The organism is Polaribacter sp. (assembly GCF_049276715.1).
Taxonomy (GTDB): domain Bacteria; phylum Bacteroidota; class Bacteroidia; order Flavobacteriales; family Flavobacteriaceae; genus Polaribacter.
On sequence record NZ_JBASWY010000030.1, the window covers coordinates 1 to 57,671 of the forward strand.

General features: G+C 29.5%; 53 protein-coding genes and 1 pseudogene (1 of these 54 running past the window's edge). 22 read left to right on the forward strand and 32 right to left on the reverse strand.

The genetic code is table 11. The features are described 5' to 3' along the window. Positions 1–2,076 (forward strand): type I restriction endonuclease subunit R (locus tag WAO74_RS08765; protein ID WP_422161301.1); only part of this gene is annotated, 2,076 nt, incomplete at its 5' end. A 216-nt stretch (positions 2,077–2,292) separates the two neighbouring features. Here the strand turns inward: WAO74_RS08765 and WAO74_RS08770 are convergent. The 11 genes from WAO74_RS08770 to WAO74_RS08820 all read right to left on the reverse strand — a co-directional run bounded on the left by WAO74_RS08770 (position 2,293) and on the right by WAO74_RS08820 (position 14,119). After that, positions 2,293–3,987, reverse strand: coding sequence for a serine hydrolase domain-containing protein (locus WAO74_RS08770; RefSeq protein WP_422161303.1), 1,695 nt, complete (start codon positions 3,985–3,987; stop codon positions 2,293–2,295). Between the two features lie 82 nt (positions 3,988–4,069). After that, positions 4,070–4,759, reverse strand: a complete 690-nt coding sequence (locus WAO74_RS08775) for a DUF4097 family beta strand repeat-containing protein (RefSeq protein WP_422161304.1) — start codon at positions 4,757–4,759, stop codon at positions 4,070–4,072. A 73-nt stretch (positions 4,760–4,832) separates the two neighbouring features. Further along, complete coding sequence (locus WAO74_RS08780; protein ID WP_422161306.1) at positions 4,833–5,621, reverse strand: anti-sigma factor family protein; 789 nt, start codon at positions 5,619–5,621, stop codon at positions 4,833–4,835. Then, positions 5,611–6,159, reverse strand: coding sequence for an RNA polymerase sigma factor (locus tag WAO74_RS08785; protein WP_422161308.1), 549 nt, complete (start codon positions 6,157–6,159; stop codon positions 5,611–5,613). The genes WAO74_RS08780 and WAO74_RS08785 overlap by 11 nt, the downstream gene beginning before the upstream one ends. Positions 6,160–6,784: 625 nt before the next feature. Continuing rightward, positions 6,785–7,783 carry an alpha/beta hydrolase family protein gene (locus tag WAO74_RS08790; RefSeq protein WP_422161310.1) on the reverse strand — a complete coding sequence of 333 codons (999 nt, stop codon included), beginning with the start codon at positions 7,781–7,783 and terminating at the stop codon, positions 6,785–6,787. 405 nt (positions 7,784–8,188) lie between these two features. Beyond that, on the reverse strand, positions 8,189–9,802 hold the full coding sequence (locus WAO74_RS08795) for an amidohydrolase (RefSeq protein WP_422161312.1): 1,614 nt from the start codon (positions 9,800–9,802) through the stop codon (positions 8,189–8,191). 242 nt (positions 9,803–10,044) lie between these two features. Next, the gene (locus WAO74_RS08800) at positions 10,045–11,025 is read right to left on the reverse strand and encodes a hypothetical protein (RefSeq protein WP_422161314.1); all 981 of its coding nucleotides are present in this window, start codon (positions 11,023–11,025) and stop codon (positions 10,045–10,047) included. Positions 11,026–11,182: 157 nt separating this feature from the next. Continuing rightward, positions 11,183–11,884: a DUF6090 family protein gene (locus WAO74_RS08805; protein ID WP_422161316.1), complete on the reverse strand. Its 702-nt coding sequence runs from the start codon at positions 11,882–11,884 to the stop codon at positions 11,183–11,185. 128 nt (positions 11,885–12,012) lie between these two features. Beyond that, entirely contained in the window at positions 12,013–12,702 is a 690-nt protein-coding gene (locus WAO74_RS08810) for a DUF6090 family protein (RefSeq protein ID WP_422161318.1), read from the reverse strand. A gap of 35 nt (positions 12,703–12,737) precedes the next feature. After that, on the reverse strand, positions 12,738–13,409 hold the full coding sequence (locus WAO74_RS08815) for a DUF6090 family protein (RefSeq protein ID WP_422161319.1): 672 nt from the start codon (positions 13,407–13,409) through the stop codon (positions 12,738–12,740). A gap of 35 nt (positions 13,410–13,444) precedes the next feature. Then, positions 13,445–14,119: a DUF6090 family protein gene (locus WAO74_RS08820; RefSeq protein WP_422161321.1), complete on the reverse strand. Its 675-nt coding sequence runs from the start codon at positions 14,117–14,119 to the stop codon at positions 13,445–13,447. 597 nt (positions 14,120–14,716) lie between these two features. Here WAO74_RS08820 and WAO74_RS08825 point away from each other — a divergent pair. After that, entirely contained in the window at positions 14,717–17,590 is a 2,874-nt protein-coding gene (locus WAO74_RS08825; protein ID WP_422161322.1) for an NACHT domain-containing protein, read from the forward strand. 332 nt (positions 17,591–17,922) lie between these two features. Here the strand turns inward: WAO74_RS08825 and WAO74_RS08830 are convergent, their stop codons facing one another. After that, the gene (locus WAO74_RS08830; RefSeq protein WP_422161324.1) at positions 17,923–18,735 is read right to left on the reverse strand and encodes an RDD family protein; all 813 of its coding nucleotides are present in this window, start codon (positions 18,733–18,735) and stop codon (positions 17,923–17,925) included. A gap of 22 nt (positions 18,736–18,757) precedes the next feature. Between WAO74_RS08830 and WAO74_RS08835 the strand changes: the two genes are divergently transcribed. From WAO74_RS08835 to WAO74_RS08860, 6 genes are all read left to right on the forward strand, one after another. Continuing rightward, positions 18,758–19,723, forward strand: a complete 966-nt coding sequence (locus WAO74_RS08835; protein ID WP_422161326.1) for a stage II sporulation protein M — start codon at positions 18,758–18,760, stop codon at positions 19,721–19,723. Next, positions 19,724–20,428 (forward strand): hypothetical protein, encoded by a 705-nt coding sequence (locus WAO74_RS08840; RefSeq protein WP_422161328.1) that lies wholly within the window; start codon positions 19,724–19,726, stop codon positions 20,426–20,428. Further along, positions 20,428–21,696 carry a DUF4350 domain-containing protein gene (locus tag WAO74_RS08845; RefSeq protein WP_422161329.1) on the forward strand — a complete coding sequence of 423 codons (1,269 nt, stop codon included), beginning with the start codon at positions 20,428–20,430 and terminating at the stop codon, positions 21,694–21,696. Before WAO74_RS08840 ends, WAO74_RS08845 begins: the two co-directional genes overlap by 1 nt. Before the next feature lie 3 nt (positions 21,697–21,699). Next, positions 21,700–22,716 carry an AAA family ATPase gene (locus tag WAO74_RS08850; protein ID WP_422161331.1) on the forward strand — a complete coding sequence of 339 codons (1,017 nt, stop codon included), beginning with the start codon at positions 21,700–21,702 and terminating at the stop codon, positions 22,714–22,716. An 87-nt stretch (positions 22,717–22,803) separates the two neighbouring features. Next, a complete protein-coding gene (locus tag WAO74_RS08855) occupies positions 22,804–24,138 on the forward strand; it encodes a DUF58 domain-containing protein (RefSeq protein ID WP_422161332.1) in 1,335 nt (444 codons plus the stop codon). Positions 24,139–24,184: 46 nt separating this feature from the next. Continuing rightward, positions 24,185–24,619 carry a DUF805 domain-containing protein gene (locus tag WAO74_RS08860; protein ID WP_422161334.1) on the forward strand — a complete coding sequence of 145 codons (435 nt, stop codon included), beginning with the start codon at positions 24,185–24,187 and terminating at the stop codon, positions 24,617–24,619. A 1-nt stretch (position 24,620) separates the two neighbouring features. Here WAO74_RS08860 and WAO74_RS08865 read toward each other — a convergent pair whose 3' ends face one another. Further along, positions 24,621–25,157, reverse strand: coding sequence for a DUF4251 domain-containing protein (locus WAO74_RS08865; protein ID WP_422161336.1), 537 nt, complete (start codon positions 25,155–25,157; stop codon positions 24,621–24,623). A gap of 100 nt (positions 25,158–25,257) precedes the next feature. Between WAO74_RS08865 and WAO74_RS08870 the strand changes: the two genes are divergently transcribed. After that, positions 25,258–25,962 (forward strand): pseudouridine synthase, encoded by a 705-nt coding sequence (locus WAO74_RS08870; RefSeq protein ID WP_422161338.1) that lies wholly within the window; start codon positions 25,258–25,260, stop codon positions 25,960–25,962. A gap of 113 nt (positions 25,963–26,075) precedes the next feature. Here the strand turns inward: WAO74_RS08870 and WAO74_RS08875 are convergent, their stop codons facing one another. From WAO74_RS08875 to WAO74_RS08895, 5 genes are all read right to left on the reverse strand, one after another. Continuing rightward, the gene (locus WAO74_RS08875; RefSeq protein ID WP_422161340.1) at positions 26,076–26,261 is read right to left on the reverse strand and encodes a CPXCG motif-containing cysteine-rich protein; all 186 of its coding nucleotides are present in this window, start codon (positions 26,259–26,261) and stop codon (positions 26,076–26,078) included. A gap of 2 nt (positions 26,262–26,263) precedes the next feature. After that, positions 26,264–27,268 carry an NADP-dependent oxidoreductase gene (locus WAO74_RS08880; protein WP_422161342.1) on the reverse strand — a complete coding sequence of 335 codons (1,005 nt, stop codon included), beginning with the start codon at positions 27,266–27,268 and terminating at the stop codon, positions 26,264–26,266. Positions 27,269–27,299: 31 nt separating this feature from the next. Further along, positions 27,300–29,291, reverse strand: a complete 1,992-nt coding sequence (locus WAO74_RS08885) for an alpha-ketoacid dehydrogenase subunit alpha/beta (RefSeq protein WP_422161344.1) — start codon at positions 29,289–29,291, stop codon at positions 27,300–27,302. A gap of 113 nt (positions 29,292–29,404) precedes the next feature. Next, entirely contained in the window at positions 29,405–29,884 is a 480-nt protein-coding gene (locus WAO74_RS08890) for an Lrp/AsnC family transcriptional regulator (RefSeq protein ID WP_397446547.1), read from the reverse strand. Between the two features lie 76 nt (positions 29,885–29,960). Continuing rightward, positions 29,961–31,019: a M14 family metallopeptidase gene (locus WAO74_RS08895; RefSeq protein WP_422161347.1), complete on the reverse strand. Its 1,059-nt coding sequence runs from the start codon at positions 31,017–31,019 to the stop codon at positions 29,961–29,963. A 345-nt stretch (positions 31,020–31,364) separates the two neighbouring features. Between WAO74_RS08895 and WAO74_RS08900 the strand changes: the two genes are divergently transcribed. Then, entirely contained in the window at positions 31,365–31,721 is a 357-nt protein-coding gene (locus WAO74_RS08900; protein WP_422161349.1) for a helix-turn-helix domain-containing protein, read from the forward strand. Between the two features lie 183 nt (positions 31,722–31,904). Here WAO74_RS08900 and WAO74_RS08905 read toward each other — a convergent pair whose 3' ends face one another. Beyond that, positions 31,905–33,764, reverse strand: a complete 1,860-nt coding sequence (locus tag WAO74_RS08905; RefSeq protein WP_422161351.1) for a B12-binding domain-containing radical SAM protein — start codon at positions 33,762–33,764, stop codon at positions 31,905–31,907. Between the two features lie 313 nt (positions 33,765–34,077). Here WAO74_RS08905 and WAO74_RS08910 point away from each other — a divergent pair, with 313 nt between their 5' ends. After that, entirely contained in the window at positions 34,078–35,529 is a 1,452-nt protein-coding gene (locus WAO74_RS08910; RefSeq protein ID WP_422161353.1) for an ATP-binding protein, read from the forward strand. A 296-nt stretch (positions 35,530–35,825) separates the two neighbouring features. Here the strand turns inward: WAO74_RS08910 and WAO74_RS08915 are convergent, their stop codons facing one another. The 5 genes from WAO74_RS08915 to WAO74_RS08935 all read right to left on the reverse strand — a co-directional run bounded on the left by WAO74_RS08915 (position 35,826) and on the right by WAO74_RS08935 (position 40,552). Beyond that, positions 35,826–38,267, reverse strand: a complete 2,442-nt coding sequence (locus WAO74_RS08915; protein WP_422161356.1) for a M1 family aminopeptidase — start codon at positions 38,265–38,267, stop codon at positions 35,826–35,828. Positions 38,268–38,465: 198 nt separating this feature from the next. Next, positions 38,466–39,005, reverse strand: a complete 540-nt coding sequence (locus WAO74_RS08920) for a DUF4252 domain-containing protein (protein ID WP_422161358.1) — start codon at positions 39,003–39,005, stop codon at positions 38,466–38,468. 58 nt (positions 39,006–39,063) lie between these two features. Next, entirely contained in the window at positions 39,064–39,582 is a 519-nt protein-coding gene (locus WAO74_RS08925) for a DUF4252 domain-containing protein (RefSeq protein WP_422161359.1), read from the reverse strand. Positions 39,583–39,621: 39 nt separating this feature from the next. Further along, entirely contained in the window at positions 39,622–40,056 is a 435-nt protein-coding gene (locus WAO74_RS08930; RefSeq protein WP_422161360.1) for a hypothetical protein, read from the reverse strand. Then, on the reverse strand, positions 40,043–40,552 hold the full coding sequence (locus WAO74_RS08935; protein ID WP_422161362.1) for an RNA polymerase sigma factor: 510 nt from the start codon (positions 40,550–40,552) through the stop codon (positions 40,043–40,045). Before WAO74_RS08935 ends, WAO74_RS08930 begins: the two co-directional genes overlap by 14 nt. A 146-nt stretch (positions 40,553–40,698) precedes the next feature. Between WAO74_RS08935 and WAO74_RS08940 the strand changes: the two genes are divergently transcribed. Further along, on the forward strand, positions 40,699–42,162 hold the full coding sequence (locus tag WAO74_RS08940) for a S41 family peptidase (protein ID WP_422161364.1): 1,464 nt from the start codon (positions 40,699–40,701) through the stop codon (positions 42,160–42,162). 60 nt (positions 42,163–42,222) lie between these two features. Here WAO74_RS08940 and WAO74_RS08945 read toward each other — a convergent pair whose 3' ends face one another. Beyond that, positions 42,223–42,981: a DUF72 domain-containing protein gene (locus WAO74_RS08945; protein WP_422161405.1), complete on the reverse strand. Its 759-nt coding sequence runs from the start codon at positions 42,979–42,981 to the stop codon at positions 42,223–42,225. A gap of 104 nt (positions 42,982–43,085) precedes the next feature. Then, on the reverse strand, positions 43,086–44,069 hold the full coding sequence (locus WAO74_RS08950) for a patatin-like phospholipase family protein (protein ID WP_422161366.1): 984 nt from the start codon (positions 44,067–44,069) through the stop codon (positions 43,086–43,088). 42 nt (positions 44,070–44,111) lie between these two features. Between WAO74_RS08950 and WAO74_RS08955 the strand changes: the two genes are divergently transcribed. Next, a complete protein-coding gene (locus tag WAO74_RS08955; RefSeq protein WP_422161368.1) occupies positions 44,112–45,155 on the forward strand; it encodes a WD40/YVTN/BNR-like repeat-containing protein in 1,044 nt (347 codons plus the stop codon). An 18-nt stretch (positions 45,156–45,173) separates the two neighbouring features. After that, positions 45,174–45,737: a hypothetical protein gene (locus WAO74_RS08960; RefSeq protein WP_422161370.1), complete on the forward strand. Its 564-nt coding sequence runs from the start codon at positions 45,174–45,176 to the stop codon at positions 45,735–45,737. Positions 45,738–45,810: 73 nt separating this feature from the next. Here the strand turns inward: WAO74_RS08960 and WAO74_RS08965 are convergent, their stop codons facing one another. Continuing rightward, positions 45,811–46,350, reverse strand: coding sequence for a 1-acyl-sn-glycerol-3-phosphate acyltransferase (locus WAO74_RS08965; protein ID WP_422161372.1), 540 nt, complete (start codon positions 46,348–46,350; stop codon positions 45,811–45,813). A 164-nt stretch (positions 46,351–46,514) separates the two neighbouring features. Between WAO74_RS08965 and rmuC the strand changes: the two genes are divergently transcribed. Both rmuC and WAO74_RS08975 read left to right on the forward strand, forming a co-directional pair. Next, on the forward strand, positions 46,515–47,783 hold the full coding sequence (rmuC, locus tag WAO74_RS08970) for a DNA recombination protein RmuC (RefSeq protein ID WP_422161374.1): 1,269 nt from the start codon (positions 46,515–46,517) through the stop codon (positions 47,781–47,783). 92 nt (positions 47,784–47,875) lie between these two features. After that, positions 47,876–48,166: a hypothetical protein gene (locus WAO74_RS08975; RefSeq protein WP_422161376.1), complete on the forward strand. Its 291-nt coding sequence runs from the start codon at positions 47,876–47,878 to the stop codon at positions 48,164–48,166. Between the two features lie 169 nt (positions 48,167–48,335). On the opposite strand, the gene WAO74_RS08980 is transcribed toward WAO74_RS08975, so the two are convergent. Continuing rightward, positions 48,336–49,580 (reverse strand): cation:proton antiporter, encoded by a 1,245-nt coding sequence (locus tag WAO74_RS08980; RefSeq protein ID WP_422161377.1) that lies wholly within the window; start codon positions 49,578–49,580, stop codon positions 48,336–48,338. Between the two features lie 81 nt (positions 49,581–49,661). Continuing rightward, positions 49,662–50,936 (reverse strand): serine hydroxymethyltransferase, encoded by a 1,275-nt coding sequence (gene glyA / locus WAO74_RS08985; RefSeq protein ID WP_422161378.1) that lies wholly within the window; start codon positions 50,934–50,936, stop codon positions 49,662–49,664. A 197-nt stretch (positions 50,937–51,133) separates the two neighbouring features. Here glyA and fahA point away from each other — a divergent pair, with 197 nt between their 5' ends. From fahA to WAO74_RS09015, 6 genes and pseudogenes are all read left to right on the forward strand, one after another. Further along, on the forward strand, positions 51,134–52,411 hold the full coding sequence (fahA, locus tag WAO74_RS08990) for a fumarylacetoacetase (protein ID WP_422161380.1): 1,278 nt from the start codon (positions 51,134–51,136) through the stop codon (positions 52,409–52,411). 120 nt (positions 52,412–52,531) lie between these two features. Then, entirely contained in the window at positions 52,532–52,831 is a 300-nt protein-coding gene (locus WAO74_RS08995; RefSeq protein ID WP_422161381.1) for a type II toxin-antitoxin system RelE/ParE family toxin, read from the forward strand. A 3-nt stretch (positions 52,832–52,834) separates the two neighbouring features. Further along, positions 52,835–53,119 (forward strand): addiction module antidote protein, encoded by a 285-nt coding sequence (locus WAO74_RS09000; RefSeq protein WP_422161383.1) that lies wholly within the window; start codon positions 52,835–52,837, stop codon positions 53,117–53,119. Between the two features lie 119 nt (positions 53,120–53,238). Next, a pseudogene (locus WAO74_RS09005) lies at positions 53,239–53,379 on the forward strand (fumarylacetoacetase); the annotation flags it as partial. Positions 53,380–53,616: 237 nt separating this feature from the next. Beyond that, positions 53,617–54,753 (forward strand): AAA family ATPase, encoded by a 1,137-nt coding sequence (locus tag WAO74_RS09010; protein ID WP_422161384.1) that lies wholly within the window; start codon positions 53,617–53,619, stop codon positions 54,751–54,753. Further along, positions 54,754–55,425: a hypothetical protein gene (locus WAO74_RS09015; RefSeq protein ID WP_422161386.1), complete on the forward strand. Its 672-nt coding sequence runs from the start codon at positions 54,754–54,756 to the stop codon at positions 55,423–55,425. Between the two features lie 205 nt (positions 55,426–55,630). Here the strand turns inward: WAO74_RS09015 and WAO74_RS09020 are convergent, their stop codons facing one another. From WAO74_RS09020 to WAO74_RS09030, 3 genes are all read right to left on the reverse strand, one after another. Then, a complete protein-coding gene (locus WAO74_RS09020; protein ID WP_422161388.1) occupies positions 55,631–55,912 on the reverse strand; it encodes a hypothetical protein in 282 nt (93 codons plus the stop codon). Between the two features lie 93 nt (positions 55,913–56,005). After that, positions 56,006–56,974, reverse strand: a complete 969-nt coding sequence (locus WAO74_RS09025) for a deoxyhypusine synthase family protein (RefSeq protein ID WP_422161389.1) — start codon at positions 56,972–56,974, stop codon at positions 56,006–56,008. A gap of 2 nt (positions 56,975–56,976) precedes the next feature. Further along, positions 56,977–57,671: the 3' portion of a GNAT family N-acetyltransferase gene (locus tag WAO74_RS09030; RefSeq protein WP_422161391.1), read on the reverse strand. It continues 163 nt past the right edge of the window; the window shows 695 of its 858 coding nt (coding positions 164–858); the start codon falls outside the window, past its right edge — the gene reads right to left on this strand; it ends in the stop codon at positions 56,977–56,979.

Consider the following 57,671-nt stretch of genomic DNA (forward strand, 5'->3'; position numbering starts at 1 on the left):
GGTTCTGGTAAAACCTTAACTTCTTTTAAAGCAAGTCAAATAATTATGGATTTGCCTTCTGTAGATAAAGTTTTGTTTGTGGTAGATAGAAAAGATTTAGACTATCAAACCATGAAAGAATTTAACAGTTTTAAAAAAGATAGTGTAGATGTTACCAACAATACCAATAGTTTGGTAAATCAGTTAGCAGACGATTCTAAATTGGTGTTAACAACCATTCAGAAACTAAATAATGCGATTTCTAAAAATCAATATGATAAAAAATTATCTAGTTTAAAAAGTAGGAGAGTAGTCCTAATTTTTGACGAATGCCATAGAAGTCAGTTTGGAGATACACACCAAAAAATAACCAATTATTTTACAAACTCTCAACTTTTTGGTTTTACAGGAACGCCCATATTTGCAGACAATGCTTCTAAAAACGATTTAGGGAAAAGAACAACCAAAGATTTATTTGGAGAATGTTTGCACAAATATGTAATTACAGATGCCATTGCAGATGACAATGTTTTAAAATTCGGAATTGAATATATTGGAAGATACAAACAAAAGGGGAGAACCTTATTAGATATTGAAGTTGAAGATATTAACAAAGCAGAGGTTTTTACAGATGAAAAACGATTAGCAAAAATTGCAGATTATATTATTGCGTATCATGGTCAGAAAACGTTTAATAAAGAATATTCAGCCTTATTTGCAGTGTCAGATATTAAAACGCTTATAAAATATTATGATATTTTTGCAGCCAAAAAATTAAAAGGAAAACACAATTTAAGAATCGCAACCATATTTTCTTATGGAGCAAATGAAGCAGATACAGATGCACAAGATTATTTACCAGATGATGAATATCCGAATGCAGCAGAATCAGAACTCACGTATAATGCTAGCCATTCTAGAGAAAAATTAGATGCATTTATTGCTGATTATAATAAAATGTTCAACACTAGTTTTTCTACTAGAGATTCTGTACAATTTGAAAACTACTTTAAAGACATTAGTAAACGTTTAAAAGACAGAGAAAAACCGAGTTTTAATGATGCTAAAGATCGTTTAGATATTGTGATTGTTGTAAATATGATGTTGACAGGCTTTGATGCAAAAAAAGTAAATACGTTGTATGTAGATAAAAATTTAAAACATCATGGTTTAATTCAAGCTTTTTCTAGAACCAATAGAATATTAGGTGAAAAAAAATCTCAAGGAAATATTTTATGTTTTCGGAACTTAAAAAAAGCTACAGATGAAGCCATTACATTATTTTCAAATAAAAATGCAAATGAAACCATTTTAATTCCACCTTATGAAGATATTGCAACCAAATTTGATGAAGCTTTAGTTGCATTATATAAAGTTACTCCAACCTATAAAAATGTAGATGATTTAATAGGAGAGGAGCAAGAACTCCAATTTGTACAGGCTTTTAGAAGATTGTTAAGAGCAAAAAATGTGTTAGAATCTTATGTAGATTTTAATTGGGAAGATTTAGGTATTGATGAACAAACTTTTAACAATTATCAAGGTAAATATTGGGATTTACACGATAAAGTTAAAATGAATAATCAAGTTCAAAAAACATCGATTTTAGATGATATCGATTTTGAATTAGAATTGATTCATAGAGATAACATCAACGTAGTTTATATTTTACAATTATTAGCACAATTAAAAACTTCTAATAAAACAGAAGCACAAAAACAGAAAAAAGCCATTATTGATTTATTAGGTGGAGAAATTAAATTAAGAAGTAAACGAGAACTCATAGAAAAGTTTATTGAAGAAAATTTACCAAATATTAAAGATGTAGATTCAATTCCAGATGAATTTGAGAAATATTGGCAAGAACAAAAAGTTTTAGCATTGGCAAAAATCTGTGAAGAAGAAAATTTGGATAGAAAACAATTCAATTCTTTAATTGAAAGTTATACCTACAATGGACAAGAACCTATTAGACAAGATGTTTTTAAATGTTTAGACAATAGACCCAGTATATTAAAGGCTCGTGAAATTGGAGATAGAATTATATTAAAGATGAAAAAGTTTATTGATGTGTTTATTACTGGAATGACTGGGTAATATTTAAAATTAAATAAAAAATCAATTTATAAATCTGTAGCAAAGAAAGTTATTGAAAAAGGGGGTTTTTAACGTTGTTGTATAAGATTTTTTGCGTGTTTTAAGCACCTAATTTAGCAAATAAAAACCGAATAGAAAGTTCGCGAGGACCTTCGTAAATAGACTAGAACTAGCAATAAATTATATCCGGTTTTGTGGTTAGTACATTCTAAATACTTATTTGCTTTTTTCAAACCATAATTTTCTAATACGTTCATTTGAAAAAGTCAATCCAATTATTTGATTAGATATATTTCTGACAAATTGTAACGTCTTGTAATTTTTATTATCAGAAGTGAAAATATCTTTTTGAATCGGTAAGAACTCTATATCTTCAAGTCTCGAATGCTCTGCTATAAGCTTCCCATCTTTTATTTTAAATCTATAATATGTCTCAAGCTCTTCAGAATAAAAACCACCATTGTAAGGTTCTAAATTGACATTAGTATATCTGAGCATCACTAATGGTGGTTTTTCATTTACGTGAAATTCTAATTGAGGTTCATGATTTTTATTTTTATTAAATACTACTGTAACATCTTCTGTATCTCCCAACATCTTAAATTTATTCCGATCTATAGGAACAAGCTTCGATTCACTTTGTTTTGATCTGAAGTACATTAAAGTATCATTCTTTATATAAATTTTTCGCTTATATCCTTCATTTGGCTCCCAATAGTCGCCTTCAAATTCTTGAAGCTCTAAGTTAGATAGACTTATAAATTTTTCTGGATTTGGTTCAAATATGTTTTTCTTCTCTATTTCTTTAAAATAATCTTTTAAATATAAATTAACAATTCCGAATGCTTGATTTACAGGGTCGATTGAGGACGTATTTGCCAACACTATAACAGATAATTTATGCTCTGGCACACGCACAAAATAAGCTTTGTAACCTGCATCAGAACCTGAATGAACAAAGACTTTAATTCCTTGATATTTACCAGTAATTTGGCCTAAGGCAAAACCAGCTACATTACCATTATTAAGTTTTGGTTGGGTGTTTAATTTTTCAATAATAGCCATACTCCCTACTATTGGATTTTCAAAATTTAAAGCCCATTTCGCAAAATCTTTGGCAGTAATGAATAGACTTGTTGGTCCGACTGTTGCATAGCTCAAAACACTTTTTTTAAATTCGTTATCTGATTCATGATAAGAATACGCTCTGTTTTTTACAATTTTTTCATGATCTTCATAAAACTGTGTGTTATCCATACCTAGAGGATTAAAAATTCTATTTTTTGTAAACTCTGCAAACGACTGCCCTGAAACACGAGCAACAACCTCTGCTAAAAGTGTAAACCCTGTATTGGTATATAAATCTTCGTCACCTGGTTTAAAGTTGAGTTCTTTCTGTCTCTCAATTAGTTTTAGAATATGATTTGTAGTGATAACATCATCAAGACGAAAGCCAGCCATTTTTAAAAGACCCCATTGGTCTCTTAATCCGCTGGTATGACTTGCTAATTGCTCTAGAGTGATAGTATTTCCAAAATCTGGAACTTCAGGCACATATTTTCTAATATCATCTTTAAGTGATAACTTCCCGTCTGCTTCTAAAAGTAAAATAGCAAATGCAGTAAACTGTTTAGATAATGATGCTGCATGAAATATGGTATTTGGTGTAATAGGAATATCATATTCCATATTAGCACTTCCGTAACCTTTTAAATATATAACCTTTCCCTCTTTTATTATAGAAACCGCTAGACCCGGTTTTTGAGAGTTTTTCCATTGTTCAAAGACAGCATCAATATCTGTTTCTGTAACTGTTTTTGTTATCTTTTTCTGATCTTGAGAAAATGCGTTCAGTATTGCTAAAAAATAGCATATAACCAATGCCACAAGTTTAAGTTGTTTAGTTTTCATGTTATTTTATTTAAGTTAAGGATGATTTTTTCCTGCAGAGGCTATGACTCTGCATAATAATTATTAAAAAAATAAGTGCTGCTTATTTGAGTTGTCTTAAATAAATATTTCCTTTAAGATTTTGTATGTTAATTTCAACGCCTCCGTTATTAATTTTACCCTTTAAGGCTCTAATATTCGTTGCCTTAGGCTTTTCTTTACCCAATTCTATGTCAAAATCAGAATAAAACTCACCTCTAGGTGTTTTAGCGCTAATGTTGGCAGATGCGTCTGAAGGCATTCTTATATCAATATCGCCATTATCAGCAACTATAGACGTTGGGGACGACTGATTCAGTATAGAAAAAAAAACAGTGATATTGCCGTTACCATTTTCTGCAACAATTGGTCCTGTTAAGTTTGAAAGTATCGTTGCACCTTGATGATTTACAGCTTCAATTTCAGAGCTAAATCCGTCAATATAAATTTCATTATTCGCTAAACTTTCTACGGACATATTCATGCTTTTTGGCAAATGAATGACCAAATTAGATTCTCCTCTTACGCGAAGTCCTGTAACCATTAAAAATTTACCTTCTTTTATAACTTCGACACCATAACTGGTGTTATTATCACCTCTGCCTGTTATTTTCTTGAGTCCTATTGATTTTTCAGAATCTATATCTCTATAGTTCTCAGACGCTTTTATAAGAAAAGTAGTATCATTATGTGCCTTAACCACAATAGTGGTCTCTGAACTTATAATCACTTTAGTAATGCCATCTAAGGGCATCGAAAAGTCTTGTGCAAATATCGTTGCTGTTATTAAAAATAGAGCAAACGATGTGAATATTTTTTTTTTCATCCTAAATGATTTGTTTTAATTCTAGATTAATTTGTTCTTTAATATAACTTGGTGTTTCTTTGTTTTTAAGTAGTTTTTCCATGGCAGGAATTACACGCTTCTCTTCAATATCTACTAAAATTTGAATGAGTTCTATTTGCATATTAGCATTCTTTTCCTCTTCGAGGGTTTTAATTAATGCTTGTTTAACGGTATTGTTTTTTGCAAATTTTGCTAATGCATTTGCGGCTGCTAATCTCACATTAGTATGTCTATCATTGTTCATTTTATCTATGAGCAATCGCAGAATTTTGTCATCTGGCTGCACAAAAGCTTTGGCATAACTGACCGCTTGTAGACGTTTACTGGCAGATTCGTTTTCCATAAGAGATAACGTAGCTACTGTCTGTATTTCTTTTTTTTCTTGTTGTAAGGTGGCTATTTCTTTTACTTTATACATGTTGTCTTTATAACTACCATAGAGATAGCTAGAAATCATTAGTAGAATCGTAGCAGCTACTTTTAATATTGACTTAAATACTCTATTATTCGCTTTTAATGGTATCAGTTTGGAAGTTTTTAAAGCCAATTTTTCTTTAGCTAACATTTTATTAAAATTGAGTTCTAACTCTTTATCAGGAAGTTCTTCTTGAACCTGTTTTATTGTATCAATAAGATGATTAAATTCTTGGTGTATTTGCGTGCAACTTAAGCAACCCTTAAGATGTTCTTTAATTAATGTTTTGTTCGCTTGATCTAAATTATTATCCTGATAGGGAATAATAAGGTGTTTCATTTCTTTACAATTCATGGTGCTTCGTTTTTAAAAAATAACAATCCTTTAATTTCTGCATAGCTCTATGCATTTTTGTTTTAACGGCTCCTGATGTAGAGTTTGTTATTTCTGCAATTTCTTGATATTTCAAGTTTTGGTATTTACCCATAACAATAAGTTCTCTATCACTACTGCTTAACTGATTTAGTGCAAAATTTAATTGTCGAAGGTTACCCAAAGGCTCTGATTTAGTTTCATTTATTTGATATATATCTTTTAAATCTTTGTCGTTTAGACGCTGTGTCTTATTTTGAATTTTGTAATGATCTTTACAATGATTTCTTGCTATGGCATAAATCCAAGATGAAAATCTGTTTTGTCTATATGTTTTCCTATGTTTTAAAACTTTATAAAAGACCTCTTGAGTTATATCTTTACAAAGATCTTTGTCTCTTGTCATTTGAAAGCAGAAATTATAAATCTTAATACGATACCGTTGAAATAAATAGTGCATCACGTCTAGATTTCCTTCTCTAACGAGTCCCATCAATTCTTCATCTGTTATATTTTTCAATCGTTAAATTTTAATGTCTTATATGTAATACTCAAAAAAATAAAAAGGTTACATAAAAAATGATTTTTAATTAAAGACTAAAGATTATGATAAGAGTGACATTTAAAATAATGCGACTAGAATATAGTTTTTATTTCAATTCTAATTTAAAAGTATGAAGAGTAAAGTGAAAATTAAATGTAGAGCAATTTGTTGTTAGTATTAACCACAACTAGCATATTTTCTTATAAAACCTAATCTTAAATGTAAGATTTAGATCTATAAACTTATGTTTTATTCATTGTTAAAAATAAATAAAAAATAGGCACTAATTTGCTAAAAGTAAAAGTTATTATTTGTTTTTTTTAGCATCATTTATACCAATATAAACCTTGTTGTATTTTCCTGATGTAAGAATTTAAAAGCGAGAAATATGTTATTATAGCTACCTAATGCATTTGTAGGAAAGAGCATTTATTGGTAAAACTGCATTTTTACAACATGTTTGTGGATGGTTAGTTGCGGCCAAGAATAAGATTTATATGCTGCAATATAAGATAGTAACATGTACACAAAGATTGTGTTCCTATATAGCAATAGTAATTAAGTATACACGACTTAAGTGAGCATAGTAATAAAATGTTTTTTAATTATCTTTAATCCATTGTAACCAATCAAAAAGAACTTCTGATAAAAAGTCTGTTTTCTGATTTTCTTTATCTGGGTTTACTAATTGGTAATTGTGGCCTAAACCAATATAGTCATTAAATGTGATGTGCTTAATTCTGTCTTTAATGGTTTCAATCCTAAACATGTCTTGATATGGACTTGACTCATCTTTAGTGCCATAGGATATTAAAACAGGAATACTCAAACGCTTTAAAATTATATTTTCGTTTTGTGAAAATGAAGAAAGTGTTAAGTTAGAATCTCTATTCGGATTTATATAATTAAATGGATCTTCTACTGCTTCTTTCCAATATCTAATAATTTTTTCTACCCTTGGATTTTGCTCATTGGCTTCTTTCATACGTTCCTTATGCAACATAGCCAATATAGTTGAATAATAGGGCAGACCACTTGAATATATTAAATGAGTGGCCTTTATAGTTTTGTCGCACATGGAAAGTGCAATACCACTTCCTTGCGAGTGGCCTGAAATAACTAATTTAGAAGTATCTACCCAATTTTCTTTAAATAAAGAATCAATGACTTGAAGGTTGCGTTTTACGTAATAATCTAAATTATTATTTTTTAAATATTTTGTAGGATATATATATTCTTTTTTATTAATAAAATATTCTTTACCATCCACCAGACTATCTATATGCGCTATTAAAGGAATACCAGGTTTATTTACTATAACAAGGTGATATTCGTTTTCTACAAAACCCTCTTCAAGAGTTGAATACTTTACACGATGTGTACCATTATGAATAATTAGTGGTACACCCAAAGAACCTTGAACGGAAAACAAAAGCGGCTTTTTCTTATTTTCGTCCCCTTTTTTAGATTTTATTAGCACATCAACTGTATCTGCTTCAATTATATATTGCAAATGTTTAAAGCCAAATTTTTCAGGATTTTGAGCATAGGTTTGAAAACTAAACATCAAAATCAATAAAGTGTAAATCGTTCTCATCATATTTAAATTTGTTACAACTGGTATATATAACTAAAAAAGATATTTATATACTTCATATTTGAATCTATAAACTTATGTTTTATTCATTGTTAAAAATAAATAAAAAATAGGTACTAATTTGGTAAAAGCAAAAGTTATTCCTTTCGTTTTCTTTAAACATCATATTTATTAAATTAAACCAACGGTATTTTATATGATGTGTAAATTACGCACAGCTTTTATGTTTAAAAGCTAAAAGTTTTAAGCACTTCCGATAATTATCTATACGACTAGTTGTTTTTTAAGTTAATAAAAAATAGTAAATCACTGCCCAAATTGCTATAAAGAATAACTTGCAAGCATACTATTGTCTAAATTTAACGAAGAAAATGTTTGGTTTTTAACTTTGTTCTTTGTTGGCCTTTGTTATTTTTCAAAAACAATTTTTCCTTCCTTTATTGTTTTTAGGACTTGTATATCTTTTATTTCTTCGGACTTTACTTTTAAAGGATTTTTATCTAAAATCACTAAGTCAGCTAATTTTCCATTTTCAAGACTACCTTTTTTGTCTTCTTCAAAGTGTTGATAAGCCGACCAAATAGTAATCGCTTGCAATGCTTGGTATGGTGTTATTCTTTCATCAGGTCCAATAATTTTTCCTGAACGAGAAGTCCGTTCTACAGCTGTCCATAACACACGCATTAAGTTGGGTAAAGCAACAGGTGCATCCGTATGAATAGTGACATCTAAACCTTTGCTTAAGGCTGTTTTAACAGGGCTGATATGCTGAACTAAAGAATCACCAATTAATTGTGTATGCCAATCTCCCCAATAAAATGTATGAAGAGGAAATAAGGATGCAATCATATTCATTTCCTTGGCTTGGTCTAATTGGTCTTCTCTTATATATTGGCCATGAATAATCACATCTCGTCTACCTTCATTTCCATATTTTTCTTTTAATGGCTTCAGGGTTCTTATGAGCTGGTCAACTGCTGCGTCTCCATTTGTATGTGTAAGAATTTGCCAGTTATTTTTAAAGCCTTTTTCAAATATAGAAGATAGAACACTATCATTAGGAATTGCAGGATAACCACTATAGTGATGAGGCATTCCTTCTGGTGGAATAAGATACGGTTCTGTTCTCCAGGCAGTTCTTCCTTGTGGCGAACCATCTAGTGTTACCTTCATTCCCCCAATTCTAAATTTATTAATGTAATTTTTGTTATTCCATTTACTAGTCATGTGTTTATCCACAAACATGTAATCGATATAGCTTATCACATCAATTTTATATTTATTCCTTTCAGCCATTGCTACAAGTATTTCTTGATTTTGCATAGCTCTACCTTCTTGAGCAGTAGTATAGCCATAAGACAGCGCCATTTCTTGTCCTGCTTCAAAAAATTTTATTATAGCCTTTTCTGATTGAGGTGCTATAGCTTGCAGCATATATGGAATTGCAGCTAGTTCTTCTAAAACACCATTTGGTTCTGTAGAATTGTTTTCACGTCTTATAATTCCGCCTTCAGGATTTTTACTATTTTTATCAATTCCCAATTTCTCTAGACCTTTTGAGTTTACCACTGCAAAGTGCCCTGAAATATGTGTTATCATAATTGGAAATTCTGTACTTACTTTATCCAAGTCGTGTTTGGTAGGAAATCTCTTTTCTTTTAGGATTGAATCATCGAAACCAGTACCATAAATCCATCCCGTAAATGCTCTATTTTTAGACGTATTCCATTCCTTAAGAACTGAAATTAAAGTTTCCATGTCATCCACATTGGCATCTGGTGAAGCTAATAATTGCGCACCAATAGCTTGCGCACCAAAATTAGCAAAATGACAATGACCATCTATAAAACCAGGCACCAGCGTTTTTCCTTTAAGGTCAATCATATTATGACCTTTACCAGCAACTTTCATTGCTTCTTCGCTAGAACCTGTAAAAATAATTTTCCCATCCTTTTCAACTATTGCATCAACATAATTGGGTGAATTACCAACCATGGTAAGAATATCACCATTGTAATACACGGTTGATAGATTTAATTTTTTAGATTCTTCGCAAGAATAAAAAAGAGTTATACCTATAAGTAGTAGTAAGATTTTTTTCATGATAGTAGTAAGGTTTTTGATTATTGCCAACTTTGTTTTACAAGATTCGTTGTTTTGTATAAAGAATAAAGTTAGTAAATAATTACAGACATAGAAAATATGCGAGGATTTTATTAAGTAGGCTAGAAGCAAACAATTAATTATATACGCCTTGTGCTTCGTTATTTTTTAGTTACTTTAATTATCCAATCCATTAATTCATCTTTATTGATTTCATTCCAAGTTGTCTGTGTATTTCGATTTTCGGATGGATTGTATTCTGGTTGTAAAACAATTAATTCCGTATTTTCATTTCCTGCAAGTTCTAATTCAGCTAAAAAGCCAACTATATCCGTCGAATTGTTTTCATATAAGGTTCTATAGTACTTTTTTAGTCTATATTTTATTTTAGGCTCAATATAAGCTCTAACAGCATAATTTTTATAAAACTTAACATTCTCATTATTTTCATCAGAGTAGCTATAAGTTGAGAAATTGTGGTAATGCTCTTGGGCTGTTTTAGGTGTGCCTTTCAAATTGGTTTCCAACATAAAATTCATAAATTTTGGCTCCCAAAGGTCAATTCGATTGATTTTTATATCTCGTTTGTGTTGTTGCCATTTTCTTGTCCAATCTAAAGTAAAATCACAAATAACAACTCCTTTTATGTTAACCTGAAAATCATAATCTCCCTTTTTTAAAAATTCAATATATTTCATCGCTCTATGACCAACTAAACTTGCCCCTAAAAAGAAAATGTTTTTATTAGGTAAATGATGTTTATGAAACACTTCTTGAATTAAATTATGAGTAGAATTCATAGATGATTTAGAAAAGTAAAAGTCTAAAGGGATTTCAGTTGAAATTGATACTACCGCAAAGTTATTTTCATATGCTTGAGCATACATCTGCCTTGAACTAAAATTCTTTTGATCATACTTTGAGTCTTCGAGGAAAATAAGCACACCTTTTATTTCCTTATTTTCAGGAAGCATTAAGGTATAACCTTTTTGAATAAAAGGCAAAAAGTCATTTTCGCCTATTCCAACTTTTAGACTATCATTTTTTAAGGGTTCGTAATATTCAACTATTTTCTGTGAAAAAGATTTGGCGCTAAAAATAGCAAGGAAGAGTATACATAATACCTTAAAAGGTGTTTTCATTATCATCTGTTTTAATTACGCAACGTTGTTGTACAAGATTAGTTGCCTTGGTTAAGCAATGTATTTACTAAATAATTATTGACAAAGAAAATCCGCAAGGTCTTTAATAAGTAGGCTAGAACTAACAATAAATTATACATGGCTTGTTGTGCTTTGGTTATTTTTCAATTTCAAGATCAATTAACTTAATTATTGTTTCCATTTCTGAAATTAAGTTTTCACCTTCTCCAATTATAATTCCCAAATAGCCGATAGATTCTCCTAAATGGTTACCATGTTCAACTGTTTTGATCAAATTATTATTTATTAAATTCAGTTCTTCAGCAGAGTGTTTGTATTCAGGAATATTCGCAAAAGGGATTCGAGCTTTTTCAAAAATATCTATTTTCTTTACTTGTAGGTCTAAATAGAGTATTTCGTCTTCCGAATAATCGGCTAATAAATCATGCCATTTAGACAGTTTATAGCGTAGGGTTTTATTGGATATTTTATTTATTAATCCAGAAGAAATGAGAGAGTTTATTACACCTTGAGAAGGATCAAAAGTATTTGCAGCAAATCCATTATTGTTCCTGATCAAAGAATATTCTGAAAAAGTTGCTTTATTATACATTAATAGTTTGATGTATTTAGATAAGTTTAATTTCGATTCTTTTTTAGTATTTATATGAGTAGTAAATACCTTTTTGTTATTATTAAACTCCTGTCTCAAATCTACCAATGTTTGTTTTTCAAAATTGTAATCTTTTTGAAGTTCATTCCAATTATTAAGACTTAAAGCGATTAAAATTCCAATAACCACAAGAAGAATTTCTCCAATGGCATATTTGAAATACTTCCTAATTTTATTTTTTTCCATAAGGTCGAATCTAATTCGTCTAAAAAATTTAATCATAATCTATTTCTCGAGAAAGTGGAAATCTTCTTGGTTGGTTGTTATGAAGTATAAAATAGTTGTACGTTGACTTCGTCGAATCTTCGATTTGGTTATTTATTAATATTTTCATCTATAAGTTCAATAATATGCTCTAAAGTTCCCTTTAGCTCTTTTTCTTCTTCTAATCCATCTTTTCTTTGAAAATAAAAAAGATGGTTTGTTGCCCATCTAAATTCTGGATGCTCATATATTGATTTTACATTATATCCTAGATTTTTTCCATCTTTAACAATCATGGCACTGGTCCAAGCTGATTTCATCAAATCATCTCTTTGCGCCTCAATTTTTCTTGTGTTTTCTATAGCATCTATTGTCAATTCCTTTAACGATGCGAGTAAATATTTTAGTTCCTTATTAGAAAGTTGATTGATTTGTCCTGATGAGATAATGGAATTAAGTATTCCATTTTGCGGATCATAAGTGACGTTCCAATTAATTTTTCTGATTGATTCATAAAACAGAGTATCTGACATTTTATCAAAAGCTGCTCTGTCTTTAAAAAGGGCTCTCATTTCTATTGCGGCTTGAAAGGATTTTTCGTTTTCCGTAATTGCAAATTCCAAAGCTTTCAGATTTATTATCATTTCTTGCTTAAGGTCTTTAAGAATAGACTGTTCTGCATTTTTAAGCTTTCGGTCTTCATTCCAACCATTAATAGATACTGCTATAAGGATTCCAATAATCACCAAAACAATCTCACCAATTGCATATTTAACGTATTTACCTGTTTTATTTTCCATAAGTAAGTTTTGTCTAATTTTTCGAAAGAATTTTATCATTGGTCTTTAGGTTGCGTTAATCGAATAATCTCATTGATGTGATTTCCTATGGGTTCTTCCTCTATGGCTTTGATAATACCTCTTATAAGATCTCTTCGGGACATTATCATATTTTGAGTTTTTCTTGAAGACAATAAATCTTTAATAATTTCTTGATCTCTACTGACAAGATCGGAGTTTTCTAACCAATGAGGTCCTAATTGTTCATTATTAAATTTAAAAAAAGCAATTTCTTCTTCTTGGTAGTCCAATAAAACATCTTCCCAAGAGACGAGGTACTTTCGTAATTCTTCATCCTGTATTAATTCAAGCGAATTAGAATTGATTACCGACTTTATAGAACTGGAATATGGGTTATAGCTAATTCCTTGTACTGATGGGTAGGATTGGAAAGCCGCTATTTTCGCAGAGTCTCTCTCTATAGGAAACAAAGCAATTCTGCTGTTTAAAGTGGCAAGGTTTCTATAGTTTATGGCTTTAACAGTATCAAACTGAATTTTATTTTGGACAAAATCTCTATGGATATTATCTAACAATTTACGCTCGCTAATACCGTTTTTTCTATTGTCATTCCAATTATTAATTGAAAGCGCTATTAAAATTCCGATAACAACAAGCACAATTTCTCCAATGGCATATTTAAAGTACTTTACAGTTTTGTTTTCCATAAGTAAGTTTTGTCTAATTTTTCGAAAGAATTTTATCATTGGTCTGTAGGTTTTGTTAATCGAATAATCTCATTGATGTGATTTTCCATGGGTTCATCCTCTATGGATCTGATAATTCCTCTTATATTATTTCTTCGGGTTATAATCATATTTTGAAATTTTATGGAATTTCTAGAGGCTAGGTTCATTGCAGTGTCTTTTAATGTAAAATCGAATACATCTCTGTAATAAGGCCAAAGGAAGTTATCCAAATAATCATAGTATGTGTTTTCATTTTCTTTATAGTCGCGAAAAACATCTTTCCAAGAAACCAAATATTTCTGTAACTCTTCATCTTGAATTAATTGTAGCGCATTTGAATTGACTACAGCTTCTATAGAGCTAGAATATGGATCATAGGTCATGCCTTGTATTTGTAGGTTGTATTTGTAATAAGCTGCATACTTTAAAGAATCATTACCTAAAGGAAACAAAGCAATCAATTTTTCCAATCCGTCAAGCCCTCGATAGTGAATGGCTTTCAGAGAATCAAAATCCACTTTGTTATGGACAAAATCTCTATGGATATTGTCTAACAATTTACGCTCGCTAATACGATCTTTTCGGTTTTGATTCCAGTTGCTTACTTGTAAGGCTAGGAGTATCCCAATCATGACCAGCACAATTTCTCCAATAGCATATTTAAAGTATTTTCCAGTTTTGTTATCCATCAGTAAGTTTTGGCGAATTTTTCTAAAAAATTTAATCATAGGTTATGCGTCTTTTTTATAAATACGAAAGCGACTATCTTCACAAAAGGTTTGCAAGACCTTTGATTTTGCTTTGCAAAATTGTGTTGCGATAATCGAAAGATTTTTATCATTTGGTCGTTTTCTAGTATTAAAGCAAAACTGGTTTATAAGAGTTTGTGTTATAAACTGTTTTTTTTATTCTGAAAAATAAATAAAAAATAAATCATAATTTACATTTACCTGTTTGAATCCTTTCAAATGTAAAATATTTATTTTGCATAACAAATTCCATTAAAATAATGGGTTTTGTTAATCTATGTAAGATGGCTAGAAACCATCCATAAATGCCAAGAATTTTAATTTTACTTAAGTACTATAATGTTCTGCGTTATGTTACTTTGCTTTGGGTTAAAGCGAGATTAAATCTTCAATTTTTCTTTTATTTTTTTTCTTCTCAAATCTTTCTTTAAAAATATAATGGAATACGCTTTTTACGAAACGACGATAGGAGAGTAGTGAAATGTGTATGGAATGGAATATTCCTCTATATTTACAATTATTTTTAATATTTTTTAAATGGAGAAAAAATCAGAAAGTTTAGATACCCTTTCATTATCAAAAATGAATGAAATAATTATGAGTCTTTTAGAAAAAGAAGGATATCATAATTTAAAAACCCCATCAGTTAATGTGATTACTGGGGAAACAAAAGAAGGGTTATCTTTACTTACTACTACTTTTTATATATATCAAAAAACTCTTTCTGGGAATAATGCTGAAGTAAAAAAAATAATTGAAAAATTAAAACTCACAAACAAAGCTACAATGCCAAATTTAATGGTATTAGTTACAGGGTTTACTGTTTCAGGATCTGTTGATACACAAATAAAAAGAGGTTTAGAATTTAATTTAAATATTATTCAAAGAGATCAATTATCTGATTTAATAGATACTCATTTTCCTAATTTTTGGATGTATCAAAATTTTGATTTAGTTAGCTATGAAAAATATTTTTTAGAGGAAATGTCAGAAAAGTCTGCATTATTGAATATTCAAGGTCTTGAATCCAAAGCTCAAAAACTTATTAATATTTATATAAAACCAAGAATATTTGAGATAAAAGGAGATTTACAAAGTAACAGAACTCAATTAAACAGAGTTAGCGAAACTGATATTTTGAAAAGAAAGGAATCTTGCATAATTGAAGGAGATACTGGATCAGGAAAGAGCACTTTATTAAAAGAAATTGGACGTTTACAAATAGAGAAACAAAAGGATTTAAAAACACTACCAATTTTTATTTCTCCAATATTACTTTTCAATTCAAATTTTAATGTTGAATTAGTAGCACAAAACCTATTAAAAGGCAGAGTAACTGGCGATTGGAATCAAATAATAAATTCTTATAGTTTATTGTTTCTTATTGATAATATTGATGAATTTGAAGAAAGTGAACAAAAAATTGTTGTTGAACAACTTAATGAACTATCAAAATTAGAAAATATACGATTTATACTTTCAACAAGATCTATAAAAACTGGTAAATTAAGTTCTTATTGCAAGGGAGCTAGTTTTTTTCAAATAAGAAAATTTAACGATGTACAAATTAAGGAATTTGCTTCGAGATTTTTTAATAATGAAGGTATTGCTACTGATTTATTAGATGCTCTTGAAGATTATAGAATACTAGAACGATTACCATTAACTCCACTTTCTTTATCTCTTATAGCTTTAGTTTATGAAAAAGAAAACTATGAAATACCGGCAACAATTTCTGATATCTATGATAATTTTAATCAACTTATATTAGGTAAAATCACAGCTACTAAAAAATTCGAAATTATTAATTTTAACTTTAGAGAAAGAATATTATCAGTTTATGCTCTTGAGATTTTAAAAAATAATAAAAGCCGTCCATTTTCAAAAACTAAATTTATAACATTTTTTAAGGATTATTTTACAGCTAAATCAAGCGAAGTCCATACAAATGTTATTGAAGATTTTTTAGAATTTTTTATTGACAATTCTGGGATCTTAAAAATTGAAGAAGACGAATTTGTGAATTTTTCGCATAAATCATTTCTCGAATATTACGCATCAATAGAAATTTTCAAACATAAGAGAAGTTTAGAAAAAGATTTAGTTGATAATTTTCTTGATTTAAATTGGCAAAATGTTGCGATATTTTTTGCTGGACAATCAAAAGATATGCCTGATTTTCTTAAAGAAATAATGGAAAAAGTCAGAAAAGCATCAAGATTAGATGAACATAATAATGCTATTTCAGGTCTTGGTTATTTATTACAAGCATTATATCAAACAGATAATAAAATCCGTGAAGAAGCTGTTTTGTTATCATTAAATCAAAGTTTAATACTTCACGAATGGTACAAAAAAATAATTTCAGATGGTGATATTTTATTCTTTAAAAAAATGAAATTGCCTTCATTATCTCTTTTTAATATGTACTTTTTTTACTTAAACTTTTTATCATCTACTCTTAAAGAACCTTTAAGTTTAGCTTTTAGCCGTTTATTAGAAAAGTATAAAAAAGATGGAGAAACAAATGTTGGATATCAATTACTAATAATCTCTGCTATTTTTCATTCAAAAAGAATGAATGATTCAACCTATCTTCAAACTTTATTAGATGACACGTTGATTCTCAAGGATCCTTATCTAGTTACTGTTGCTGAATATGCATTATATTTTAATAGTAGCTCTGATCATAAAGAAATTAAACTTCAGTTACATAAGGCTTATAATAAAATGAGTGCTGTAACAAAAGAATTAATAAATTTACCTGCAACTAGATTAAGATTTTCTAATTTAGATTTAATAGAATCTAATAAAAAAATAACTTTAATTACAGAAGGACCAACTGATGCTGAAATTTTAGAACATGCTTTTACAATTCTAACAAATGGAAAAATACCTTATTGGAAAGTTAAACCCGCTGGAAATAAGGGTGGTGGAGCAAAAGAAGTTAAATTCATATTAGATAAATCAAAGCCTTTAAATGATGATGATGATACGATTATTGGATTATTTGATCATGATACAGAGGGATTAAATCAATTTGACGGTTTACAGTTTGAATATTATAAAGAGTATAAAAGAGTAAAAAAAATGAAAGGATCTCATATTTATGGGGTTAAATTACCTGTTCCAAAATCTCGCGAAATATATATAAAGCAAGAAAGAGAACATCAATATTTAGCTATTGAACATTATTTTGAAGATGAAATATTGAAAAAATTTGAAATCACAAAAAAATCAGGAATACCTGATATTTACAAAATTAAAGATGCTAGTGGCTTAAAAGTAAAGTTTTCTAAACATATTAAATCTATAAAGGAAGCTAAAAATTTCAAAAACTTTATTCCATTATTTGAAACTATTGATGATATATCTGGTTCATCTGAAATAGATTATCAAGAATTTATATAATATTTTCAGTTGCTACTTGGATAAAGCACTGGCAAATGGTCTAATATAAATTTGGCAAAACAATAGGTGAATGAGCGTAATATTTTAGAGAGTTAGCAACAAATACTATTGATAATCAAAAGTTTAAAATCATTTTTTGTTACATACCAAATACCAGATTCTACGTAATTATAATTAATACTTGTTGACGAATTTTAAAACACCCTCAGAACAATGTTTATTTGTATGTTCTAAATTTTATGGGATATTTTACATAATAGAGAATTATAGCTATCAAAGCATTTGTACTATAATTTATATTATGTAAAATAGAATATTTCAAAACCCCACTACTACATATGTTGGGTATAATAATTATAATCTTTTAAAATAACACCAATAAACTCTTTATCACTTTTATGTACAGACTTTATTTCGGTTACTTCCAATATTTTAGAACGCAATTTTATTAAGGTTTTATAATCGTTCAATTTATTCGCGGTCTTAAAAGTTTCTTTGATAATTCTTGCGTCATTATCGGACAAACGAATTACGTTTGGATATGTAGGTACATATTTTTCTGTGAGCGTTTCTAAAATGGTTTGCGAGAATTTTACATCATCTTTTAGATCTACTACAATTGTATTTGCAATAAGATCTCCAAATCTTTGTCCTTTATCTGTAATTAAAATTAATAAAAAACCAATAAATTTTCCGAATAAAAATAATAAAACCAATAACACTTCATACTTATCAAAACCCAACAACTGAATATAAATAAACAACAATGCAAATAAGTTGAAATCTACAACTCTTAAAAACCAACGAATTACATAATCTGTAATCGAAGGTTTAAAACCATCAATATTCAACACTTTAATGCTCAGTAACTTTTTTCCAATAGTTTGTCCATCCATTAAAATTTCTGAATATAAGGAGTAAAATGTAATTGGTGCAAAAAATAACACATCCAAGGCTTTAAGCGTCCAAGTATCTCCATCTACACCCGAATCAAAAAGACCGATATTAAAGATTTTCATCCCAAAGTACAAATAGCCAAACTTTAATATGTTGTCTACAACAAAGGCCCCTAACCTTTTAAAAACAGATGCTAACGTAAATTTTATATTTACATTTTGTGCAGTTTTTATTTGGAGTGTTTTCATGCAATGGTTAAATTCGCTCTATATGAGAGAGGTCGCTTTTATTAAGCAAAATAAAGAAAAATGGCTCGAATTTGAACATTCTTTTCTAAATAAAGAGAAAAAAAGTCCAGATGATGTGGCTAACTTGCATATTAAAATCATGAACGATTTGGTTTATGCCCAAACCTATTATCCTAAAAGCAAGGTTACCAGCTACTTAAATAAATTGGCAAAAACAAGTTTCGATACTGTATACGATTCAAAAAGACGAGATCGTAATATAATTTTGTACTTCTTTTTAGAAAAAGTACCACTCCTCTCCTACAAATACCGCAAATATTTCTATATCTCCTTTATTTTTTTCTTTGTTTGTTTTTTTATTGGGTTAATTTCTACCTTTAATGATGAAACTTTTGCTCGTCAAATATTAGGCAATTCTTATGTAGATCAAACCTTAGAAAACATAGAAAGTGGAGATGCCATGGCTATTTACAAAAGCGGAAGCAATTGGGCAACCTTTATTGGTATTTACGATAACAACCAAAGAGTGGGCTTAAATATGTTTTTATCAGGTTTATTTTTAGGAATTGGCACTTGTTTCTACATTGTTTACAACGCAATAATGGTGGCAGTTTTTCAAGCTTTTTTTTATCAACAGAATACTTTATTAGATAGTTTAAAAGGAATTTGGATTCATGGAACCTACGAAATTTTCGGAATGATTATAGAAGCTGGAGCTGGTTATATTATTGGAGCTAGTATTTTATTTCCAGGTACTTTAAAACGATTTCAATCTTTTAAAATAGGCGTTAAAGAAGCTTTTTATATCTTTCTCAGCACCATTCCTTTTACCATTATTGCAGCATTTTTAGAGGGTTATGTAACAAGATATTCCAATAGAATGCATCCTATTTTTTGCTTTGCTATTATTTTCTTTTGCCTCATAACCATTAGTTATTACTATCTTATAATGCCTTATAAAGTGGCACAAAAACACAATTTAAGGTAAATGAAAAAAATACTTACTTCCCTCCTCTTTTTAATAGCTTTCAATGGCTTTGCACAAGAAATAGATGAAGCTATTACAGCGAATCAAAAAGACACGATTGTCTATAAAATGTCTACAGACATAGCAGAGGAAAGGGTGTTTTCTAATCATTTAAACGAAACTTATTCAGGGCCTGATTTTGAATATACAGAAGAAGAAGTAGCAAAGAATGCCTCTTTACCAAATATGGGTTTCTTAAGTTCTTTTATCTTTTTTATGAGTAAAGTTTTCCCTTTGCTCTTGGGTGTCTTTTTGGTATTTGTAATTCTAAAAGTAGCACTGAATATAGATGTTCGATTTTGGAAAACTAAAAACAGCAATAAAAAACTGAGTGAAAAGTTAGTGTATACAGATGATGAAATCCACGAAGTGAATTTATCTTTTTTACTGCAGAAATGCATTCAGGATAAAGAATTTAGATTGGCAATTCGTTACTATTACTTAACCGTTTTAAAAGGATTATCAAATAAGAAACTAATTGATTATCATAAGGATAAAACCAACGCAGAATATGCTTTCGAAATAGAAAACGAAGAAATGCGTAATCAATTTTCTTATCTTTCTTATATATATGCCTATGTTTGGTATGGAGAATTTATAGTAGATGAAAACAGCTTTAAAGTGGCAGAAAATAAGTATCAATCTTTTTTAAAATCTATAGTTTGATGCTACTAAAAAACCTTTCTAAACGATTCCATTTTATCAGTTCAAGTAATTTTGAGTTACGAAAAATAGTATCGAAAACTATTTTGTTTTTAGTTTCTTTAGTATTGCTAACCAGTTGTAAAAAAACCAATTGGAGCGAAAACTTTAGAGAAAAAGAGAAAAGTCCTTTTGGCACCTATATAGCTTATAAAGAAGCCACTAACCTCTTTAAAAATGAAAAAGTAATTCTTTTAAAGGAAAATTTTTACGATTATCTTTTTACCAATTACGAAACCAAAAGAGCAGATTTTGGCAATTATATTATTATAAAAAACAATGCAAATAAACTACCTGCAGACGGAATTAACGATTTATTAGCCTTTGTTTCTGATGGAAATACAGCTTTTTTAGCCCTCAACTATTTTAACGAAGATTTAAAAGAAAAGCTAGAAATAACCACCAACAATTTAGACGAGGATAAATTCGGAGTGATTGATTTAATTTCGATGAAAGGTGAGTTTTACTTAAATGATAAAAAATTCGAGAATCAACCTTTTACTTTCGATAGAAATATTAGAAGACACTATTTTATAACTTATAATGAGAACAATACCCTAGTTTTAGGAACCACCAAAATTGATGGGGAAAAAGTGCCCAATTTTTTAAAGATCTATCATGGAAAAGGAGCGATTTATGTGCATACCAATCCTGTGGTTTTTACCAATTATTTTCTCTTAAAAAACAAAGAAACCTATTCAAGTCATTTGCTGTCTTATTTGCCTTCTTCTACCCTATTCTGGGATCCACATACAAAATACAGCAAATACTCCAAGCAAAGAGAAGATGATAGGCAATCTGTCTTTAAATTTTTCTTACAACACGAAACCTTAACATGGTTTTTATTTGTTTCTTTAGCAGGTTTATTGCTGTTTCTTTTTTTTAATGCCAAGAGAAAACAAAGAGTTATTCCTATTATAAACCCTTTAGAAAACACCACAGTTGCCTTTACACAAACCATTTCTAGCTTGTATTTAAAAGAGCAAAATCATAAGAATTTGGTCGATAAAAAAATAGTGTATTTCCTAGAAAAAGTAAGAACAAAATACTTGCTAGATACCAGCAATTTAAACAAGGCTTTTATAGCAAATTTGGCAGCCAAATCTGGCAATGAGATGCACCAAACGAAGTATTTAATAAATTCAATTATAACTTTACATAAGAAATCAGAATGTACTCAAGAAGAACTCCTTGTGTTGCACAAAATGATTCATACATTTTTAAAAAAATAAGATATGGAAACACCAAATAACGAAATAAATCCGGAAGAAAATTCAACAGAAATAACATTCGAAAACCGAATTGATTTATCTGAATTACAAGCAAGTGTTTTTAAGATAAAAGGCGAATTGCAAAAAGTAATTGTTGGGCAAAAAGAAATGATGGATTTGCTACTAGTTGCCCTGCTTTCTAATGGTCATGTGTTAATAGAAGGTGTGCCAGGAGTTGCCAAAACTATAACTGCAAAATTACTTTCTAAAACCATAGATATCGATTTTAGTAGAATTCAATTCACACCAGATTTAATGCCTTCAGATATTTTAGGAACGTCTGTTTTTAATGCTAAAATTTCTGATTTCGAGTTTAAAAAAGGGCCTATTTTTTCGAATATGATTTTAATTGATGAAATCAATAGAGCACCTGCAAAAACGCAAGCTGCCTTGTTCGAAGTTATGGAAGAGCAACAAATAACTATGGATGGCGTTTCCTATAGCATGAGCGAACCTTTTATGGTTTTAGCTACCCAAAATCCTATAGAACAAGAAGGAACTTACAGATTGCCAGAAGCACAATTAGATCGATTTTTATTTAAAGTAATTGTAGAATATCCAACATCAAATGAAGAATTAGAAATTATTGTAAGAGAGCAAGCTTTGGTAAATACTACAAAAATAAGTAAAATCGAAACCGTAATTACTGGTAGTAAAATTTTGGAATATAGAAGTTTGGTAAAACAAATTAAAATAGAAGAAAACTTGTTAAAATACATTGCAAATATTGTAGTAAATACACGCTCAAATTCGCTGTTGTATTTAGGAGCTTCACCAAGAGCGAGTATTGCTATTTTAGCAGCTTCTAAAGCCTTTGCAGCAATTGATGGTAGAGATTTTGTAACACCAGAAGATGTAAAAAGAGCTACAATACCTGTTTTACAACATAGAGTAATTGTTACTCCAGAAAGAGAAATGGAAGGAGTTACCAGCAAACAAATAATAGAACAAATTATTGAATCAGTAGAAATTCCGAGGTAAATATTTTCTGTCATTCCTGCTTTCACAAGAAAGACAAATAGATTTTAAAATAAAAACAATTAGGCGATTAAACTTTTAAACATCAACTTGAAACACTTCTACAACACTTTATTTTTAAACACTCGTTTTTTCTATTGCATAGCAGCCTTAGCTGTTTTGTTTGTGGTTGGTTTTTTTGTTCCTTTTTTGTTTGAAGTTACAAAAGTGCTCTTATGGATGCTTTGCACTTTAACCATTATAGATATAATTCTTTTATATAGAATTAAAAACGGAATCGAATTAAAGCGTTTGCTACCTGAAAAACTCTCTAATGGAGATGAAAATAAAATAGCTATTGAACTTAAAAATAAATACACTTTTGTGGTTCATCTATCTTTAATTGAAGAGATCCCTTTTCAATTTCAAAAAAGAGATTTTATTTTTAATCAAATTCTAAAAAGTAAAGAAGAAAAAACACTTTATTACAATCTAACTCCAAAAGAAAGAGGAGTTTATGTTTTTGGAAACATCAACGTGTATACTAGTTCTTTGTTGCAATTGGCTACAAAAAAACACATTTTAGGTGATAAAAAAGAACTGAAATGCTATCCGTCTTTTTTAAACTTAGGTGAGTTCAATTTAAAAGTTTTCAATAGTTCTAGTGTTTCTTATGGAAATAGAAAAGTTAGAAAAATAGGGAATTCTTTAGAATTCGAACAAATAAAAGAGTACGTTTCTGGTGATGACATTCGAACTTTAAACTGGAAAGCAACTGCGAAAAGAAGTCAATTGATGGTAAATCAATTTATGCAAGAAAAATCGCAATCTGTATATACAATTATTGATAAAGGACGTGCAATGCAAATGCAATTCGAAGGCTTAAGTTTGCTAGATTATGCAGTAAATGCAACTTTGGCTATTAGCAATATTGTGATTAAAAAACAAGACAAAGCAGGTATGTTAACGTTTTCTACAAAGCTAGAAGATTGGGTGGTTGCAGAAAGAAGAAATACGCAAATGGCTTTAATTTCGGAAGCTTTGCACAATATAAAAACCAATTTTAAAGAATCGGATTTTGGCACTTTATATAGCATGGTTAAAAGAAAAATTAAACACAGAAGTCTTTTAATTTTATTTACAAATTTCGAAACTATTGATGGTTTAAACAGGCAACTGGCATACCTAAGAGCTTTGGCAAAAAACCATTTAGTAGTAGTTGTTTTCTTTAAAAATACTGAGCTAGAATCGTTAATAAACTCGAAAGCAAATACGACTCAAAAAGTCTACGATAGTATTATTGCAGAGAAATTTATGTTCGAAAAAAAGAGAATTGTAAACGAGTTAAAAAAATACGGAATACAAACTGTATTAACCAATCCAAAGGATTTAACTGGGAACACTATCAACAAATATTTGGATTTAAAATCGAGAGGATTATTTTAAATATTTATTACTTTCGTAATCTTAATTTAAGTTATAAAAAATTGATATGAATTGGTATTTAAAAGTTTTAAAAGAGTACGTAACCTTTACAGGTAGAGCAAGAAGAAAAGAATTTTGGATGTTTACTTTGTTTCATTTAATTATCGTTTCAATTCTGGTTTCTCTTATTGTACTTTCTTCAGATGGCTTTTTTTCTGCTAGATATTCTTCGGAACCGCAAGCACCTAGTATATTTTTAATTATTCTCTTGGTATTATATATTCTTGGAACTTTTTTACCAGGATTAGCAGTTACTGTAAGAAGGTTGCATGATACTAACAAAAGTGGTTGGTGGTATTTAATTTCTTTTGTGCCTTATATTGGCTCATTTATTATCTTAATATTTACTTGTATGGATAGCTATCCTAGACAAAATCAATGGGGAGAAAATCCAAAGGGAATTGGAAATAATAGCTTAATTGATCAAATAGGAACTGAGTAATTTAAGGCCTTAAAGCTTTCCAACTGCCATAATAAACAATGGTAGTTCGAATACTACTGTTTAGATGCAAAGTAGCAGAATTATTAGCGAATAAAGTTAAGGTGGCTTTTAAACTTTCGTTTTCAGCCTTTAAAGTATAAATAATTGAATAGCTGTTTTTTTTAGCATTGAACTCTTTTACTACTTTTTTAGGAGCGCCTTCAAAACTCAAACCATTATCAGCTCCATAAGCTCTTGGCATTTGTAATTCCCCATAATAAGGCAAATCTAATTGAATACTATCTTTTTGTACTCTAAAATAGTTCGGGATATTTACCAAACTTATATTCGCTGCATTACTTCCTGGAGGAAGTAAATTTTCAATTCCTCTAACATTTGCAAAAGCAACAGGGTTTGCAGAATTCGCATTCATTTCAAATAAATTATTTTCTACGGCATTTTTTAAACTTTCAAGTTGCTCAAGAGATACTATTTTTTTCGCAGTGGAACAACTGGAGATAATAACTAAAACGAAAAGGATTAAAAAACGGTTCTTCATTTTGATTGTTTTTAATAAAACTTAGAAAAAATGTATCAAATTTAATACCACATTTCTTTTTTTTGAATCTATATTTGGACATTAAAGATAAAGTATTCGTATGAATTTAGAAATCATTTTTGAAGATGAGTATTTACTCTGTGTAAACAAACCTAACAATATATTAGTGCATCACGCTTTTCACTCGAGAAATGTTGCAGATGAAGATTCTTTATTACAAATTATAGAAAACGAAAAAGGATTAAAAGTGTACCCAATTCATAGATTGGATAGAAAAACATCAGGCATTATTTTGTTGGCAAAACAAACTTCATATGTTTCTAAATTCCAAGAATTGTTTACCAATAATCAAATTCAGAAAACCTATTTTGGGGTTGTTCGTGGTTTTTCTCCAGATTCAAAAACAATCGATTCTCCTGTAAAAGGGCGTGATGCAAATGTGCACAAAGAAGCCTTAACAGAATTGAAAACTTTAGAAAAAGTCACCTTAAATATTCCTGTAAAACCTTATGATTCCTCTAGATATAGTTTGGTAGAATTATCTCCAAAAACGGGTAGAATGCATCAATTAAGAGTGCATGCCAACAAAATTAGTCATCCTTTAATTGGTGATGCCAAATATGGAGATAAAAATCACGATATGATGTTTGAACAAAATTTCGGTTGGAAAAACCTTTTTTTACATGCAGGTAAATTAGAATTTACACATCCTTTTACATCAGAAAAAATGATTTTAAAAGCATCTTTTCCTAATGATTGGATTTCTTTATTTGAGGAATTTGATTGGAGAAATCCGATTTTATAAAACTATTATTTCACAGAGTTTCAAAAAGAAAAAAACACAGAGATTCACAGAGATTTTTTTTAAAAAAAACTCAGTGAATCTCTGCGCTTACTCTGAGTTTCTCTGTGTAATTACTATTGCTCAATAGACTGCGAATCGAACCCAATGAGTTCCCCGTTTTCGAAAGTTGGAGAAACTTCTATAGGGTTGCAACAAACCTCACAATCTTCGATATAAGTTTGTTGCCTTACACTACTGTCTAAAATCATCGAAATTTCTTCCCAACAATATGGGCATTGAAAAAAATACTCTTGTTCCACTACTACTCTATTACTTTTAAAACTAGTTTTCCGTTTTTATCACCAGAGAATAATCTATTATAAGTTTCTTGAAAGTTTTCTATGCCTTCGTAAATATCTTCTCTAGATTTAAGTTTGCCTTCTTGCATCCAAATTCCCATTTGTTTTGCAGCTTTCCCATAATCTTTAGAGTAATCCATTACAACCATTCCTTGCATTGTAGAACGTGTAACCAATAAAGTCAAATAATTACTTGGGCCATCAATTTTCGATTTATTATTGTATTGCGAAATTGCTCCGCAAATAACAACTCTTGCATGCATTCTTAATTTACTTAAAGCTGCATCTAAAATTAAACCTCCAACATTATCAAAATACACATCAATTCCTTTTGGGCATTTTTTCTTTAGAGCTGTATAAATGTTTTCAGATTTGTAATTTATAGCATCATCGAAACCTAATTCATTAATTAGATAATCGCATTTATCTTGTCCTCCAGCAATACCAATTACTGTGCATCCTTTAATTTTTGCAATTTGTCCAACGATGCTTCCAACAGCACCTGCAGCTCCAGAAACTAGAACAATATCACCATCTTTAATTTTACCAACTTCAGTAATTCCAAAATACGCTGTCATTCCTGGCATTCCTAAAGTACCAATATACATTGGCATTGGCGCCAAACGTGTATCTACTTTATACCAACCATCTCCATTTGTAATTGCATATTGTTGCACTCCACCCCAACTTGTAACTACATCACCAATTTCAAATTTTGGATTTCCATTATTTTTAATCACTTTTCCAATAGAACCAGCTCTCATTACATCATCTATTTGCACAGGAGGAATATATGATTTGGTATCATTCATCCAACCACGCATTGCAGGATCTAAAGAAATATAATGATGTTGCACTAAAATTTCTCCTTCTTCTAATTCAGGAATTGGGTTTGTTTGTAATTGCCAAGTATCTGCATCTGGAGTTCCTGATGGACGTTTTTTAAATATAATTTGTTTGTTATTCATGAGTTGTTTTTTATTCGGATGCTAAATATAATTAATAATTATGGATTTCTTGTATCGCTTTTGTTAAGGTTGATTTCCCTAAATATTGTTTTTCTAAATCTGATTGAAATGGAATTGGTGTTTCTAAACTTGCCACACGTTTTACTGGCGCATCTAAAAATTCAAAACAATTCTCTGTAATTAATGCTGAGATATCACTTGCAATTCCACCAAAAAGAGAATCTTCTTGCACAATAATTGCTTTTCCTGTCTTTTTTACTGATTGATAAATAGTCTCTGTATCTAAAGGTTGTAAAGTTCTTAAATCAATTACATCACAAGAAATCGCTGTTAAAGTTTCTAATGCTTCTAAAACCCAATGAACTGCAGCTCCAAAACTTATAATTGTTAATTGAGTTCCTTCTTTTAACAATGCTGCTTTCCCTATTTCTAAAGTAAAATAATCATCAGAAACATCTTGATAAACAGATCGATACAAACCTTTGTGTTCAAAAAATAACACCGGATTTGGATCGTTAATTGCACTAATTAACAAACCTTTTGCATCTTGAGGAAATGCAGGATATACTACTTTTAAACCTGGTGTTTTTGTAAACCAAGCTTCATTGGTTTGGCTATGAAAAGGGCCAGCCCCCACTCCTGCTCCACAAGGCATTCTCACAACAACATCTGCATTTTGAGACCATCTATAATTCGATTTTGCTAATAAATTTACAATAGGATTAAACCCTGATGAAACAAAATCTGCAAACTGCATTTCTACAATAGATTTCACGCCATTAACAGATAAGCCATAAGCCGCAGAAACTATAACAGATTCGCAAATTGGTGTATTTATAATACGTTCTTTACCAAATTTTTCTACAAAACCATCTGTAATTTTAAAAGCTCCTCCATATTCTGCAATGTCTTGTCCCATAATTACCAAATCAGCATGTTTTTCCATCGATAATTTTAATCCATCAGAAATAGCATCTATAAAACGTATGCTTTTTTTGGTTGATAAAGGCTCTATTTCTTGATAATCGAACGATTTATAAACATCATTTAACTCTGTTTCTAAACTGGGGATTATTTTTTCTTCATCGAACGCAATTTGAAGATGTTCATTAATTTCATGAACAATTTCTTCTTTATAAGAAACTTCAATTTCTTCAGTAAGTACCCCTTTATTTTTTAAAAATTCCTGATAATTTTCTATAGGATCTTTGGCTGCCCAATTATCTAACAAATTTTGAGGAACATATTTTGTACCACTTGCTTCTTCATGGCCTCGCATTCTAAAAGTTTTGAACTCCAATAAAATAGGTCTTGGATTTTTACGTACACTTTTAGCCAATTCATTTATTTTAGTGTAAACTTCTAAAATATTGTTACCATGAATAATATGGCTTTCCATTCCATAACCAATTCCTTTATCAGCAATATTTATACAATTAAACTGCTCATTTACAGGAGTTGATAATCCATATCCATTATTTTCCACGCAGAATAAAACAGGTAAACTCCAAACAGAAGCCACGTTTAAAGCTTCATGAAAATCACCTTCACTTGTACCTCCTTCACCTGTAAAAACAGCGCAAATTTTGTTATTATTTTTTAATTTATTGGCAAGAGCAATTCCATCTGCAATGCCTAATTGTGGTCCTAAATGAGAAATCATACCTACTATATGATAATCTTGAGTACCAAAATGAAAACTTCGATCTCTACCTTTTGTAAACCCATTCATTTTTCCTTGCCATTGAGAAAATAATCGATGCAAAGGAATGTCTCTAGAAGTAAATACACCTAAATTTCTATGCATAGGTAAAATATACTCATCATTTTCTAGAGCTAAAGTTACTCCTACAGAAATAGCTTCTTGTCCAATACCCGAAAACCATTTAGAAATTTTCCCTTGTCGTAAAAGAATTAACATTTTTTCCTCAATTAAACGAGGTTTTAGCATTCTTTTGTATAAATATAATAAGGTTGAATTATCGAGCTCTGAATTTAAAGTATATTCAATTTTGGAAGACATATATTATATATTTCGTAATAGTAACAAACATACATATAAAGAATTTTATTGCATAAAAAAATCCTTATCATTTTAATTGATAAGGACTTTTTAATATCGTTGATTCATTCGGTTTATAAATCTGCAAAAATAGCGTGCATCATACGTTTTTTATCATTAATACTTTCTTCTAAAGCAATCATAGTTTCAGTTCTGTTCACTCCAGGAACATCGTCTATTCTATAAATAATGTCTTTAGCATCGTTTGTGCCTTTTGCTCTCACTTTACAGAAAATATTGTATTTACCTGCTGTTACATATGCAACAGTAACGTTTGGTATTTTTCTTAAATTTTCTATCACACTTTGTGTCATCGAAGTTTTCTCTAAATAAACACCCACATGTGCTATAAAAGAATAACCCATTTTTTCGTAGTTCAAGGTTAGAGTAGAACCCTGAATAATACCCTCATCTTCCATTTTTTTTACACGAACGTGAATGGTTCCTGCAGAAACTAAAAGTTGTTTTGCAATGTCTGTAAATGGCGTTCTTGCATTTTCGATTAAGATGTCTAAAATCTGATGATCAATCTCGTCTAAGATAAATTTTTTCATTTTTTATGTATTATTCAATTTCTCATACAAATTTATGAATTAAATTTAACTAAACAAGCATAAAGCTAACAAATACTTAAATAATATTACCTTCGAAAACGATTTCGTTATGTCCTATTTTACCTTTCAAGTCAATTTCATCTACTTTTTCTAATTTTGACACTAATTGTTCGTCGATAATTTTATCTACATATTGATAGGCTTCTACTTTTTTTGTAGCTGAGTTTCGATGAATTACATCAAAGAATATTTTTTCGTTATTAGGTATTTTAAAATATGCAGTATACTTTGTAAAATCATTTGAAATTGCAATATGATGCAATCCTTGCAAAATAGCATAAAAGGTATATTCTCTTGAAATTTCTCTTGGATAATCATTTGGATAATGTCCAGATTCTATTAAAATAGTATTGTAACCTAATTTTTGGAAATTATCGCCAGTCGCTGTTGGATAAAACTCATCTGTGTATCTGCCTACAAAATTCGGAATCATTTGTTGTAACGAATCATTCATTGCTACAATAACGTTCATCGTTTGCTTTCTGCCTTCTGTTAAAGCCCTTGTTTCTTCCTCTGAAGGTGCTAAAAATGATATAGTTGCTGGGTTCTTTGTGCCTTCCACACCAAAAATGGTTCTCTGATCATGTAAATTGAAACAAAATTGTGGATTAAATTCTTCTAAAACAGTTCTTAAAAGTTTGCTTTCTTTCGCTACTCTATCAACAGCATCTCTATTTAAATCAACATTATTTGCATTTACTCTTGTATATGCTTTTGCTCCATCAGGATTTAACATCGGTATAAAAAGCAACGTGCATTCTTTTAAAATGGTTTTAAATTCTTCTGAAGTTGAATTCGAAAAGCAATTAAACAAATCAAATAAAGCTTTGGTTCCTGTACTTTCATTTCCATGCATTTGGCTCCACAATAAAATTTTCTTTTTACCTGAGCCAATTTTCAAAGTATAAATAGGTCTTTCTTGTTCAGAAAAACCGAGTTGATTTATTACAAAAACAACCTTGTGTTTTTCAAATAATTTTTCAATATCATTAAAAGTAATCCACTTTCCAAATAATGAAGTTTCCTTATGAAGATTAAAAAATTCTTTTAAAAATTTTGGTGTTAAATTACTCACGGTTGATAACATTTAGAAAAGCAAATTTACATGATTGCAAACTAGCATCCAATTGTATTGTTACAAATGTAAATCTGTAAGATTTTACAAATGTAAACATCTGAAAAGCCAAGTTTTGTTACTTTTGTAAACAAAGAATTGTCTTTTGTCATTAAGATTTAAGTTTGCAAATAAATCAAATTTATAGAATATTATATTTTACATTTAAATTATTATTTTTCAATTATTTATAAATTTCATTTAAAGTATTTATTTAATATATATTTTATTTTAAAAAATTAAAAAACAATATATTTTGATAGGGATTTTTATTGATTTACATTTGTAATGCAATATTTTTTTACAATGATAAACAGTACAGAATTTACAGCTAGAATTAAAAAAGTAATGGATTATCACGATTTATCTGCGTCCTTATTTGCAGATAAAATCGGTGTTCAACGTTCAAGTATTTCGCATATTTTATCTGGCAGAAATAAACCTAGTTTGGATTTTATTTTGAAAATAACTTCCGAATTTAATGATGTAGATATTCATTGGTTGTTAAATGGAAAAGGTACTTTTCCTAAAAACATAGTGACAGAAAACCCTACTTCTACTCCATCTTTATTTTCAGAAAATGAAATTTCTAGTGATAAAAAAAGAATTGAAAAAATAGTCGTTTTTTATGCAGATGGAACTTTTGATGAGTATAAGAAATAGTTCTGAGTTGGAAGTTGGAAGTTGGAAGTTGGAAGTTGGAAGTTGGAAGTTGGAAGTTGGAAGTTGGAAGTTGGAAGTTTAGAAAGAAAAATAAATCAATTCGTTTTAGACAAAATTTTAAATGAATTTTTTTAACAAATTTCCACATCAATTCTTATTAAAAGAAACTTTTAAATGCAATAATTAACTCTTCAAAAAACTTGCAATCAAATTAGGTTTTAGTGTAACTTTTGGCACTTTAAAATCGAAATAGGTATCTAAAGGAATCTCAAAACCTTTATAATTTAAATAATTGCTTAAAGCCAAGTTTAAACCTTTACTATATAAATGATGCTCTGCTCCTGTTGGGTCTTCATGAAACAAATCATTTTCTGCAAAACCCTCGAATTTTGGACCTATAATTTTAATATCAAACTTATCAGGATTTTTGCCTACAGGACTATGACTCGTGCACGCAAACTGATGCCAAAAAGCAGACTGAATGCATCTGTTTTTAAACAATTGACGCACAACTTCTAAAGAATCAATGGTTTCTTGTGCAGTTTCTGTTGGGAAACCGAACATTAAATAGGCATGAACCATGATATTTTCATTAGAAAAAGCTTTGGTAACTCTCGCAACTTGTTCTATAGTAACCCCTTTTTTCATCTTTTCTAACAATCTATCTGAAGCTACTTCCAAACCTCCAGTTACAGCTATACAGCCAGATTTAGCTAACAATTCACATAATTCTGGGGTGAATGTTTTTTCAAAACGAATGTTTGTCCACCAAGTAATAAACACTTTTCTTTCAATCAATTTGTTTGCCAAAGCTCTGAGCATTTTTGGTGGTGCAGCTTCGTCTACAAAATGAAAACCTGTAATCCCAGTTTCCAATATTAATTGCTCAATTTTATTCACCAAATCATCTGCAGTGGTGTTTTGATAATTGCCAATGTAATCTAAAGTTACATCGCAAAAAGAGCATTGTTTCCAATAACATCCATGAGAAATGGTGAGTTTATTCCATTTTCCATCAGACCACATTCTGTGCATTGGATTCATCACATCTAAAAAAGACAAGTATTTTTCAGTTGGCAAACCCACATAACTTGGAGCTGGCAAATTTTTATGATGAAAAATTGTATTTGGTTTTTTATCAATATAAACAACCTTTTTATTTTTGCAGATATACGTTCTTTCTAGTTGCTCCTCTCCTATTTTTCCGGCTAAAAAATCCGTAATTTTTAATAAGGGTCCTTCACCATCATCTAAGGTTATAAAATCGATATAATTAAATATTCTTGGATCTGATAATCGTCTTAATTCTGTGTTGCAATACCCACCACCAAAAGCAATTTTAAGATTTGGAAACTCAGTTTTAAGAAACTGAGCACATCTTAAAGCAGAAAATAAATTGCCTGGAAAAGGAATGGTAAAACAAACTAAATCGTAAGCATCTTTTTTTATTTGTTCTTCCAACAAATACAGCATTTCATCTTCTATCAAGGTGGTTTCGAATTGTAAATATTCATCAATTTGATCAAAACTAGAAGCTGCTCTGCCTAATTGTTCTGCATATCTTGTAAACGAGAAAAACTCATCTACGTTAGCGTTTATAAAATCGCCTAACTCTTCCACAAACAAAGTTGCCAAATGTTTTGCTTTGTCTAAAATGCCTAACGTTCCAAATTCTGATGTTAAATTATTTTTTAGTTTGATGATTCTATGACCTTGAGGTAAAAAGTGTTTTTGTGCAATTTGATAGGCTGCTGTTACTTCTTGCACACGCAAATAATTCATGACAACATCTACTTTATTGATGTATGCATCTTTTTGTTGATTAACCAAAGGAAAATCGTTATTACCTAACATTTCAGCTTGTTTAAAAATTGCTGATATAAAATCTTTGGTAAAAACGGCTGTAAACAACTCGATACTTAAATCCATTTGAGTTGCTTTTACATTTTTAGAGCCTAAAAACCCTTTAATATAGGCAGTTGCAGGATAAGCCGTATTTAATTGCGTAAAAGGTGGTGTTATTAAAAGTACGTTTACAGACATAAAATTTGATGAATCACAAAGATACTATGTGAAATAGAAACTATTACAAAAAAAACAGTTGGTTTTTTTTAGATTCGTTTTAGTCTTAAATTTATTAAAAAGGGTGTTTTTCCTGTTGATTTTTTACTTTAAAAAAACTAATTTAGCTAACTATTGATATAAGACATTGAAACGATTTTATATCAGGTTATAAGTTAGCGGTAATTAAAAACTAACACCGATAATCTTATTTGACAAAATAACGTATCTTTGCACAGTACAACAGATAAACCTTTATCTAACAACACTTTCTTATTTGATACTTATTTGACAAATGACAGAAATAGAACTAAAATCACTTATAAAAGAGCTTGTGAGTTATTCGCAGGAAACCGAATGGCTTGAATTTAAATTAAACTTTCATTCTAACGAAGAAATTGGAGAAAGAATTTCTGCATTAGCTAATGGTGCTTGTTTAAGTAAAAAACCATGCGGATTTCTCATTTTTGGAGTAGAGGATAAAACCCATAACATTAAAGGAACTACTTTTAGAGTAAAATCAGCAACAAAAGGTAATGAAGAATTAGAAAACTGGTTAACCCAAAGACTTGACCCAAGAATTGATTTTAAAACGTACGAATTTGAATACTCAGAGGGTATATTTATTAGTATGTACGTAATTCCTTCAGCAGTTAATAGACCTGTAAAATTTCTTAACCAAGCATATATTAGAATAGGAAGCTACACTAGATTACTTAAAGAATTCCCAGACAAAGAAACTAAAATTTGGAATAGAAAAGATAATATTAAGTTTGAACTTCAATTAGCTAAAGAGAACATTGACGCAGATGTTGTTGTTTCTCTATTAGACACACAATCCTATTTTGACTTATTAAAACTTCCATACCCTTCTAATAGACAAGGTGTAATTGATAAGTTTGTTTCAGAAAAATTAATCAATAAAAAGTCAAACAAATTTTCAATAACAAATTTAGGAGCAATATTATTTGCCAAAAACCTAGAAGATTTCCCTGACCTAAAAAGAAAAGCAATTAGAGTTATAGTATATAAACACAATAATAAAATTGAAACTGTAAGAGAACAAATTGGAGGTAAGGGATATGTAACAGGCTATCAAGGATTAATTGACTGGGTTAATAGTCAATTACCGGCAAATGAAGAAATAGGAAAAGCATTTAGAGATGACAGAAGAATGTATCCTGAAATAGCAGTTCGTGAATTATTGGCAAATGCTATAATCCATCAAGATTTTGAGGAAAAAGGTTTTCCTATGGTTGAGATTTTTTCTGATAGAATTGAAATTACAAACCCAGGAATACCACTAATTACTCCAGAACGTTTTATTGATGAATACCAATCTAGAAATGACATATTGGCTGACTTAATGAGGCGACTAGGGATTTGTGAAGAGAAAGGTAGTGGAATTGATAAAGTTATTTTTTACAATGAAATTTATCAATTACCAGCTCCTGATATTTTAATTCAAGAAAAACATACTAAAGTTATAATGTACTCTTATAAAACTTTGAATCAAATGGACAAAAAAGATAAAATAAGAGCTTGTTATCAACATTGTTGCTTAAGATATGTCTCAAACGACAAAATGACTAACCAATCATTAAGAGAGCGATTTATAATAGAAAGTAAAAATTCAGCAATTGCTTCAAGAATAATCAAAGAAGCCTTAAACGATAATGTTATAAAGGAAGATGACCCTGAAAGTAATTCGAGAAAATATAAAAAATACATTCCTTTTTGGGCATAATTCTTATTTGATGGTTATTTGATATCAACAAGCACAACAAAATATAAATAACTGATAATCAATCGAAACTAATTTGATGGAATAATAAACTACCGCTAACAATATATAAAAAACATAGGGCGTTTGTGTTAAATTCAAAGTCTGTGTAATTACAAAGTCCGCTAAATATAAAATTTAGCATTTAAAGAAATTTAAACACGAAATATTTATATTTAGCTCATTAATAAACCGAGACAAAGTGCTTTTTAACTGCCCTACTATTCTTATACAAGAACGCTAGCTAATTATTTAAAAATCTACAACAACTTCGCCATTGCTTTTTTAATAATTTCTGTATTTCTGTCTCTGTTCGATTTATTGGCTTTCTTTTGATCGTCAATCATTGTGCGCATTAAGTTTATGCAAACTTTATCGAAATTAAAGGCTTTGAACTCTTTCCCTTTTACAACCATATCATCAACTACATTCTGAATTGCTTCTGAGTTATTGCTTTCAGAAATTTGTTTAAACGCTTTTTGATATAAGACTTTTGTAGCATCGTCATTTGCTAAAAACATGCCAGAAACAACTGTTTTTGCAATAAATGGCAATTCTAACTCATCTTTTTCTTCGATAAAAATCTGTGTTAGAGGTGTTGCTAAAATTTGACGAACTTCGTCTGGTAATTCTTTCGATTTTTTTATAGCCAATTCTTTATCAACATAATACATAGAAACCAAAGACTTTCCTAAAACCGAATACGATTTACTTTCTAAACCTTTTGCAAAAATAGATTTTAATTCTGGGTCTGTTAATTTCCCTAAAGTATTTATGGCTTCTGCTTGAACAACAGTTTTTGAATCGTTATTTGCCATTTGCATAATTTTTCTAATGGCATCTTTTTTAGAAGATTTGTTAATCAAATCTATTTGCTGCAAAGCCAACATTCTAATTTTATAGGATTCATCCTTTAACGCATCTACAACTGCATTGAAAGCATCTTTATCTTCTTGCCTTTTTACAACTTGCAACAGTGCTTCTCTTCTATGCGCATAATTGTCTGCATTTTTTAACTGAAAAATATAATCACTTAAAATCTTGTTTTCATAAATAGTACAAATTAAAACATTGTCTGCATTTACCTGAATTAAACTAGGTTGCTTGTTATATGGAAATGTAAAAGAAGCATCATTTGCCTCCACAAAAACATTGTGTCTGGTTCTTTTATTTCCTTCGAAAATATCTATGGCAAAAGGAAACTGAAACGTTTCTCCTTGTAATTGAATGATGTTTACAGTAACTGTTTTTCTTAAAGTATTGTAATCGTAAGAAATTTCGATGTTAGGATGCCCAGCACCAAAATACCATTGGTTGAAAAACCAATTCAGATCTTTACCTGTCAATTCTTCAAAAATTAATCTTAATTGATGTACTTCTGCAGTTTTATATTTATAAGTGTTTAAATATCTGTTTAAACCCTTAAAAAAAGCATCATCACCTAAATAATTTCTTAAATTATGTAAAATGGCTCCACCTTTATTGTAGCTTACCAAATCGAACATATCTTCCTTGTCATCATATTTAAAACGAACCAAATCTTTGGTTTCATTCTGTCCGTTTTTATAGGTTTCTACTTCCTCAAAATAGTGCATTTCTGCAGCTGTTTTTCCGTATTTATACTCAATCCATAAATACTCGCCATAATTGGCAAAAGATTCATTTAAAGTAATGTTAGACCAACTTTCTGTGGTTACTAAATCGCCAAACCAATGATGAAAAATTTCGTGAGCAATCGTATTTTCTTGCACATTTTCATCAATTAATTGTCCTGGTTTTTGGTAAGCTTGTTCTCCATGAACCACAGCTGTGGTGTTTTCCATAGCCCCAGAAACGTAATCTCTCACTACAATTTGGCTGTATTTGTTCCAAGGATATTCTACACCTAATTTGTTAGCGAAAAAGCCAATTATTTCTGGAGTTAAGCCAAAAATATCTTTTGCATACGATGCATATTCTTTTTCTACATAATAATTTACAGGAATATTTTTGTAAAAATCTTTGACAATTTCGAATTCGCCAACGCCCATAAATGCTAAATAAGGTGCATGTTTTTGATCGAATTTCCAATAATCGGTTCTGAGATTTCCGTTTTTAGTTTGACTTACCAATTCTCCATTAGAAAGGGTTTCGAACTTATTAGGAACCGTAATATAAATTTCTTGCGATGTTTTCTGATTTGGTGCATCAATAGTAGGAAACCAAGCAGAATTGGCTTCTGTTTCACCCTGTGTCCAAATTTGGGTAGGTTTATTTTTATCTATACCATCTGCATTTATAAAATACAAACCTTTAGCACTTGTAATTGCTTTGCTACCTTCGTCTTTTACCTTTTCTGGTTGTGCTGTATATTTGATGTAAACCGTAAATTCTTCGTCTTTTTGATAAGTTTTTGGCAGGTTTATCAATAAATCATAATCATCATAAGAATAAGTCAGTTTTCTATTATTTAGAGAAACTTCATGAATTAACATGGTATTTGCATCTAATGTAATTTTATCTGTGCTATAAAAATGAGGTTTTGCAGTAATCCAAGCTTCACCATTCATGGTTTTATCACTAAAATTAAAATCTACTTTTAACTTTGTGTGCACTAAATTGTGAATTTTTTCTCTCTCTGGTTTATAGCTACTTGTTATTTGCGAAAAACAAACGTTGGACAAGAATGCGAATAAAACAAATACTATTTTTTGAAACTTCATAAAGGTTATTTTCTTCAAGACTCAAAAGTAATAAATATGATGATAGTAGCTGTTAATGAGCAGTTAAAAATGATTGGGAAGTTTTGATTGAGGTAAAAAATAGAATAATGAAGGATGAGTTTCATTTGAATGTAAAAAAAAGCTGAATATAAAGATTTTAATTCTTTATGTTCAGCTTAAAAATTTTAAACAAATAATTTATTTGTTGCCAAAGTTTTTGGCAAAGCTTTCTAAACTACTGCCATCCATTTTCATACTGTTCATCATTTCCATAATTTTTGCAGGATTCATGTTTTCTCCTAAAAGTCTTGCAACTCCCACTCCAGCCTCATCTCCATAACCAAAAGCGATCACTTCGTCTATAGAATCTGTATTTCCTGTATAATAAATTTTTACGTTCATGCCTTGCATTTTCATCGACATTAGATTTACATAATCATTATTATCTGTGAAAATGTTTTTTAATTTCGCTTTTTCAGTTTCGTAAGCTGTTGTGTTTTCTGTTGTTTTTGGCAAAAAAACAATGTTTATTTTTTTGATACTTTTCATTGTTTCTTTTACATCATCAGAAACATCAGCTTTTGCAGAAAGTACAGAGCTTATGGGTAAATCTCCTGTATAGAAACCTTCTTTTCCACTAGTATCTACTAAATAACTTTGTAAAGATTTTTCGTTTTTACAAGAACTTGCAAAAAGTACTAAAAACACCAAAGAGCATATTGTGGTTAATTTTTTCATTTTATATGTTTTAATTAATTCAAAGTCAGGTTAAAAACCCGACTTTGAACTCTTATTTTTATTGATTTTCTTTTACAATCTTATCTGTAAATTCAGACATCTTGTTAATGTCTATGTTGCCAGTTAAAGACATCACCATTGCTTCAGACACTCCTTTCGTTTTTTTGTCTATCCCTTTTATAAACATTAAAACTTCGCTCACGTAGTCTTTGTTTTTAGTTGCTTTTACATAGATTTTAATTCGAGAATCGTCTTCTTTAATTCGCATTAACTGCGTTAAATTAGATTTTTTTATTGCTGAATTTACCATGTTTTCCATTTTTGTTGCTATGTCTAAATTCTTTGTAGAAAACATTTTAAATTCGTTTAACTCGTTAATCATTTCAAAAGCTTGCATTACTTCATTTTCTTTTCCATCCGTGTTTTTTGGCTTAAACTTGTTTAATAACTCGAATGCATCTTTGGTTACTACAACCATATCTACTCCATCCATATCTTCTAAACTATCGAAGATCGATTGTGCGTTTGACAACATTGGTGCTAATACAAACGCAACTAATACTATTATTTTTTTCATAATTTCTAATTTACTTGGTTTTACTAATTTTTACTTGGTTTATTTTAATGCTCTGTTTACGGTGTTTTCGTGGATATACAATTGTGCTACTGCATCTTCTCCTTTTTTAAGATTTGTAGACAACAATTCAAATCCTTTCGTTATTTGGGCATAAATTTGTTCTGCCTTTTTTCTTTGCTGATATTCTTTGTATTCTTGTTGACCAATAAATACGCTAAATAAAAGCACTACTGATGCTGCTACAGATAACCATTTAAAGTTTCTCTTATTCGATTTTTTAGGTTCTAACTTTATGGTTTTTGTATACGTTTCATCTTTTGTAATCGCAAAATAATTAAACATATACGCATACTCTTGTAAGTGTGGAGCAACAGAACCTTCTTTAAAATAGTGTTTTAAGGCTGCCTCCTCTTGCAAAGTAGTTTCTGCATTTAAGTATTTTTCTACTAATTTTTCTATGTTAGCTAACTCCATAGTTGTGTTTTTTAATTAATTCTTCTCTTATTGTTTTTCTTGCTCTAGATAAAGCTACTCTTACTGCTGTTGGTTTCATATCTACCATTTTGCAGATTTCATCAAAATCATATTCTTCAATATCTCTTAATTGAATAATTATTTTTTGTTGTTCTGGTAATTTTTCTATCAATAAGTGTACTTGGTTTACACTATCTTGATATTCCAATTTTTTATCTAAAGACGTTTCTTTCTCTTTGTAATTACTGTGCACTAAGGTTAAATTACTTGCTTGTTTACTTTTTAATCTGTCATAACAATAATTTTTTGTCATGGTCATTGCAAATGCTTCAACATTATTATAATCAGCAATTTTGTCTTTATTTTTCCATAATTTAAAAATAAGTTCTTGCGTAGCATCTTCTGCTTCCTCTCTAGAAACTAACAATCTTTTTGCTAGTCTAAAGACTTTATCTTTAAATGGTAAAACAACTTTTAAAAAGTCTGATTGGTTCATTATTCTTATTTGTTTTTCTGATATTTTTTCATCTCTTATATCAGGTTTACATATTTACGACGACTAACATTTTAATTTGTTACAAATCCATAAAAATAATACCAATTATTATTAAATTGCGTTATTGTTTAAAACAAAAATTATTTATGATTCGTAAAAACTTATATAAAGCAGTTTTCTTTTGCACCTTAATTCTCTCTTTAAGTTGCTCAAAATCTGAAGATAATATTCCAACAAATTTAGAAGTGCACGACTTTGTTTGGAAAGGTTTAAATGCTTATTATCTATGGCAAGGTAATATTTCAGATTTACAAGATAGACGCTTTAACAATCAAAACGAATTAAATAGTTATCTATCTGGTTTTGCAACTCCAGAAATTTTATTTGAAAGTTTATTAAACAGACCTGAAGATCGTTTTTCTGTTATTGTTGATGATTATATTGCTTTAGAAAATTCTTTTCAAGGTATAAATCTGAGTAATGGAATGGAGTTTGGTTTGGTGAGATATAGAGACAATCCTACCAATATTTTTGGATATGTACGTTATGTAGTTCCTAATTCTTCGGCTTCAACTGAGAATGTTACAAGAGGTATGATCTTTACTACTGTAAATAATATGCAACTTACAGAAACAAATTTTGGTGATTTACTTTTTGGCAGTAATACAACCTATACTATAGGTCTTGCAAATTATAATAATGGGAATCCTATAGCAAATGGAACCGCGATTACATTATCTAAAAGTCAGTTGCAAGAAAATCCTGTTGCGATCTCTAAAGTAATTACAGATGGCACACAAAAAATAGGGTATTTACTATACAACCAATTTGCTGCAAATTTTGATGGACAATTAAATGCAGCATTTGCTAATTTTAAAGGAGAAAACATCAACGATTTAATCATCGATTTACGCTACAATGGAGGTGGTTCTGTAAACACAGCAACGTATCTTGGAGGCATGGTTACTGGACAATTTACAGGACAATTATATTCGCAACAAGTTTGGAATGAGAAAGTGATGGCTGCAAATCCTGCAAGTATATTTCTAAATAATTTTACAAATGAAATTAGAAATACAGATGCCAATGGAAATGTAGTTTTACAAGAAAGTATTAATAGTTTAGGGCTAACAAGAGTTTATTTTATAGTAACTGGTAGCACTGCTTCTGCATCAGAATTGGTTATAAATTCTTTACGTTCTTATATTGATGTGAATTTAATAGGTACAAAAACAGTTGGAAAACAAGTGGGTTCTATCACTTTATACGATTCTGATAACAACTTTAGAAGAACTGGAGGTAACTTAAATCCAAATCATACTTATGCAATGCAGCCTATTGTTTTTGAAATTTCTAATAAAGATAATGTAAATGTACCTTTAGGATTTGCACCTGGAACTACTTTGCCAGGAATTCAATTATCAGAAAATTATGGCAATTTGGGAATACTTGGAGAACGTTCAGACCCATTATTAGATAGAACCTTAATTTTTATTTCTACTGGTGCAAAAGGATTTCAAACACAAAAAAGCAACGGTTCTGAAGAAATTTACAACTCAAAATTAGCAACTCGTGCAAGTAATGACATGTTTGTTGATGTAATAAAATAACTAAAAAAATCCAGCTAAAGCTGGATTTTTTTGTTAGTATAAATTGGTTTGATTTTATTCCTATTGATTCGAAATTTTTATATCTAAACCAAATTCGGCATTTATATTTTTTATAAAATGAGTGGCTAATAAATGTGATTCTTTTTCTGCATTTTGATGAATAAAAAAATGAACATTCTCTAAACCAGCATTTACCCATTCTCTTAGTTTTAAAACCCATTCATCTAACCTGTTATAATCTAATGGATGATTTGCACCTACAAACCTTATAAAAGCTTCGTTATTTGTTAATCTATTGTGAACCATATCTCTTCTGCCAGCAGTATCTACCAAAACATTGGCAATATTATAATCTTCTAAAAGTTGTGATAATTTTTGACTCTTTTTCTTAAAAGCAAACCAATCTTTATGACGAGCTTCTATAGCCAAAGGAATATTTTTAGGCCAACTTTCTGCAAAATATTTCAATACTTCAAAATTCTTAGGACTAAAATTTGAATTTAATTGTACAAAAATAGTTCCTAATTTTTCTTCCAAGTTACTAAAGTTTTCAATATAAGAATTCACAACTTCTTCCACATCTTTTAAACGTTTTCCATGGCTAATTTCCTGACCTAGTTTGGGAAAAAATTTAAAACCATCTGGAGTTTTTTCTTTCCATTTCTCAAATTGAAGCCCAGGAAAATTTCTATAAAAAGTATCATTCAACTCAATAGAATTAAACTGCTGCGAATAATATTCTAATTCATCTTTTGTTCCTTTAGGATAAAATCCTTTTAAATCTAGTCTATTCCATTTTGCTGATTCTACAAAAAAAATTAGTTTTTTAGGTTGATTAACTTTCTATAAAATATCAAACGTTTTAGGATTTGTTTCTGGTAATGAAAAATCTATCTTTTCTGGATTCTCAACTTTTCCGAATTTCATTTCGTTATTATTTTTAATTTTAAATCATAAACATCGCTCAAACCCTCGTCAATTTCTTGATCTGTTAAAACATCGGGTCTAAATTCACTCATTAATTCTTCCTGTTTCGATTTCGCGTAATTAAAACCAGATTTCCACCATTTTCGCATCATAACTTGATCAAAAACCAAAGAATTTGTGGTTAAAACTGTTGGTGTGTAATACAAATTTAACTTTACATTTTTATTGGTTGCTGCTAATTTTCCAATAGTAATATTATGTCTTTCTACATGCGTAAGCATAAAATCGAACACATCAAAAAGCAAAGAAAATGGGTTTTTAGAAGGTATTCTGTTAAACTGAGTAACTTCGGTTTCTAAAATAATGGCATCAATTTCTGTGGCCCCTCTTAAAATAGCTTCTCTAATGGGCACCAAAGATCCAAAACCACCATCTGCATATTGTTGCCTATCTTTTTCGAGAATACTCATAAAAGGAACATAGTTACAAGAACCCCAAATCCAATCGCAAAAATCTTCGTAAGTACAATCATTACTAGATTTATATTCAATTTGATTGGCAGTTAAATTAGAAACTGTAACCACAATTTCTTTATGGCTTTTTACAATTTCTTCATACATATTTTTGGTGATATTTCGCTTTATCAAATTATGTAAATTCTTACTCTCTCCAAATGTTTTTCTACCTTTAATAAAGTTAATCAGTACGTTAAAATGATTGATACTTATCACTTTTTCTCCAGCAACTCTTTTAATTTTAAAAGGGTTGTTATTAAAAATAGTTTTTTGATTTACGTTGGTGTACAATTCTTTTAATTCATCTAACATTCCCAAAGCTAGATGAGAAACCATTAAACTCCCAGTAGAAGTGCCCAAAAATAAATCGTAATCTTTGTTTTCTTTTTTCATTAAATATTGTGCAACGCCACCTGCAAATGCTCCTTTACTTCCTCCACCAGAAATTACCAACGCTTTTTTCATTAACTCAAAATGATTTGTTTATTTTCGTTAAAAATATTAAAAATGCAAAGAATACTTCTATATATAATCATAATTGTTTTTTATGTTGCTTGCAAAAATGATTATTTACCAAGAAATATTTCATCGGTAACAATTAAAGAATTTAAAAAAGATAGCACAAGCATTAGGGCTATTCATGTTATTGATGAGAACACCCTTTTTTATGCAGGTTCTAATGGAGATATTGGTTATACAAAAGATAATGGCTCTATTTGGAATACCTTATTTATAAAATACAAAAATTCCATAATACCCCATTTTAGAAGTTTGGCAAAAAATGGAAAAGATTATTTTGCCCTTTCTATTGGAAACCCAGCTTTGTTGTATAAAATTTCTGATGGAGAATCTACTTTAGTTTATTCTGAAAAAAACGAAAAAGTATTTTATGATGCCATTCAGTTTTTTGAGGATAACATTCATGGTATTGCAGTTGGAGATCCAACAGAAGATTGTGCATCTATTATTTTAACTGCTGATGCAGGAAAAACTTGGAACAAAATTTCTTGTGAGTTTTTACCAAAATTTGAAGAAGGTGAAGCCTTTTTTGCTGCAAGTAACACCAATATTAAAACTATTGGAAGCACAGTTTGGATTGCTTCTGGAGGCACAAAAGCACGCATTCTAAAATCGGAAGATTTTGGCCAAACTTGGCAAATTTTTGAAACACCCATTATTCAAGGAAATGGTCCTCAAGGAATTTATTCTATGGATTTTGTTGATAAAAATAATGGAATTGTAATTGGTGGAGATTACTCTAAACCTTTAGAAAACAAAGCCAACAAAGCAATTACCAAAGATGGTGGAAAAACTTGGAAATTGGTTGCTGATGGAAAAAACCCGAATTATAAAAGCTGTGTACAATTTGTGCCAAACACAAATGGACAAGAAGTTTTTGCAGTTGGTAAAACTGGAATTTCTTTTTCTAATGATGCTGGAGCTACTTGGAAAGAAGTTTCTAAAGATAGCTATTACACCATTAAATTTGTTGATAAAAATACTGCTTGGTTAAGTGGAAATGAAAAAATTGGAAAATTGGTTTTAGAATAATATTAATCTGTAAAAACTGTGTCTAACTATAATTATATTCTTTTTTTAATAGCCTCGCTCCTATTTTTTTCTTGTCAAAAAGAATTTAAGATTACTGATGATTTTAATTGTGAAACATCAAATTTTAATAATGTAGAAGTTGTAGATGATGTTAAAAATTTATTTTCAGTTGAGTTGCCAAAAAATTGGAAAATAAATTTATATCAAGATGAAGTGCAATCATCGATATTTGCAGCAGATACAACCAAACAACTTACAGAAACAGTTTTATTAGATGTAACTTACATCAACAATAGAATAAATTTTGACGAGACTTTTTTATTAAAACAAGAGCAAGAAAACTTGGCTAATAATTTGATTAAAATAAAATCAAAAGAATTTATCTTTTTAGACAAACCATCAATTTATATGCTCTATAAAGGTAAAAAAAGAGGTTTTAATTATCAATTTTGCAACACTTTTATCAAAATAAATGAATCTAATTTTATACTGATAAAAACAGAAATTTTTGGAGATTCTTTGGTAAATCAACGATTTTGCAAATCATTTTCATTAATTGAAAACATCAAATTAAAAAATTAAAATGATGGATTTACAACTTATTAAATAGCTATCTTTTTTTTAGTAAAAAATTAGTAGTTGCTATTTTTTAATGTCAAGATAAATCAGGGTTTTTACCCTTAATATTCAAGAAAAAACCTCTTAAAAAAGCGAAATCCTTCTCTTTATCATTGGTCGCATAAAAAGGTTCAGAAATTTTTATTTGTTTTTTCTCAAAATCTAAAGTAGCCATTACAATAGGCACATTTGCACCTTTAGCAATGTAATAGAAACCTGTTTTCCATTCTATAACTTTTTTACGAGTTCCTTCTGGTGATAAGCCTAATCTGAACTCTTCTTTCGAGTTAAAGATTTTAATAATAGCATCTACCAAATTACTGCTCTTACTTCTATTTACTGGTGTGCCACCCAAAGCTCTAAAGAAAAATCCGAAAGGTCCATTAAAAAGTGAATCTTTACCAATAAAATGAATCATAACTCCAGAAGCCATTCTTGCTAAAATAGCAATCGGAAAATCTACCCAACTTGTATGAGGGGCTGCAATTACTACATACTTTTTTGGTGTTTTTGGAAAATCACCATTCAACCTCCAACGTAAAACTGTAAATAAAATAAAACTTGCGATTTTTTTCATTGTTCCTTTCTACATAAATCTTTATTAAAACTCAATTTTTGAGTTTCATTTTGGTTATAAAAGTTATAAATTTAAGGACTTAATTTGAAATGATGACAGATTTGATAATTTACTTTTTAATAGCACTGATTTTTAGTTTGATAGGTTTTTTTATTTCGAAACTATTGTTAAAATTAAACTTCGAAAAAGCAAAAACTTTTATAGAAAAAGAGAAATCTACTTTAGAAGAACGAGTTGCTTTGTTGCAACAATCTAAAGAAATTGTTGAAAACACTGTGACTGAGTTGCAAAAAGATGTCAAAAACATTCAACAAGATAAAGAGATTTTAATATCAGAAAAATCGACTTTAACTTCTGAATTAAAAAATTTGCAACAAAATTTTGATGAAAAATTAGGAGAAGTCTTAAAATTAGAAGAAAAGTTTACCAAAGAATTTGAGAATCTTGCTAATAAAATTTTTGAAGATAAATCCACAAAATTTACACATCAAAATAAAGAAAATATCACTAATATTTTAAATCCTTTAAAAGAAAAAATAGAGAGTTTCGAAAAGAAAGTTTCTGAAACTCAAGAAAAAAGTACAGGTATGCATTCTGCTTTAAAAGAGCAACTTACGCATTTAAAAGAGTTAAATTTACAAATGAGTAAAGAAGCTGTAAACCTTACAAATGCTTTAAAAGGAGACAGTAAAACACAAGGTGATTGGGGTGAAACTCAGTTAGAATTATTACTTGAAAAAGCCAATTTAACCAAGGACTTACATTATTCCACACAAGGTGGTTATAGAGATGATGAAGGACGCTTAAAAAAGCCGGATTTTATTATAAATCTTCCAGATAATAGGCATTTAATTGTAGATTCTAAAGTTTCTTTAACCGCTTACGAAAGTTATTTTAGTGCTGAAGATGATTTGCAAAAAGAAGTGTTTTTAAAGAAACATATAGAAAGTTTGCGCAAGCATTTTAAAGATTTAGGAGAAAAAAAATACGATGCTTTGTATGAAATTAATTCTCCAGATTATGTGTTAATGTTTGTACCCATAGAACCTGCTTTATTAATTGCCTTAAACAAAGTTAATAATCTCTATTTAGAGGCGTTAGACAGAAATGTAGTATTAGTTTCTACATCCACATTATTGGCAACTTTAAGCACAGTATCTTCTATGTGGAGACAAGAAAATCAAAAAAGAAATGTTATAGAAATTGCAAAACAAGCAGGCTCTTTATATGATCAGTTTGTAAATTTAACAGACGATTTAATTAAAGTAGGAAATCAATTAAAAACAGTACAAGGTAGTTACGACTCTTCTATGAAAAAACTAACTGGTAAAGGGAATTTGGTGAGAAAAGTAGAAAAGATAAAAGAGTTGGGAGCAACTGCATCTAAAACCTTCAATCAAAATTTATTAGACAGAGCAACTTCCGAAGATTAATTTGCTTTTGAGTTAAAAAATGCTTATATTAAAAATAGATTTAACATTAATGTTATAATCATTTTTAACAGTAATAAATAAAAGCAATGAACATGAAAGATAATAATGACAAGTTAAAAGACAACAAGGATAAGTTGAATGATAACAGCGAAAAACTCTATGATACAAGTAAAGAGGCTCAAAATTTAAAAGAACATGAAGAACAACTGGAAGGTGGTTCTGAACATGAAGATGGTACAAAAACGATTCATACAAGTGAAACAAGAATTTTAGAAGGTACTCATAGAGAAGTTTTAATTGGAAAAAATTTAGAAGAAATTGAGAAATTAAAAGAAAAGCAGAAATCAATTGAGAAAACCATACTTGATAAATTAACTCGCTAACTGAAATTTCAGAAAATCATTAATAACAAAGGTAAATTAGATAAAATGGTGGGAGAAATTCAAGAAAAATTCGGTAAAACTAAAGATAAAATTGCTTAGAAAATTAAAAATTGATAATCAACCTCTAAAATAAATATAAAAGCACCAAATTAAATTTTGGTGCTTTTTTTTATACTTCTTGTTTATACTTATTTACCAGTTTGCCAACAGTTAAACCTTGCACAATTATCGAGAAAACAACAACTACATAGGTGATTACTAGAAATAAATCACGATGCATTTCTGCTGATAAACCCAAAGCTAAAGCAATAGAAATTCCGCCTCTTAAACCGCCCCAAGTCATAATTAAATTTGTTTTTGGTACAAAATTTAATTTATTTTTAAAAATAGTAATGGGTATAAATAAAGAAAGATATCTGCACACTAAAACAATCGGAATTGCTATTAAGCCAACCAAAATATATTTACCTTCGAAAACTAAAAGCAACATTTCCATACCAATTAAAACGAATAGAACAGCATTTAAAAGAATATCTAGTAATTCCCAAAATTTATCAACATATTTTTCTGTAATTTCAGACATTGAAGTAGCTCTTACAGTATCATTACCTACAATTAAACCAGCAGTAACCATTGCCAAAGGTGCAGATAAATGCAATTTATGTGCAATTACAGTTCCACCCATCACTGCTGCTAAAGTTATAATGACTTCAATATCGTAATCGTCTATAGACCTTAAAAGTCGGTAAGTTACCCAACCTAACAAACCACCTAAAGCAATTCCACCAATCACTTCTTGTCCAAATAATTGAAAAACATCAAAAGTGGTGGTGTTGTCAATTCCTGTTTTTGCAATCTGAAAAATGGTTAAAAAAACGACAACTCCTACTCCATCATTAAACAAAGATTCCCCAACAATTTTAGTTTCTAAATTTTTAGGAACTCCTGCTTTTTTTAAAATTCCAAGAACAGCAATAGGATCTGTAGGAGATATTAAAGCTCCAAATAACAAGCAATAAATAAAATCTACATTAAAATTAAGAATTTGTAATATATAGAACATGCCAATTCCAACTAAAAAGGTAGAGGTTAAAACCCCTAAAGTAGAAAACAATAAAATTGGCCAACGTTGTATTTTTAATTGTTCGAAATTGGTATGTAAAGCGCCTGCAAATAATAGGAAACTCAACATTTCATCTAACAAAACCGATTTAAAATCGATGCTAGAAATTATGGATTTTTCTAAGTTTAATAAAGTAGGATCAAAATAACTGAATAGCAAAACACCCAAAGTAAAAATGATGGTAATAATCATTAAACCAATGGTATTTGGCATTTTTAAAAACTTTACATTCAAATAACCAAAAACGGCTGAAAGAAATATTAAAACTGTTGCTATAAAATAAGTATCCATAAAAAAGTGTTTCAAATTTAAAGATATAAAAAAGCATCAAGATTTTTCTTGATGCTTCTATTTTTATCAATAATTTATTAATTACATTACAAATAATCTTCTTGCGCTCATCATTTCTGAAACACGCTCTCCAATTTCATGCAATTTATCTTCATTAGCAGCATTCTGTATTGCTTCATCAATAAAAGCAACTACTTGAACCATGTCTTGCTCTTTTAAACCACGAGTTGTAATTGCAGGCGTTCCAACACGAATACCCGAAGTTACAAAAGGAGATTTATCATCAAAAGGAACCATATTTTTATTTACAGTAATATCTGCTTTACCAAGCGCAATTTCTGCATCTTTTCCAGAAATATTTTTATTTCTTAAATCGATTAACATACAGTGATTATCAGTACCACCAGAAATTAAATTATAACCTCTTGCTACAAACTCAGCAGCCATTTTTGCTGCATTTAGTTTCACTTGAATTTGATATTCTAAAAACTCATCTGTTAAAGCCTCACCAAAAGCAATTGCTTTTGCAGCAATTACATGTTCTAAAGGCCCTCCTTGATTTCCAGGAAAAACAGCAGAATTTAATAAAGTAGACATCATTTTTGGTTGTCCGTTTTTTAAATTTTCTCCAAACGGATTTTCGAAATCTTTACCAACCATAATAATTCCTCCTCTTGGTCCACGCAATGTTTTGTGCGTTGTAGAAGTTACAATATGGCAATGAGGAATAGGATCGTTTAAAATACCTTTGGCAATTAAACCTGCAGGATGTGAAATATCTGCCATTAAAATTGCACCCACAGAATCTGCAATTTCTCTAAAACGTTTAAAATCGATATCTCTAGAATACGCAGAAGCACCAGCAATAATTAAATTTGGTAATTCTTCTGTAGCGATTTCCTGAATTTTATCATAATTTAAAACACCTGTCTCTTTTTCAACTCCATAAAAAGAAGTTTCATATAATTTACCAGAAAAGTTTACAGGTGAACCATGAGTTAAATGGCCTCCATGAGATAAATCGAATCCTAATATTTTATCACCAGGTTTTAAACACGCTGCAAAAACAGCAGTATTTGCCTGAGAACCAGAATGTGGCTGCACATTTACATATTCTGCCCCAAATAATTCTTTACATCTGTCAATAGCAATTTGCTCTACAATGTCTACAATTTCGCAACCTCCATAATATCTTTTTCCAGGATAACCTTCTGCATATTTGTTGGTTAAAATAGAACCTTGTGCCAGCATTACTTGATCGCTTACAAAGTTTTCTGAAGCTATGAGCTCTAAACCATTTAATTGTCTTTCTTTTTCCTCCTGAATTAAGTCGAAAATTTGATTGTCTATCTGCATTATTTGTATAATTAATTAAGACATCAAAAATAAATAAAAACGATTTCTAAATGAAGCTATTTCTGTGATGTTTTCAACAAGTTATTAATATTTATTCTTAATAGATTAAAGTAATCTTAAAATTACATTTTTCATTAAATAATTGTTTTAAAATGATAAAAATTTATGTAGGTTTGAGGAAATATAAATTTACACGAATGATTATCACAGCAAATAATCCGAAAAGAAAATCTTGGTTAAAAGTAAAGGAAAATTCAGATTTCCCAATTCAGAATATTCCTTTTGGAGTTTTTATCACTAGAGATGATATTATTACTATAGGAAGTAGAATTGGAGATTTTGCCATCGATTTAGGGGCGTTTCATCAATTGGGCTATTTTGAAGGAATTCCTTTAACAGACGATATGTTTCTGCAAGATAATTTAAATGATTTTATTGCAGATGGTAGAAAAACATGGAGATTGGTTCGTAACAGAATTGCAGAAGTTTTTGATGTAACCAATGGTTCTTTAAGAGATAATGCAGTACATAAAGACAAAATTATTTTTAGAATGGATGAAGTAGAAATGTTGTTGCCAGTTGCTGTTGGCGATTATACAGATTTCTACTCGAGTAAAGAACATGCTACAAACGTAGGTTCTTTATTTAGAGATCCAGAGAATGCATTGTTGCCAAATTGGTTGCATATTCCTGTTGGTTATCATGGAAGAAGTTCTTCTATAGTGCCTTCTGGAACCAAAATTAGAAGACCTTATGGACAAACCAAACCTGCAGAAGGAAGCAATACTCCAGGTTTTGGCCCAACACAATTATTAGATTTCGAATTGGAAATGGCGTTTATTACTACAGATGCCAATGTTTTAGGAGAAAGAATACCAATAGAAGAAGCAGAAGAATACATTTTTGGTTTGGTACAATTTAACGATTGGTCTGCAAGAGATATTCAAGCTTGGGAATATGTGCCTTTAGGTCCGTTTTTAGGTAAGAACTTTGCTTCTACAATTTCTCCTTGGATTGTGACTTTAGATGCTTTAGAACCTTTTAGAGTTGCCAACCCTAAACAAGTTCATGAGCCTTTGCCTTATTTAAAACAAGAAGGAAAAAGAAGTTACGATATTCATTTACAAGTAGGTATAAAGCCAGAAAATGGTGAAGAAACTGTAGTTTCCAAATCGAATTTTAAATATATGTATTGGACCATGGCTCAGCAATTGGCACATCACACAGTAAATGGTTGCCCAGTAGAAGCTGGAGATATGATGGGTTCTGGAACAATATCTGGCCCAACAAAAGACAGTTACGGTTCTATGTTAGAATTGACTTGGAAAGGACAAAACCCTATTACTTTAAAAGATGGAACCACGCGTAAATTTATAGAAGATAATGATACTGTAATTATGCGTGCACATTGTAAAAATGATAAAGTACGTATTGGTTTTGGAGAATGTATAGGTAAAATATTGCCTGCGAAATAAAAAGGCAATGACTTCAGATAATTTTTAAACCAAAACTTGTATAGTTTTGGTTTTTTTATGCAATTTTTTTAAAAAATTATTATAAAAAAGATTAAATTTGTCTTCAATTAGATACACTTTATGTTCTTTATAGAAAAAACACAAGAATTTAACAAATGGTTTAAGAAACTAAAAGATATTAAAGCAAAAGCTAAAATTCTTTTTAGAATTCAGAAATTAGAAAATGACGCACATTTTGGTGATTATAAATTTGTGGGTGATGGAATTAAAGAACTTAAAATAAATTTTGCAAAAGGTTATAGAATTTACCTTAAAGAAAAAGAAGGTAAAATTATAATTTTATTAATTGGAGGTGATGAATCTACGCAACAAAAAGATATTGATAAAGCCAAAGAGATTTGGAAAACATTAAATAAATAAAATATGGAAACTTCAAAATTTGATATTGCTGATTATTTAGACAGCAAAGAAATGATAGCAGAATACCTAAACACTGTTTTAGAAGATGGAGACAATGCAGATGTTATTGTTGCAATAGGACATATTGCAAAAGCTATTGGAATGACTAAAATTTCTGAAGAGTCTGGTTTAAGCAGACCTAGTTTATACAAAGCATTATCTAAAGGTGCAAAACCACAATTTGCAACCATTATGAAAGTATTAAAAGCTATTGGTGGTCAGATACAAGTAAAACCATTAGCTTCTTAAATTTTATTAAACAAGATGATAATAAACATTACAGATAATAATAAGATTCTAAAAGAGAAACTCAATTTAAAACTGCCTGATTTTGTTGTTTTAATTAGTAAAGATTTTTTTGTAGAACAAACCCAATTGCGTTAAAAGATGGAACTACGAGTAAATTTATAGAAGATAATGATACTGTAATTATGCGTGCACATTGTAAAAATGATAAAGTACGAATTGGTTTTGGAGAATGTTTGGGTAAAATATTGCCTGCGAAATAGAAGGCAATGCCTTCAGATAATTTATAAACCAAAACTTATATAGTTTTGGTTTTTTTGTTTTAAAAAAAAGGGGGTTTTCCTGTTTGTTTTTTTAGATAAAAAATCGGAACTTGCTAATTTATGATCATAATTTATTAAAACGATACATATCAGGGTAAGTTGTAAACTATTTAAAAACAACATAAAAAGATAATGAAATATTAATGTTAAATTTGTTCCCTCAATAGAATTAGAGTTATGAAACTTAAGTCAATCAAATATATTAACAATGAACAAGAATGGGGATTCGAAAAAATCAACTTTTTCGACCTAACTCTTCTTGTTGGTGTCTCTGGAGTTGGAAAAACTCAAATATTACGTTCAATTTACGCTCTTAAAAAAATTGCAACTGGAAGTAATGAGAATGGTGTTAAATGGGAAGTTGAACTTGAAACATTAAAAGGTAACATTTACTATTGGAAAGGAGAATTTGAAAATCTTAAATCTAAAGAGGAACTAATTACAGATTTTTTCGACTCTGGTAAAGATGAAATAAAACCAAAAATAGTATTTGAAGAAATCTTTTTGAATTCGGAAAAAATAATTGAAAGAAATCTTAATAGATTTATTTTTAATGGCAATGAAATGCCAAAATTGATTTCCACAGAAAGTGCTATAAATATTTTAAAAGAGGAAGAACTAATTTCTGACCTTCACGAAAGTTTTAAATTAATCATATACAGAGACCATACAGAAAAAGAAGGTATTCGTTTCAGCAGATTGAGTATTGAAAAACTAAAAAACAAATACAAGACTTTTCAGCAAATAAAAGAAAGCGAATTAGAAACTTTTGATAAACTAGCTTTAATCTACGAAATGGAGGAACCTGTATTTCAAGAGATTAAATCACGTTTTATTGATGTTTTTCCTCAAGTAGAAGATGTAAAAGTGGAACCAATAAAAGATAACGAATTATCTAACTTTATTTTTGAAGCTACCATCATACAGATTAAAGAAATTGGTGTTCAAAAGTGGATTCCTCATAATCGAATGTCCTCAGGTATGTTGAGAACACTTCTTCATATTGCAGAAATGTATCTCTGGAATGAAGGTACAGTTATTTTAATTGATGAATTTGAAAATAGTCTTGGTCTTAACTGTATTGATGTTCTAACTGAAGATTTAATATATGATGACAACAATGTTCAATTTATTGCAACAAGTCATCATCCATACATTATCAATAAAATACCATTTGATTATTGGAAAATTGTAACAAGAAAAGGGGGGACAATAAAAACTTTTGATGCTAAAGAATTTGAGATGGGTAATTCTCATCATGATAGATTTATGAGTTTAATAAACCACCCTTTTTATAAGCAAGGTATTTCATAAATGAATTTATACTTTATATTGGAGGGTGACAAAACAGAAGTTCTACTATATCCTAAATGGATTAACTATGTGCTTCCTAATTATTCAGAAATTAATTTTGAAAATCAAGCCACTCAAGATTGTTATTATATTTTTTCTGGTGGTGGAATACCTTCTATCTACAATCATACAGTAAATGCAATAAAAAACATTAATGCTAACCCTATTTATGACAAACTAATAGTTTGTCTAGATGGAGAAGAAATTGGAGTTGATGCCAGAATAGATGAAATAAAAAATCATATTTTTGATTCTGGAGTTAAGTTAAATGAAAACTGTGAAATACATTTTGTTGTTCAGAATATCTGCATTGAAACTTGGTTTTTAGGTAACAAAAAAATAGTAAAAAAAGTACCTGTAGGTTTAAAATTAAGAGAATTTATAGAACATTACAATATAATAGAAGAAGACCCTGAATTAATGAAGAAAATGGCATTGTATAGAAATAAAGCCCATTTTCACTATTCTTACTTTAGGGAAATTTTGAAAGAACATAATTTAATTTATAGAAAATCAAAACCAACAATTGTAATGGAAAAATCTTATTTCCAACAGCTTGAAAAAAGGGTAAATGAAACAGAACATCTTCCCACGTTCAAACAACTAATAGATTTACTTTACTCTCTTACCTAATAAATGATTGCACACAAAATTGTGTAAAAAAAATTCTAGTAACAGCTAATTAACGAAAATGCTTGTGGTCTCTATATCTTTGATTTATTAACTAACTTTAGTTTTAAACAAAGTAACTAAGAATAAATAAAGATATTACCAAAACCAAAAATAGCTCTGAAAATTCAGAGCTATTTTTAATATCTATAGTAATATTTATAAAGTTTTAATCTTCATCATCTTCAATATCATCTACATCTATATCTGCATCTTCATCAAAAGAATCTTCGTCTTCTGCGTAATCTTCCATAGTTTGTTCTAAACGATCACTAATTTTAACTAGGTAAATAGTATCATCTGTTCTTACTTCTATCGCTTTTACAGTTTCTCCTTTGGCATTTTTAAAAGAAATAATATCTCCATAATCATATCCATCAGGATATTTGTCAATTAACATATCTAATATGTCTGTGGTTAACTTTGCGTATTCTACGATTACTCTTTTCATTTTTTTTAGCTGTTAATTTCTAGATAACGTATATTTTAATGGGCTCTTTGATTTTCAAAAATAATAAAATTTAATAAACAAATGTCATTTTAATTACATTTCTAAAAGATATGCAAAAATTAGCGGTGCAACAATGGTAGCATCACTTTCTATGATAAATTTAGGTGTGTCTATATCTAATTTTCCCCAAGTAATTTTTTCATTTGGCACAGCTCCAGAGTAAGAACCATAACTTGTTGTAGAATCTGAAATTTGACAGAAGTAACTCCAAAAAGGCGTGTCTGTTCTTTCCATATCTTGATACAACATTGGTACTACACAAATAGGGAAATCTCCTGCAATTCCTCCTCCAATTTGGAAAAAGCCAATTCCGTTTTTAGAATTGTCTGTATACCAATCAGATAAGAATGTCATGTATTCAATTCCAGATTTCATGGTAGTTGCTTTTAACTCACCTTTTAAAACGTAAGAAGCAAAAATGTTACCCATTGTAGAATCTTCCCAACCAGGAACTACCATTGGTAAGTTTTTTTCTGCAGCTGCATACATCCAAGAATCTTTAATGTCTATTTCATAGTATTGCTCTAAAACACCAGATAACAATAATTTGTACATATATTCATGTGGCAAATAGCGTTCGCCTTTTGCTTCTGCATCTTTCCAAATTTTAACAATATGTTCTTGAATTCTTCTAAAAGCTTCTTCTTCTGGAATACAAGTATCTGTAACTCTGTTTAAGCCTTTTTCTAATAAATCCCACTCATCTTGTGGTGTTAAATCTCTATAATTAGGTACTCTTTTATAGTGCGAATGAGCTACTAAATTCATCACATCTTCTTCTAAATTGGCACCTGTACAGGAAATAATTTGTACTTTATCTTGGCGAATTATTTCTGCAAAAATCTTTCCTAATTCTGCTGTACTCATAGCACCAGCCAAAGAAACTAGCATTTTAGAACCTTTGTTTAATTGAGCTTCATATCCTTTTGCTGCATCTACCAAAGCAGCTGCATTAAAATGTAAAAAGTATTTTTCTATAAAATTTGTAATTGGTTTGCTCATTTTTATTTTTTATTTTTTGAATCTGGCAAATGATTATTATCTGCCATTAAAGGTGCATTAAAAAACTCTGGAAAAACTGCAAAATCTGATCTGTAAGCAGAAACAGAATCTACAAAAAACTCTGCATGTTCCATTAATTCTTCCAAATCTTTATACAAACGCATTTGCCATTGAATTAAACCCAAACGTACAACTGTTTTTTTAGTAGTCGCTTTTTTAGATTTTTTCTGATAGTAAATGTTATCCCATTCTAATAAAACTGCAAATTCTCCAGAATTGGCATCACCTTCTAAATAGCCTTTTAAGATTTTCGACGGATGAAAATCATTTGAGATTTGAAAGTTTAAAACTGGATCATAAATTTCTTTACGTTTTACTTTTTCTAAATATTCTTTTGGTGATATTGTTTTAGAAAATTTATGATAATTTGGCATTCTACCACCAAAAACGATTCCTCTTAAATTTAAGGTTTCACATAATTCTTTTCTGTAATCGTACAATCTTCTTCCTAAACGTAAACCACGAAAGTCCGATTTTATAAAAACGTCTATTCCATACAGAACATCACCATCTTTGTCATGAGTACTAAAACTAAAATTACCTGTTACATCTTCATAGGTGTGTCCTTCATCAAAACTATCGTAATCTACAATAATGGAAAGTGCACAACCTGCAAACTGGCCATTTATTTTAATAA

What these genes read in the sequence shown, in the direction of transcription:
- WAO74_RS09010 (WP_422161384.1), top strand. Translation starts at nt 53,617, where the DNA reads ATGAAACTTAAGTCAATCAAATATATTAACAATGAACAAGAATGGGGA.
- WAO74_RS08850 (WP_422161331.1), top strand. Translation starts at nt 21,700, where the DNA reads ATGGAAACACCAAATAACGAAATAAATCCGGAAGAAAATTCAACAGAA.
- WAO74_RS08835 (WP_422161326.1), top strand. Translation starts at nt 18,758, where the DNA reads ATGAGAGAGGTCGCTTTTATTAAGCAAAATAAAGAAAAATGGCTCGAA.
- WAO74_RS08860 (WP_422161334.1), top strand. Translation starts at nt 24,185, where the DNA reads ATGAATTGGTATTTAAAAGTTTTAAAAGAGTACGTAACCTTTACAGGT.
- WAO74_RS08905 (WP_422161351.1), bottom strand. Translation starts at nt 33,764, where the DNA reads ATGTCTGTAAACGTACTTTTAATAACACCACCTTTTACGCAATTAAAT.
- WAO74_RS08820 (WP_422161321.1), bottom strand. Translation starts at nt 14,119, where the DNA reads ATGGATAACAAAACTGGAAAATACTTTAAATATGCTATTGGAGAAATT.
- WAO74_RS08940 (WP_422161364.1), top strand. Translation starts at nt 40,699, where the DNA reads ATGATTCGTAAAAACTTATATAAAGCAGTTTTCTTTTGCACCTTAATT.
- WAO74_RS08925 (WP_422161359.1), bottom strand. Translation starts at nt 39,582, where the DNA reads ATGAAAAAAATAATAGTATTAGTTGCGTTTGTATTAGCACCAATGTTG.
- WAO74_RS08800 (WP_422161314.1), bottom strand. Translation starts at nt 11,025, where the DNA reads ATGAAAACACCTTTTAAGGTATTATGTATACTCTTCCTTGCTATTTTT.
- WAO74_RS08780 (WP_422161306.1), bottom strand. Translation starts at nt 5,621, where the DNA reads ATGAATTGTAAAGAAATGAAACACCTTATTATTCCCTATCAGGATAAT.
- WAO74_RS08950 (WP_422161366.1), bottom strand. Translation starts at nt 44,069, where the DNA reads ATGAAAAAAGCGTTGGTAATTTCTGGTGGAGGAAGTAAAGGAGCATTT.
- WAO74_RS08775 (WP_422161304.1), bottom strand. Translation starts at nt 4,759, where the DNA reads ATGCCCTTAGATGGCATTACTAAAGTGATTATAAGTTCAGAGACCACT.
- WAO74_RS08995 (WP_422161381.1), top strand. Translation starts at nt 52,532, where the DNA reads ATGTTCTTTATAGAAAAAACACAAGAATTTAACAAATGGTTTAAGAAA.
- WAO74_RS08885 (WP_422161344.1), bottom strand. Translation starts at nt 29,291, where the DNA reads ATGTCTTCCAAAATTGAATATACTTTAAATTCAGAGCTCGATAATTCA.
- WAO74_RS08815 (WP_422161319.1), bottom strand. Translation starts at nt 13,409, where the DNA reads ATGGAAAACAAAACTGTAAAGTACTTTAAATATGCCATTGGAGAAATT.
- glyA (WP_422161378.1), bottom strand. Translation starts at nt 50,936, where the DNA reads ATGCAGATAGACAATCAAATTTTCGACTTAATTCAGGAGGAAAAAGAA.
- WAO74_RS08900 (WP_422161349.1), top strand. Translation starts at nt 31,365, where the DNA reads ATGATAAACAGTACAGAATTTACAGCTAGAATTAAAAAAGTAATGGAT.
- WAO74_RS08880 (WP_422161342.1), bottom strand. Translation starts at nt 27,268, where the DNA reads ATGAATAACAAACAAATTATATTTAAAAAACGTCCATCAGGAACTCCA.
- WAO74_RS09015 (WP_422161386.1), top strand. Translation starts at nt 54,754, where the DNA reads ATGAATTTATACTTTATATTGGAGGGTGACAAAACAGAAGTTCTACTA.
- WAO74_RS08910 (WP_422161353.1), top strand. Translation starts at nt 34,078, where the DNA reads ATGACAGAAATAGAACTAAAATCACTTATAAAAGAGCTTGTGAGTTAT.
- WAO74_RS08965 (WP_422161372.1), bottom strand. Translation starts at nt 46,350, where the DNA reads ATGAAAAAAATCGCAAGTTTTATTTTATTTACAGTTTTACGTTGGAGG.
- WAO74_RS08830 (WP_422161324.1), bottom strand. Translation starts at nt 18,735, where the DNA reads ATGAAAACACTCCAAATAAAAACTGCACAAAATGTAAATATAAAATTT.
- WAO74_RS09025 (WP_422161389.1), bottom strand. Translation starts at nt 56,974, where the DNA reads ATGAGCAAACCAATTACAAATTTTATAGAAAAATACTTTTTACATTTT.
- WAO74_RS08845 (WP_422161329.1), top strand. Translation starts at nt 20,428, where the DNA reads ATGCTACTAAAAAACCTTTCTAAACGATTCCATTTTATCAGTTCAAGT.
- WAO74_RS09020 (WP_422161388.1), bottom strand. Translation starts at nt 55,912, where the DNA reads ATGAAAAGAGTAATCGTAGAATACGCAAAGTTAACCACAGACATATTA.
- WAO74_RS08980 (WP_422161377.1), bottom strand. Translation starts at nt 49,580, where the DNA reads ATGGATACTTATTTTATAGCAACAGTTTTAATATTTCTTTCAGCCGTT.
- WAO74_RS08790 (WP_422161310.1), bottom strand. Translation starts at nt 7,783, where the DNA reads ATGATGAGAACGATTTACACTTTATTGATTTTGATGTTTAGTTTTCAA.
- WAO74_RS08840 (WP_422161328.1), top strand. Translation starts at nt 19,724, where the DNA reads ATGAAAAAAATACTTACTTCCCTCCTCTTTTTAATAGCTTTCAATGGC.
- WAO74_RS08825 (WP_422161322.1), top strand. Translation starts at nt 14,717, where the DNA reads ATGGAGAAAAAATCAGAAAGTTTAGATACCCTTTCATTATCAAAAATG.
- WAO74_RS08770 (WP_422161303.1), bottom strand. Translation starts at nt 3,987, where the DNA reads ATGAAAACTAAACAACTTAAACTTGTGGCATTGGTTATATGCTATTTT.
- WAO74_RS08920 (WP_422161358.1), bottom strand. Translation starts at nt 39,005, where the DNA reads ATGAAAAAATTAACCACAATATGCTCTTTGGTGTTTTTAGTACTTTTT.
- WAO74_RS08810 (WP_422161318.1), bottom strand. Translation starts at nt 12,702, where the DNA reads ATGGAAAATAAAACAGGTAAATACGTTAAATATGCAATTGGTGAGATT.
- fahA (WP_422161380.1), top strand. Translation starts at nt 51,134, where the DNA reads ATGATTATCACAGCAAATAATCCGAAAAGAAAATCTTGGTTAAAAGTA.
- WAO74_RS08915 (WP_422161356.1), bottom strand. Translation starts at nt 38,267, where the DNA reads ATGAAGTTTCAAAAAATAGTATTTGTTTTATTCGCATTCTTGTCCAAC.
- WAO74_RS08930 (WP_422161360.1), bottom strand. Translation starts at nt 40,056, where the DNA reads ATGGAGTTAGCTAACATAGAAAAATTAGTAGAAAAATACTTAAATGCA.
- WAO74_RS08975 (WP_422161376.1), top strand. Translation starts at nt 47,876, where the DNA reads ATGAAAGATAATAATGACAAGTTAAAAGACAACAAGGATAAGTTGAAT.
- WAO74_RS08805 (WP_422161316.1), bottom strand. Translation starts at nt 11,884, where the DNA reads ATGGAAAAAAATAAAATTAGGAAGTATTTCAAATATGCCATTGGAGAA.
- WAO74_RS09000 (WP_422161383.1), top strand. Translation starts at nt 52,835, where the DNA reads ATGGAAACTTCAAAATTTGATATTGCTGATTATTTAGACAGCAAAGAA.
- WAO74_RS08865 (WP_422161336.1), bottom strand. Translation starts at nt 25,157, where the DNA reads ATGAAGAACCGTTTTTTAATCCTTTTCGTTTTAGTTATTATCTCCAGT.
- WAO74_RS08870 (WP_422161338.1), top strand. Translation starts at nt 25,258, where the DNA reads ATGAATTTAGAAATCATTTTTGAAGATGAGTATTTACTCTGTGTAAAC.
- WAO74_RS08955 (WP_422161368.1), top strand. Translation starts at nt 44,112, where the DNA reads ATGCAAAGAATACTTCTATATATAATCATAATTGTTTTTTATGTTGCT.
- WAO74_RS08935 (WP_422161362.1), bottom strand. Translation starts at nt 40,552, where the DNA reads ATGAACCAATCAGACTTTTTAAAAGTTGTTTTACCATTTAAAGATAAA.
- WAO74_RS08890 (WP_397446547.1), bottom strand. Translation starts at nt 29,884, where the DNA reads ATGAAAAAATTTATCTTAGACGAGATTGATCATCAGATTTTAGACATC.